59 protein-coding genes (1 of these 59 running past the window's edge) are annotated in these 57,671 nt (G+C 46.4%); 16 read left to right on the top strand and 43 right to left on the bottom strand.

Going from position 1 to position 57,671, the window contains the following annotated elements:
* Window positions 1–15: the beginning of an FkbM family methyltransferase gene (locus DYD21_RS01465; RefSeq protein WP_116031180.1), read on the bottom strand. Its footprint begins 5,022 nt before the window's first position; the window shows 15 of its 5,037 coding nt (coding positions 1–15); it begins with the start codon at window positions 13–15; its stop codon lies beyond the left edge, outside the window.
* 569 nt (window positions 16–584) lie between these two features.
* Here DYD21_RS01465 and fliS point away from each other — a divergent pair.
* The 5 genes from fliS (at window position 585) to DYD21_RS01490 (ending at window position 4,895) form a co-directional block, all read left to right on the top strand.
* Window positions 585–908 (top strand): flagellar export chaperone FliS, encoded by a 324-nt coding sequence (fliS, locus tag DYD21_RS01470; protein ID WP_116031182.1) that lies wholly within the window; start codon window positions 585–587, stop codon window positions 906–908.
* Between the two features lie 42 nt (window positions 909–950).
* Window positions 951–2,354 (top strand): flagellar filament capping protein FliD, encoded by a 1,404-nt coding sequence (gene fliD, locus DYD21_RS01475; protein WP_116031185.1) that lies wholly within the window; start codon window positions 951–953, stop codon window positions 2,352–2,354.
* A 44-nt stretch (window positions 2,355–2,398) separates the two neighbouring features.
* Window positions 2,399–2,749, top strand: coding sequence for a hypothetical protein (locus DYD21_RS01480; protein WP_158551374.1), 351 nt, complete (start codon window positions 2,399–2,401; stop codon window positions 2,747–2,749).
* A gap of 21 nt (window positions 2,750–2,770) precedes the next feature.
* The gene (locus DYD21_RS01485; protein ID WP_116031190.1) at window positions 2,771–3,130 is read left to right on the top strand and encodes a hypothetical protein; all 360 of its coding nucleotides are present in this window, start codon (window positions 2,771–2,773) and stop codon (window positions 3,128–3,130) included.
* Window positions 3,131–3,473: 343 nt separating this feature from the next.
* Window positions 3,474–4,895, top strand: a complete 1,422-nt coding sequence (locus tag DYD21_RS01490) for a sigma-54 dependent transcriptional regulator (RefSeq protein ID WP_116031193.1) — start codon at window positions 3,474–3,476, stop codon at window positions 4,893–4,895.
* 350 nt (window positions 4,896–5,245) lie between these two features.
* Here DYD21_RS01490 and DYD21_RS01495 read toward each other — a convergent pair whose 3' ends face one another.
* From DYD21_RS01495 to DYD21_RS01545, 11 genes are all read right to left on the bottom strand, one after another.
* A complete protein-coding gene (locus tag DYD21_RS01495; protein ID WP_116031195.1) occupies window positions 5,246–6,586 on the bottom strand; it encodes a lipopolysaccharide assembly protein LapB in 1,341 nt (446 codons plus the stop codon).
* An 84-nt stretch (window positions 6,587–6,670) separates the two neighbouring features.
* Entirely contained in the window at window positions 6,671–7,564 is an 894-nt protein-coding gene (locus DYD21_RS01500; protein ID WP_116031198.1) for a flagellin, read from the bottom strand.
* Between the two features lie 3 nt (window positions 7,565–7,567).
* Window positions 7,568–8,926 (bottom strand): flagellar hook-associated protein FlgK, encoded by a 1,359-nt coding sequence (gene flgK / locus DYD21_RS01505; RefSeq protein ID WP_116031201.1) that lies wholly within the window; start codon window positions 8,924–8,926, stop codon window positions 7,568–7,570.
* A 2-nt stretch (window positions 8,927–8,928) separates the two neighbouring features.
* A complete protein-coding gene (gene flgN / locus DYD21_RS01510) occupies window positions 8,929–9,435 on the bottom strand; it encodes a flagellar export chaperone FlgN (protein WP_116031203.1) in 507 nt (168 codons plus the stop codon).
* 15 nt (window positions 9,436–9,450) lie between these two features.
* Window positions 9,451–9,768, bottom strand: a complete 318-nt coding sequence (locus DYD21_RS01515; protein ID WP_116031205.1) for a hypothetical protein — start codon at window positions 9,766–9,768, stop codon at window positions 9,451–9,453.
* Between the two features lie 51 nt (window positions 9,769–9,819).
* Window positions 9,820–10,974 carry a flagellar basal body P-ring protein FlgI gene (flgI, locus tag DYD21_RS01520; RefSeq protein ID WP_199535441.1) on the bottom strand — a complete coding sequence of 385 codons (1,155 nt, stop codon included), beginning with the start codon at window positions 10,972–10,974 and terminating at the stop codon, window positions 9,820–9,822.
* 20 nt (window positions 10,975–10,994) lie between these two features.
* Window positions 10,995–11,615: a flagellar basal body L-ring protein FlgH gene (locus tag DYD21_RS01525; RefSeq protein ID WP_116031207.1), complete on the bottom strand. Its 621-nt coding sequence runs from the start codon at window positions 11,613–11,615 to the stop codon at window positions 10,995–10,997.
* A complete protein-coding gene (gene flgA / locus DYD21_RS01530; protein ID WP_116031210.1) occupies window positions 11,597–12,340 on the bottom strand; it encodes a flagellar basal body P-ring formation chaperone FlgA in 744 nt (247 codons plus the stop codon). Before flgA ends, DYD21_RS01525 begins: the two co-directional genes overlap by 19 nt.
* Window positions 12,341–12,359: 19 nt before the next feature.
* A complete protein-coding gene (gene flgG, locus DYD21_RS01535) occupies window positions 12,360–13,154 on the bottom strand; it encodes a flagellar basal-body rod protein FlgG (RefSeq protein ID WP_116031213.1) in 795 nt (264 codons plus the stop codon).
* A 23-nt stretch (window positions 13,155–13,177) separates the two neighbouring features.
* Entirely contained in the window at window positions 13,178–13,918 is a 741-nt protein-coding gene (locus tag DYD21_RS01540) for a flagellar hook-basal body protein (protein ID WP_116031215.1), read from the bottom strand.
* 162 nt (window positions 13,919–14,080) lie between these two features.
* Window positions 14,081–14,365: a hypothetical protein gene (locus tag DYD21_RS01545; RefSeq protein WP_116031218.1), complete on the bottom strand. Its 285-nt coding sequence runs from the start codon at window positions 14,363–14,365 to the stop codon at window positions 14,081–14,083.
* Window positions 14,366–14,375: 10 nt separating this feature from the next.
* Here DYD21_RS01545 and flhB point away from each other — a divergent pair, with 10 nt between their 5' ends.
* The 7 genes from flhB to DYD21_RS01580 all read left to right on the top strand — a co-directional run bounded on the left by flhB (window position 14,376) and on the right by DYD21_RS01580 (window position 21,390).
* On the top strand, window positions 14,376–15,452 hold the full coding sequence (gene flhB / locus DYD21_RS01550; RefSeq protein ID WP_116031219.1) for a flagellar biosynthesis protein FlhB: 1,077 nt from the start codon (window positions 14,376–14,378) through the stop codon (window positions 15,450–15,452).
* Between the two features lie 9 nt (window positions 15,453–15,461).
* Window positions 15,462–17,579, top strand: coding sequence for a flagellar biosynthesis protein FlhA (gene flhA, locus DYD21_RS01555; protein ID WP_116031222.1), 2,118 nt, complete (start codon window positions 15,462–15,464; stop codon window positions 17,577–17,579).
* On the top strand, window positions 17,576–19,141 hold the full coding sequence (locus DYD21_RS01560; protein WP_116031224.1) for a hypothetical protein: 1,566 nt from the start codon (window positions 17,576–17,578) through the stop codon (window positions 19,139–19,141). Before flhA ends, DYD21_RS01560 begins: the two co-directional genes overlap by 4 nt.
* Window positions 19,142–19,154: 13 nt before the next feature.
* Complete coding sequence (locus DYD21_RS01565; protein ID WP_158551375.1) at window positions 19,155–19,946, top strand: P-loop NTPase; 792 nt, start codon at window positions 19,155–19,157, stop codon at window positions 19,944–19,946.
* Between the two features lie 18 nt (window positions 19,947–19,964).
* Window positions 19,965–20,198: a hypothetical protein gene (locus tag DYD21_RS01570; RefSeq protein ID WP_147303463.1), complete on the top strand. Its 234-nt coding sequence runs from the start codon at window positions 19,965–19,967 to the stop codon at window positions 20,196–20,198.
* Between the two features lie 2 nt (window positions 20,199–20,200).
* Complete coding sequence (locus tag DYD21_RS01575) at window positions 20,201–20,965, top strand: sigma-70 family RNA polymerase sigma factor (RefSeq protein WP_116031231.1); 765 nt, start codon at window positions 20,201–20,203, stop codon at window positions 20,963–20,965.
* Window positions 20,966–21,147: 182 nt separating this feature from the next.
* Window positions 21,148–21,390, top strand: coding sequence for a hypothetical protein (locus tag DYD21_RS01580; RefSeq protein WP_116031233.1), 243 nt, complete (start codon window positions 21,148–21,150; stop codon window positions 21,388–21,390).
* Between the two features lie 189 nt (window positions 21,391–21,579).
* Here the strand turns inward: DYD21_RS01580 and DYD21_RS01585 are convergent, their stop codons facing one another.
* The 24 genes from DYD21_RS01585 to DYD21_RS01700 form a co-directional block, all read right to left on the bottom strand.
* A complete protein-coding gene (locus tag DYD21_RS01585) occupies window positions 21,580–22,059 on the bottom strand; it encodes an OsmC family protein (RefSeq protein WP_116031235.1) in 480 nt (159 codons plus the stop codon).
* Window positions 22,056–23,006, bottom strand: a complete 951-nt coding sequence (locus tag DYD21_RS01590; protein WP_116031238.1) for a GNAT family N-acetyltransferase — start codon at window positions 23,004–23,006, stop codon at window positions 22,056–22,058. Before DYD21_RS01590 ends, DYD21_RS01585 begins: the two co-directional genes overlap by 4 nt.
* Window positions 23,007–23,885: 879 nt before the next feature.
* The gene (gene fliR, locus DYD21_RS01595) at window positions 23,886–24,671 is read right to left on the bottom strand and encodes a flagellar biosynthetic protein FliR (protein ID WP_116031240.1); all 786 of its coding nucleotides are present in this window, start codon (window positions 24,669–24,671) and stop codon (window positions 23,886–23,888) included.
* A 48-nt stretch (window positions 24,672–24,719) separates the two neighbouring features.
* Complete coding sequence (gene fliQ / locus DYD21_RS01600; RefSeq protein ID WP_116031242.1) at window positions 24,720–24,989, bottom strand: flagellar biosynthesis protein FliQ; 270 nt, start codon at window positions 24,987–24,989, stop codon at window positions 24,720–24,722.
* 59 nt (window positions 24,990–25,048) lie between these two features.
* Window positions 25,049–25,873, bottom strand: coding sequence for a flagellar type III secretion system pore protein FliP (fliP, locus tag DYD21_RS01605; RefSeq protein WP_199535442.1), 825 nt, complete (start codon window positions 25,871–25,873; stop codon window positions 25,049–25,051).
* Window positions 25,870–26,424, bottom strand: coding sequence for a flagellar biosynthetic protein FliO (locus tag DYD21_RS01610; RefSeq protein ID WP_116031244.1), 555 nt, complete (start codon window positions 26,422–26,424; stop codon window positions 25,870–25,872). Before DYD21_RS01610 ends, fliP begins: the two co-directional genes overlap by 4 nt.
* Complete coding sequence (gene fliN / locus DYD21_RS01615) at window positions 26,424–27,419, bottom strand: flagellar motor switch protein FliN (protein WP_116031246.1); 996 nt, start codon at window positions 27,417–27,419, stop codon at window positions 26,424–26,426. Before fliN ends, DYD21_RS01610 begins: the two co-directional genes overlap by 1 nt.
* A 2-nt stretch (window positions 27,420–27,421) precedes the next feature.
* Entirely contained in the window at window positions 27,422–28,357 is a 936-nt protein-coding gene (locus DYD21_RS01620) for a flagellar motor switch protein FliM (protein WP_116031249.1), read from the bottom strand.
* A gap of 27 nt (window positions 28,358–28,384) precedes the next feature.
* Window positions 28,385–28,876: a flagellar basal body-associated protein FliL gene (gene fliL / locus DYD21_RS01625; protein ID WP_116031251.1), complete on the bottom strand. Its 492-nt coding sequence runs from the start codon at window positions 28,874–28,876 to the stop codon at window positions 28,385–28,387.
* A 7-nt stretch (window positions 28,877–28,883) separates the two neighbouring features.
* Entirely contained in the window at window positions 28,884–29,639 is a 756-nt protein-coding gene (locus DYD21_RS01630) for a flagellar motor protein MotB (protein ID WP_116031254.1), read from the bottom strand.
* The gene (locus DYD21_RS01635) at window positions 29,603–30,481 is read right to left on the bottom strand and encodes a motility protein A (protein WP_116031256.1); all 879 of its coding nucleotides are present in this window, start codon (window positions 30,479–30,481) and stop codon (window positions 29,603–29,605) included. The genes DYD21_RS01630 and DYD21_RS01635 overlap by 37 nt, the downstream gene beginning before the upstream one ends.
* A 193-nt stretch (window positions 30,482–30,674) precedes the next feature.
* The gene (locus tag DYD21_RS01640; protein WP_116031258.1) at window positions 30,675–32,303 is read right to left on the bottom strand and encodes a flagellar hook protein FlgE; all 1,629 of its coding nucleotides are present in this window, start codon (window positions 32,301–32,303) and stop codon (window positions 30,675–30,677) included.
* A gap of 96 nt (window positions 32,304–32,399) precedes the next feature.
* Entirely contained in the window at window positions 32,400–33,083 is a 684-nt protein-coding gene (locus DYD21_RS01645; RefSeq protein ID WP_116031261.1) for a flagellar hook assembly protein FlgD, read from the bottom strand.
* A gap of 19 nt (window positions 33,084–33,102) precedes the next feature.
* Window positions 33,103–35,061 carry a hypothetical protein gene (locus DYD21_RS01650; protein ID WP_116031263.1) on the bottom strand — a complete coding sequence of 653 codons (1,959 nt, stop codon included), beginning with the start codon at window positions 35,059–35,061 and terminating at the stop codon, window positions 33,103–33,105.
* Complete coding sequence (locus DYD21_RS01655) at window positions 35,058–35,696, bottom strand: hypothetical protein (RefSeq protein WP_116031266.1); 639 nt, start codon at window positions 35,694–35,696, stop codon at window positions 35,058–35,060. Before DYD21_RS01655 ends, DYD21_RS01650 begins: the two co-directional genes overlap by 4 nt.
* Window positions 35,697–35,704: 8 nt before the next feature.
* Window positions 35,705–36,133, bottom strand: a complete 429-nt coding sequence (gene fliJ, locus DYD21_RS01660) for a flagellar export protein FliJ (protein WP_116031268.1) — start codon at window positions 36,131–36,133, stop codon at window positions 35,705–35,707.
* A 13-nt stretch (window positions 36,134–36,146) separates the two neighbouring features.
* Complete coding sequence (locus DYD21_RS01665) at window positions 36,147–37,481, bottom strand: FliI/YscN family ATPase (protein WP_116031271.1); 1,335 nt, start codon at window positions 37,479–37,481, stop codon at window positions 36,147–36,149.
* Window positions 37,469–38,149, bottom strand: a complete 681-nt coding sequence (locus tag DYD21_RS01670; protein WP_116031273.1) for a hypothetical protein — start codon at window positions 38,147–38,149, stop codon at window positions 37,469–37,471. Before DYD21_RS01670 ends, DYD21_RS01665 begins: the two co-directional genes overlap by 13 nt.
* 6 nt (window positions 38,150–38,155) lie before the next feature.
* A complete protein-coding gene (gene fliG, locus DYD21_RS01675) occupies window positions 38,156–39,199 on the bottom strand; it encodes a flagellar motor switch protein FliG (protein ID WP_116031276.1) in 1,044 nt (347 codons plus the stop codon).
* Window positions 39,200–39,201: 2 nt separating this feature from the next.
* On the bottom strand, window positions 39,202–40,863 hold the full coding sequence (gene fliF / locus DYD21_RS01680) for a flagellar basal-body MS-ring/collar protein FliF (RefSeq protein WP_116031279.1): 1,662 nt from the start codon (window positions 40,861–40,863) through the stop codon (window positions 39,202–39,204).
* A gap of 11 nt (window positions 40,864–40,874) precedes the next feature.
* Entirely contained in the window at window positions 40,875–41,186 is a 312-nt protein-coding gene (fliE, locus tag DYD21_RS01685) for a flagellar hook-basal body complex protein FliE (protein WP_116031281.1), read from the bottom strand.
* A 32-nt stretch (window positions 41,187–41,218) separates the two neighbouring features.
* Window positions 41,219–41,446, bottom strand: a complete 228-nt coding sequence (locus DYD21_RS01690) for a hypothetical protein (protein WP_116031284.1) — start codon at window positions 41,444–41,446, stop codon at window positions 41,219–41,221.
* Window positions 41,447–41,450: 4 nt separating this feature from the next.
* Window positions 41,451–41,948: a flagellar basal body rod protein FlgC gene (locus DYD21_RS01695; protein ID WP_116031286.1), complete on the bottom strand. Its 498-nt coding sequence runs from the start codon at window positions 41,946–41,948 to the stop codon at window positions 41,451–41,453.
* A gap of 14 nt (window positions 41,949–41,962) precedes the next feature.
* Entirely contained in the window at window positions 41,963–42,307 is a 345-nt protein-coding gene (locus DYD21_RS01700; RefSeq protein ID WP_116031289.1) for a flagellar basal body protein, read from the bottom strand.
* A 406-nt stretch (window positions 42,308–42,713) separates the two neighbouring features.
* Between DYD21_RS01700 and DYD21_RS01710 the strand changes: the two genes are divergently transcribed.
* Both DYD21_RS01710 and DYD21_RS01715 read left to right on the top strand, forming a co-directional pair.
* The gene (locus tag DYD21_RS01710; protein WP_158551376.1) at window positions 42,714–43,673 is read left to right on the top strand and encodes a HAMP domain-containing sensor histidine kinase; all 960 of its coding nucleotides are present in this window, start codon (window positions 42,714–42,716) and stop codon (window positions 43,671–43,673) included.
* A gap of 421 nt (window positions 43,674–44,094) precedes the next feature.
* Window positions 44,095–45,549 (top strand): PAS domain-containing protein, encoded by a 1,455-nt coding sequence (locus tag DYD21_RS01715; RefSeq protein ID WP_116031296.1) that lies wholly within the window; start codon window positions 44,095–44,097, stop codon window positions 45,547–45,549.
* A gap of 16 nt (window positions 45,550–45,565) precedes the next feature.
* Here the strand turns inward: DYD21_RS01715 and DYD21_RS01720 are convergent, their stop codons facing one another.
* Entirely contained in the window at window positions 45,566–47,092 is a 1,527-nt protein-coding gene (locus DYD21_RS01720; RefSeq protein WP_147303465.1) for a DUF3987 domain-containing protein, read from the bottom strand.
* 198 nt (window positions 47,093–47,290) lie between these two features.
* Here DYD21_RS01720 and DYD21_RS01725 point away from each other — a divergent pair, with 198 nt between their 5' ends.
* Window positions 47,291–48,478: a DUF4105 domain-containing protein gene (locus DYD21_RS01725; RefSeq protein ID WP_158551377.1), complete on the top strand. Its 1,188-nt coding sequence runs from the start codon at window positions 47,291–47,293 to the stop codon at window positions 48,476–48,478.
* Between the two features lie 145 nt (window positions 48,479–48,623).
* A complete protein-coding gene (locus DYD21_RS01730) occupies window positions 48,624–49,514 on the top strand; it encodes a hypothetical protein (protein WP_116031307.1) in 891 nt (296 codons plus the stop codon).
* 230 nt (window positions 49,515–49,744) lie between these two features.
* Here the strand turns inward: DYD21_RS01730 and DYD21_RS01735 are convergent, their stop codons facing one another.
* The 6 genes from DYD21_RS01735 to DYD21_RS01765 form a co-directional block, all read right to left on the bottom strand.
* Window positions 49,745–50,149 (bottom strand): energy transducer TonB, encoded by a 405-nt coding sequence (locus tag DYD21_RS01735; protein WP_158551378.1) that lies wholly within the window; start codon window positions 50,147–50,149, stop codon window positions 49,745–49,747.
* A 409-nt stretch (window positions 50,150–50,558) separates the two neighbouring features.
* Window positions 50,559–52,613 (bottom strand): methyl-accepting chemotaxis protein, encoded by a 2,055-nt coding sequence (locus DYD21_RS01745; RefSeq protein ID WP_116031321.1) that lies wholly within the window; start codon window positions 52,611–52,613, stop codon window positions 50,559–50,561.
* Window positions 52,614–52,942: 329 nt separating this feature from the next.
* Window positions 52,943–53,473: a chemotaxis protein CheW gene (locus tag DYD21_RS01750; protein ID WP_116031325.1), complete on the bottom strand. Its 531-nt coding sequence runs from the start codon at window positions 53,471–53,473 to the stop codon at window positions 52,943–52,945.
* Window positions 53,474–53,690: 217 nt separating this feature from the next.
* Window positions 53,691–55,391 carry a methyl-accepting chemotaxis protein gene (locus DYD21_RS01755; protein WP_199535443.1) on the bottom strand — a complete coding sequence of 567 codons (1,701 nt, stop codon included), beginning with the start codon at window positions 55,389–55,391 and terminating at the stop codon, window positions 53,691–53,693.
* A 766-nt stretch (window positions 55,392–56,157) separates the two neighbouring features.
* Window positions 56,158–56,556 (bottom strand): response regulator, encoded by a 399-nt coding sequence (locus DYD21_RS01760; RefSeq protein ID WP_116031329.1) that lies wholly within the window; start codon window positions 56,554–56,556, stop codon window positions 56,158–56,160.
* A gap of 44 nt (window positions 56,557–56,600) precedes the next feature.
* Window positions 56,601–57,671: a chemotaxis response regulator protein-glutamate methylesterase gene (locus tag DYD21_RS01765; RefSeq protein WP_116031332.1), complete on the bottom strand. Its 1,071-nt coding sequence runs from the start codon at window positions 57,669–57,671 to the stop codon at window positions 56,601–56,603.

Consider the following 57,671-nt stretch of genomic DNA (forward strand, 5'->3'; position numbering starts at 1 on the left):
AAGTTGTAGTTTCAAAACAGTTCGGTTTGATCGGTTAAATGTTCCGCAATTCTTTCAATCCATCTATTACAATGATTGTGCCGCATGATGCTTTATCCTTTAAGGGCTCTCCTAATCGGCTCTTGCACTCTTTCGCATCTATATTGAAATGGTTCGATCAGGTATTGATCATTGATTGAACGACATATTTTTCCACCTCTGACAAAAATTTTCCGCTATTGAGCCTGCCCTGTCACGTTGCGCTCACTTTATCCGGTTTGACGATTCACCATATCAAGCCGGTTCATCACTATTCTGATTTTTATCTGGTTTGATGATTGTTCCCTCCCTTTTTACATACCTGATCTACCTGATCTATAGGTACTCTCTCCCATCCTTTATTTATTGACACCACGGTTGCTGCCGATAACCAGACTATGGCAATTGGTTGTTCAATCCTTATATCAAGCAGCTAAACAGCATTAAAAGAGAAATATTATAAGTTTCTCATAAACCCTTAACCTGCTTAATCTTTTTTTCACTAAGACGATAAATGGATCAAACAGTGGGTTTTCCACTATTTATATGAACTTTTGAAAAATAACATGCGTAATCCACAACTTGTATATCAGCAGCAGTCCGTAAAAAATGCATCACCTCTCCAATTGGTGGTTAAGATGTATGATCTGGTGATTCAAGCCACCTATCGCGAAGATGAAAAGAAGATACGAGACATACTGTCAACGTTGATCACTGGCCTGAATTTCGATTATGAACCAGCAGACCAGTTATTCTCCCTCTATAGATATTGCCAGGGACTGGCCAGAAAAGGAGAGTTTAGTGAGATTAGAGATGTACTTGAACCATTGCGCGATACCTGGCAGGAAGCTGCAAGTCAGGGTAATGCGGCTGTTACAAAACAAGGGTAAATGTTTACCCGTATTAATCACCGGGATCTTAATTAGTCAACCATGAATTCAGTTCAAAATCTTTTTCGAAGTAATAATCCTTACGAAAAGTTTGTACAGCAGCTCGTACAGCTCGAGAGCCGCCAGAAACTACAGCTTGAAGCTCAGCATAAGGATCAGAATGAACGAAAAACTGCCCTCGGAGATGTCAGTGCATCGATCTCAAAATTCATCAACCAGATAACGGAATATGAAAACCCCGATAGCGGTGCGTTTAAGCCCTTAAAAACTTCATCTTCTAATGAAAATGTTGTACGCGTAAATTCTGCGGCCGGAGTTGACAGGCCATCAAATTTCAACATTACAGTTGACAGGCTTGCAAGTAATGATATTGCACTTAGCCAATTAATGAATGGTGATGATTATGATCTCGCAACACAGGGTGCTGGATCTGTTACAATTACTATTGGCGACAAAACGGAAACGATTACCGTAGAAACACAGCGTGAAAATGTAGATGGGGTAATGGTAGACAAGACCAATAGCGAAATTCTTGATTCGTTCGCTGCTGCCATAAGTGAAACATTTGGGGAGGAAGCCCGGGCAAACGTGTTCCAGGTGAACAACAACCAGGTTCAGTTTTCGATGCAAAGCCTGCAAACCGGATTCGACAACAGAATTCAGATTGATGGCGCTTCTGGTGTACTCGCTGAAGTTACAAACACGATGACCAAGTTGGTACCTGAAGAAGAACTAAATGCACTGTTCACGATTGATGGCGTTACATTTGAAAGGAGTGAAAATATGGTTGATGACGCCATTGATGGTCTTTCATTTTCACTATTGAGCAGCAGTACTGAAACCGTGCAGATGTCCGTACAGCGTGATCTTGATGAAGCGCGTTCAAACATTAATGAGTTCATATCCTCTTTTAACGATATGAACAAAAAGATCCGTGATCGAACGTTTATTGACGGTGATAATAATTCCAGGGGACCACTGAGAAACATGCGGTCGATACGCAGTTTAACGCTGAACTTGCGACAAACTGCCCTTCTGCCGATGGAAGGCGCAGAACCTGGCCAACTGTCACGATTATCTGAAATGGGTATTAGTTTTCAGAATAATGGAACGATGATTATTGATGATGAGGATTTGCTGAACGAAGCTTTGGAACAGAGACCTGACGAGATTGCCGAACTATTTAGCAGCGAATCATCACCCATCGCCCAGATGAAAAATCAGGCAGAGGCATTTACAAAATCGAACGGAATTATTTCTTCGCTCGAAGACGGAGTGGATCAGACGATCCGAAGACTGGATACACGGATCGCACAGCAGGAACGATACCTGGAACAGTTTGAAGATCGTCAACGCGAAATTTTCAACAATCTCCAGCAGGTGATTGAACGGGGCGATGCCCAGTTTCAGCAAGTGATGAGTTTCCGCCAGTCAATGGGATTCTAACGAAACTTTATCGAGCCATTTTCTTTAAATAAATTATGAATAACGTGCAGAAACAACTCGACGAGCTTATACAGAAAAGCAGTTCTATTTTAAACGAGCTCAAAAATGAATCTCCCTCTATTGAGAGGATCCGGGAAACGCTGGATCTGCGGGAGTTAAATATTGAAAAACTGGGCATGATTGCATCCGGTTTTCGAATGGATGAACTCAATGAGAACCAACAACAGATCATCCGGGAACAGTTCGACCGCTTTGCAGATCTTCATGAACAGATTGAAACGGCCTTAAAAGATGAGCTGATAAGGAGCCGGGAGACCCTTACGTCCGCAACAAGACAACGCAAAGCCGAACAGAAATACCATGTGTTGGAAAAGCCCGACATAACACATTTTTAAAATTTAAAGACAGTCACAGTCATGGATATCAAAAATATTTCAAACCACTTGAATAATAACGTGAATGGTAAAGGGCCTGCGGAAAATGGCAGCGTCTCAGCAGACAAAAAAACTTCTGCAAATGAATCAGCAAACAATGTTTCCGATAAAGTTACTTTCGGAAGCTATCACACAAGTAAAAGTGAGGAACTGTTTGCGCGAATAGAACTTGAAAAACTAAATCAATCCTCTTTCGATAAATTGAAAACAATGAAGTCAAAAATTTCAGAATACCAGGCAGCAAAGGAAGTTTCTGATAATGCCGCAAATGAAACCGAAATCGGCAAACTCTTGAACAACCCGGAAGTTTGGGGTGAAATCGCCGATAAAATCATCGGGTAACGATCTCAAAACATTCTTTTATAAACTGACTGACTGTAAACCCGCCCGGCAGCTATTCCTGGCGGGTTTTTTTGTGCACTTCATTCCATTCCTGACTCTTCCGCCGCCATTCCTCTCTCCTTTTTGTTTATTTTCAGTTTAAATTTGATTAGTTTTTTAATTAGCCTTTATTAACATTACCCTTAGCTGTACCAGACACCCCATTTCAGCATCAGAAGGCTGGGAGATTTACTATTTTGAAGTAGACACACCTGAATACTTCACCTATCTGTCAAATTTATGATTATCACTGAAACTGAACCCTTGCTGTTCAGCACCTCAAAATTGATATAAGTTTAATTTTATGAAAGGAAAAATTCTACTGCTCGATGATGACAAGCTTTTGCTCGGTTTTATGGATGAGCACCTTTCATTGAACGATTTCGAGACGGTGGCTTTTGATAACCCGGTAAAAGCTACAGACTATCTGAAAGAGAATGAGGTAGATTTGGTCATCACCGATGTGAAAATGAATGAGATGACCGGAGATGAAATCCTCGCTTTCGTAAATAAACATCATCCCGATACAGGGGTTATCATGATCACCGGCTTTGGAAATATTCAGCACTCGGTGAATGCACTTCGCAAAGGAGCTTACGATTACATCACCAAACCGTTTAAGGCGAAAGAGATCATTTTCCGTGTGGAACGATATTTCACCACCGATCCGGATGACGCAGGACCGGGGAAGCCATCAAAAACCAAACAGGTTCCACGGAAAAAAGAGCTTGAAAAAACGGAGCATGTCAAATATCTCAAAAAAGAGGAGCTGGATGATGAGATGAAATTTGTGGGGAATGATCCGAACATCAAAAAACTGACCCGCATCCTGCCAAAAATCGCCCAAAATGATGCTCCCATCATGATCCAGGGAGAGAGCGGAACGGGTAAAGAGGTTTTTGCTCACCAGATTCATGCCAACAGCAACCGCGCAAAAGCACCCTACATTAAAATCAACTGCGCCAATCTTCCTTCCGAATTGGTGGAAAGTACACTTTTCGGTCATAAGAAAGGGGCGTTTACCGGTGCGATCGAAGACCGTAAAGGAGCGTTTGATGAAGCCAGCGGAGGCACTCTTCTGCTTGATGAAATCACAGAAATTGAAATTAAAGTGCAGGCCAAACTGCTCAGGGTTCTCCAGGAGAAAGAGTTTTACCGGGTGGGCAGCCAAAAACCAATCTCAGCCGATGTCCGGATCATTGCCACATCAAACCGAAATATCGGGCAGGCAATTTCCGACGGTTCGTTCCGCGAAGATCTTTACTACCGATTGAACGTATTTCCGATCTCCATCCCCCCACTGCGCTATCGTAAAGGGGATATTCCGCTGCTGGCCAATCACTTTGTAGACCGCTACAGTAAAAAATACAACGTGGGCGAAAAGGTCATCAGCGATGAACTGATGGACTACCTGATGAACCAGGAGTGGCGGGGCAATGTGCGTGAGCTCGACAATAAAATTCATCGCGGCGTGATTCTGTCGCACGATAGCAAAGAGATCACCACCGAACATATCGACAATCAGCTTTTCTCTAACGTTGATGATGAAATCGGCCGGGAAGTACTTTCTGATCTCCCCCTCATGTCGATCGAAGATATGGAGCTGCATATGATCAAAAAAACGCTTGAACATACACAGGGAAACCAGAAAGAGGCTTCAAAACTGCTCGGTATCTCTGATCGTACTATCCGGAACAAGCTCAAAAATCTGGATGAGGATTCCTGACCTTAGGTACCCATAGGTTTATCAGTAAGAAGGGATCTGTTAACTTTTTACTTGAGATCTATTGATAATGTCTTTTCTAAATGTAAAAAAGCGTCTGTGTAGGTGTATAAAAGCGGAGTTTATACCATACATAAAATCAATCCCCATCATTTCTTCGCAGAGGATCGCGGATTGAATCGCTGAGTTCCGCTGATAGGCTACTGTCCATATATCGCAACTCGGCGGAGTACTTTGCGCAAATCTGCGAGAATAAAAAATCTAAATCATGTATATCGAAGTATTGACAGATTAGATTTCAGCGTTTTGGACAGTTGTGAAATCTAACTAAAATTTTTAGGCCAGATAAGCCCTCAACTCGCAATCAGCTTGCGCGCCCGTTCAATGCGGTTGGTTTTTGTAAACGTTACAATCAGCCGCCTCCTGTATTCCGGGTTATCGGAATAGGCATCATACAGCTCTTCATAAATCTCGGATGCGTACTGATACCAGCCGTTGTTCATAAACAGGCTCATGTAGTCGTTGAGCTCTGCAGTCTGACGCCCGCTCAACTCGCCGGGAAAATCTCCATCAAACATTGCTTCAAAGTAGAAAATTGCCCGTTCCCGTTTTTCAAGCTCGATGGAAAGCATCAAAAGCTGGCGAAGAACATCGGTCTCCACTTCACCCCGTGCATCGGAATAGATCTCTTCGTAATAGGCGAACGCTTCCTCTTTGAATCCGGCTTTCATCGCCAAATCACCCAGCCGGGTGAGCGTTTCCGTTTCGCCGATGGCAATATCGAACGAGGATCGTGTGGTGGTGTCGAAGTGTTGATGGTACTCTTTCAACACATTATAGGCATCGCCCCATTTTTTATTCAGCTGGTGGATCCGGAACTGGATCAGGTAGGGAACCCGCTGGGCCGGCTCCGCTTCGATCGATTTTTCTGTCAATTGCAAGGCTTTTGGCCATTTGTACTGCTCGGTATAACAGCGGGCAAGTCCGTTTACGGCCCCCAGGCGATCGAAAGGCAGCAGTTTTTCGGTTTTTAACACTTTCCGGTACTGTGCCGATGCCTGCACATAATTCCGTTCATCCATCAGGCGCTCGCCCTGCAGCAGAAAGACTTTTGGAGAGACATTTTTCACCGACATCTCTTCAAGCGGATCGATCGAGATAAGGCCATCCCCTGTTCGATCCAGAATCAGCGGCCGGTCGTACAGGTGAATTCCGTTTTCCATGATGTATGCCGTGCTGTCGGGCAGGTGCCGGCCAGCGAACGGTGATTCAGCATCTGAATGCACCAGGCGTACCTGGTATACATTCTTTTCCGACTTTTCATCTTTCCGGCTGATACTTGCCGGAACCCACGTTTTCGGGTCGAGATCGTTCTGTTCAGGAATCAGATAAAAACGTATATCCTCGCCCTGCTCCAAAAAAAGGACCCACTCCCGGTTTGATTTTACCAGAAGCTTGTTCCAGGCATCTGCTTTTCCCATCACTTCGGGATCGTATGAATGCCATGCTATAGATTGCTTTAAATATTCGGGCTTTTTACCCGCAGATAGTATTGTTAGTCCGGCAAACCGTTCGGCAAGCCGCTGTAATTTTTCGTGATTTACGTCCGCTGTATTCGAAATGTGCAGAACACAATCGATCCAGGAGTAATCGCGAATATACTCCCCGTTTTGTTGAAAATTTTCTGAAGCCATAGTTTTTCCCCGGTAGTGTTAATTCTCTCAGGTGAGAGTAAATCAGACTGCAGGCAGCTGATCAATTATTTTTCTTCTCTTAAATTAAATGTAGTGCAGCAGTGAGTTATTGAACATGGTGCTGTGAACCGCCATGGCTGATTCAAACGCAACCTGAATTCGCTGGAGTTCAGAAAATGATTGAGCGTAATCGGCGTCAACAAGCTCACTCACATCCGATTTTTGATAAATTCTTGCAGATTCATACTGTTCGAAGATATACTCCATCCGGTTGATGTTACTGCCCAAGCGAGAGTTGAGCGTCACCACATGCTCTATTCCGCTGTCGATATCATCAATCATCCCGCTCAGTACTTCCCTGTCATCATTTCGAAGTGCCTGCTCGATGTTTCCAAGAATTTCAAAAAGATCTCCCGCTTCCGTATCACGGAGTTCAGTGCCGCTCACGCTCAAATCCAATTTCACACCATCCGCTACTGATACCGTTGGTGCAGTGTTATTGCTGTTATTTTCCACTCCACCCGGAGCTGCCGCCTCCTTTTCAAATGGTTTTTCTGCACTGTTGGTGCCTGCAAAAAGAAATCGGTCACCGGAGCTGCGGTTCAGCGTAAACACCATGCTGTCGCGGATACCGGCGATTTCATCTGCCATGTTACCGCGTACTTTTGCATCTGCGGAGTCGTTTGCTCCCTGAGTTAAAATCTGTTTGACGTCGATCAGACGATCGATTGTTTCATCGAGCGCTTCCTGCGCCTGGCGTCCCTGCCGAAGGCCGCTGCTGATATTTTTCTGATACTGCTCTTCTTTGCGAATATTCTCCTCAATAATTCGGCTTCGCTGGAAAGACGTAGGATCGTGCGATGGAACGCGAACGTCCTTCCCGCTGGAAAGAGCCGATTGCACACTCCCCAGTTCAACGCGGTTTTTATTGATATCCCGCATAAAGTTGCCGAAAAGTATTTTCTGTGTAACTCGCATAGTTTACCTCATAACGCTTAAGAGTGTATCGTACATATCCTGTGCGGCGGCCATCACTCGCGCGGCCCCCTGGTAGGCATTTTGATATTGAATCATCAGGCTGAGCTCTTCATCCACATTCACACCTGCTTCCTGCTCCTGCTGTATCTCCAGCATATTAATTTCAGAATCGCGAACTTCAATGCTCGATCGCAGCTCACTCAGGTTACTCCCCGGTGTGCTGATCAGGTTTACGGCATAGTCCACAATCCGTCGCCCCCCGATGATCGGCTCACTTCTCAGATCGGCAATCTGTGCGGCAATTTCCCCGTTCCCGGCTTCGCCAGCTATTGCGGATGCAGCGATGTGATTCGCATTCCCACGTATCGCTTCGTTCACCTGAATGTTGGATGCATCTGTGAATTCAGAATTGAAAAAGTTTCGTGCGGTATCGTCTTCCAGACCAAAACCCTGGCTGTGAATCGCATTAAATTCGTTCACAACGGTTGATGCAATATTGTTGAGCTGATCTTTCAGATTTGGGATTTCATCCTCGTACATCTGGATTTCAGCGCCCAGTTTTCCGCCTTGCGGATCGATAATCTTACCGCTGTCGAGGCGAATGCCAACTGATTTATTGACGTCATTTATTTCGGGTCTCAAAACCGAAGCTTTGTTTTCATCCAAAACCATAACTCCGCCGATACGAATCTGAAGTGCGCCTTTCTCCGTTACCTGGCTTTCAAAATCCACGAGTCCGGCAAGCTCTTCCAGTTTCTGTACCTGGATATCGAGACTGGCGTGATCCGGTTTACCGGATGATTCACCCTGCGTGATCGATTTGTTCAGACCTTCCAGGTCACTCAGCAGATGGTTGATATTTGATGTTGTTGTAACAACTGAATCTTTTACCAGGTCGCTGGTGCGGTCTACGTTCCGGCTGATATCGGCGAGTTTGCTGGTAAGCTGCTCCGCCTCGGTGATGAGCGCATTACGGACCGTCAAATCCTGCGGATCGGCTGAAAGCTCGGAAAAAGTGTCAAACACTCTGCCGATTCTCATATCCAGATCACCTCCCGAATCGGAGGCCATAGACGCCTCAAGCTGATCAAAAATTTTCGCCTTCTCCTTCAGAAAGCCCATATCCTGACGTTTTTCATTCATCAGAACATCGGTCATTTCATTCCGCATACGGGTAATGGTGGTGATGTTGACTCCCAGCCCCGAGTGAAACCCGGTTTTCTGCATCCCTACGGGAGATTTATCCACCCGCTGGCGGGTATAGCCCGGTGTATCGGCATTAATAATATTGTTGGATGTAACCGCGAGCGAACGTTCCGCTGAACGAAGGCCGCTTTTAGAAATCTCTAAGAGTGTTCTCATTCCTACACTTCCTGGTTTATGGCTACGCCTGAACGGACTTCTGATTTCTGGCCGCTGGGGCTGTAATGACTATTTTTATTATTGAACAGGCTGTAAAATGAATGCATAAGGTTAGCATTCCGGTTCAGCGCAAACTCAAGCAGATCCACAAGCTGCTCATTTTTCCGCTGCAGCAATTTTGTGTTCTGGGAAAGTTCAATCTTCCATCGCTCAATCTGTTCTGCCTTATCCGGAAACATGCTTTTAAGATTGGTAAGCGTAATTTCCGAATCTTCTCCGGTCAAATTTTTTCGGAGTTCGTCCAGAAAAGCACGTTCATGTTTTTTATACACGCCCTGAATTTCTGACTGCTTTTCCGTCAGTTCTTCAATTTTTTGGGGAGATGATGAAATAATCGCCTGGATCTGCTCTTCCATCACATAAATGAGCTGTTCTGATGTGGTTTTCAGACTTAATACGAGTGAATCGAGCTGCTGAATGGGTTCTGTATAGGTCGTGTGAGTTTGCATGATTATATATAAAAATTAGATGTTGCTCTTCTTTTGGTCCGATGAGGATGACTGGTCCCAGTATTGCGTTACCAGGTCGGCCATTCCAAGTTTTCGTTGTGCTGCAAGTTCACCTGCAAGAGCATCCGTGATAAACTCACGATACAGACTGTTCGACTGACCCATTCCACTGCCATTATCGGACATCTTGAAGGAATCTTTAGTCATCTCATTCACAAGGTGGCGTGCAAAAATCTCCTCAAAATCGGTGGCAGCCTGTTCCTTCCGGATCTCATCCGAACGGTTTTGGCTCACCTGGTTTTGAGCGATGTTTAAAAAGTTTTCAATATTCATCTATTTAATCTTTGATTTATCGATTTGAGAGTCCTTCAAATGCCTCAAAATTTACATCACTATTAATTTTCCGCGCATAGCGCCGGCCTGTTCAACTGCCTGAAAAATGGAGATGATATCCCTTGGGCTGAGGCCGAGTGAGTTCAGCGCGCCGGATAGTTCCTGAACGGTTGTATTCGGTTCAAGCAGAAGTGTCTGCGCCGACTCCTCACTAATTCCAACTTCCGGTACGGGAACCGCGATGGTTTCACCGCCGGCAAACGGCTGGGGCTGGCTCACGAAGGGCGTTACCTGCGTGCGCACCTGGATGTTTCCGTGAGCGATCATCACATCATCAATTACAATTTTTCCGCCGGCAACAATGGTTCCCGTTCGTTCATTTATCACCACACGGGCAGGCGTATCCACCTGGATCTCTTGTTCCAGCACGATGCTTGTAAAAATGTTCATATTGCCTCTGTCCCGAAAAGCTTCCGGCCACTCCACCCGAACCAGGCCGGCGTGGTGCACGTAGGCCAGGTCTTCATCGAATGTTTCGTTAATGGTCTCCACAATACGGCGTGCATTGGTGTAATTCGGGTCACGCAGCACAAGCCCCAGAGGCTGGTCCGTATCGTGAATATGTTCGTTATTTCCCTCTACAAGTCCTCCGCCCGGAATGGTTGCCGTGAGCGTCTGATTTCTGGACACCCTGGCGCCGGGAATTTCTGCTGTAATTCCGCCAACAATAAGAGCCCCCTGCGCTTTGGCAAAAACCTCATCGTTACTGGGATCAAAAAGCGGAGTCTGCAAAAGCACACCGCCCTGAAGACTGCTGGCATCACCCAATGATGAAACGGTTACATTAATTTCACTTCCCGGTGCGTGGTAAGGCCCCACTGATGCGGTAACCATTACCGCCGCCACATTTCGGGTTCGAAGCCGGTCGGAATCTACATTGATTCCAAAATTCTCAAGCATGTTTGCGATCGACTGCACGGTAAACACGGCACCCCGGCTGCTAATGGTTCTATCACCGGTCCGGTCGAGGCCTGTAACCAGTCCATAACCAATCAGCTCTTTACGCTGTGCGTGCTGAATTTCTACAAGATCTGTAAGTGGTGTTGTCTGCGCAATCAACTCTTCTGCGGTCAATAGAAAAGAAAGCATCACAAGAAGGAATGCGGCGCCACGGCCAGAGATGAATGTTCGATTATTACGTTTCATGCGTATCTATTTCCGATTGATTAGTTCAATATGATGGCTGCGCCGAGTGCTACACCTACTCCGCCGAGCACAACCCGGCGAATCAGTCCGCGGCGTTTGGTGAGTGACTTCACTGCCCCTTCCTGCTGATAGCTGATATTGGCATTGGCCACCCGGTATGAAAGCACACGGTTCTGGCTGTCCACATCCCGGGAACGCACGGTACCGGTCAGATTCATTTCGTGGGTCTCGCCGTTAATTTTGGTGATTCTTGTTCCCTCCACGATCAAATCGCCGCTGGGTGTGATTTCAACAATCTGAACACTCATCAAACCTTCGAGCAGCTGACGCTGACTGGACAGATTTCTCTCATCCGATCCGTAGTTCACGCGGGCGTCTGATCCAAAGGTGGGTTCAAACGGAATAAAATTACCGGAAACTGACCCTGAGGCACTGCCATTTGCGTTGGAAGAAGTCCTGGCATCAGCGGTGGAGCTTCCCGAAATATTTTCTGTTAAAATGATGGTGATGATATCGCCCACCTGTCCCGCTTTCACATCGCTGAAAAGAGAATGTTGCGCCATTGCTGCGGGCGCTGAAAGAAGTAAAGCGGTGAAGATCACCGCGGTGAACATCGTTACTTTTACTGAGTTCTTATCCATAATGCTATCCCCGGGCCGCTAACTCTGCCCACGTATCGTTTTCGTGTATCTTTATTGTAAATGATAATCTCTTCATCCTGAGCCCCGCTTTGACGGGCTTCTGCTTCCATCTCAATTCTCACTCCGTTCTGCTCAAAAATCAGCCGGATGACGTCGCCCGCCTCAACAAGGTATTCACTGGTGATATCGGCGTAGCGCACGGGCTGGCCGTTTGCGAGTGTCCTGCGAACGGTTTTGCCGTCCAGATCGTGAACTGAATCCACAAGCTGCCCGCGGTCGTTCGGGACATTCACCCATCGCATATCGAGGTCGTTTTCTGCGATCCTTTCACCGCCCGGAATTCGGCGGTTTGCCACCGGGAGTTTTCGTTCGGTGTCGACAAGAAGCTGGATCTGTGCTGATCGCAACTGGTTACGGTCCATATATGAAACCGTGAAATTTGTGTATCGCTCAATGCCGCCTTCGGGAGTAACCGACCGGATCTGGCCGCCATCAACCCGCTGCAGGCTTCCCGGAATCCATCTCGGCGAGAGACTGAAACGGTACCGCTCCATGTCGTATATCTCTTCGATCGACCGGAGCGCTTTTTCAACAATCACATCCTGAGAATCAGATATTCCAGCCTTATCCGGGCTCAATATAGCAAGGGCGGAATGTTGTGAATAGTTCACCTCCGTTCCGTCTTGAACTGTTTGATAAACCGGCATCAGGCTAAATAGAATCATCAGGAGAATCACGGTGCGATTATCGTTTGATCTGGTTTGTCATTGACATCATATCTTCGGCGGTTTGAACCATTTTTGAGTTGGTTTCATATGCCCGCTGAGCTTCAATCAGCCGAACCATTTCGTTCACAATGTCTACGTTCGACTGCTCCAGGAATCCCTGGCGAATCACGCCAAAACTCTCCATTCCGGGGTTTCCGTAAAACGGCATTCCCGATGCTTCGGTCTCGGCAAAAAGGTTATCACCGCGAGCTTCGAGGCCGCCCGGGTTCACAAATTTTGCCAGTTCAATCTGCCCCAACTCAATCACAGCGCCATCTCCGGCCATCTGTGCCGTTACAATACCGTCCTGTGAAATTTCTACAGCGATGGCATCCTGTGGAATTTCAATCTGATCTGCCAGCGGGAGTCCGGAATTGTTCACCATCATGCCGGTAGAATCGCGGTTGAAATTTCCATCACGCGTGTAGGCCATTGAACCGTCGGGCATCTCCACCTGGAAAAATCCGGATCCGCTAAGTGCAAGATCAAGCGCGTTACCGGTTTCCGTAACGGAACCCTGCATAAAGTTTCTGATCGTTGCTACTGCGCGTGAACCGTGGCCGATCTGCAGCTGAGGGCCATCATTCGAGACCCGGTTTGCTGAAGATCCGTGCTTTGATGAAGCTACGTTTTCGTAAAACAGATCCTGAAACGCAACGGTTGTTCGCTTATACCCCGTGGTGCCAACGTTGGCCAGGTTATTCGCGATGTTGTCTACCGATTTTTGCTGGGCACTCATTCCAAGTGCACCTGTTGTTAGTGCTCTAAACATATGTTACCTGTCTGTTTTAGTGATTAAAATCTTCCGAGTGTGGTTGTCGCCTGTGCAAGTGTTTCGTCTGTGGTTCGCATGGCGCGCTGCTGGGCTTCGAACATTTGTGAATTTTTCATCATGTCAACCATTTCGCTCAGCGGCTCCACATTCCCTTTCTCGTAAAAACCCTGCATGACGTTGCTGTTTCCCGATACTTCTACAAGAGAATTTGGCGGAGCTGAAAAGTAGTTGCCACCCTTACGCTCCAGATTAGACGGATCGTTTACATCCACAATTCTGAGTTTGTCATACACTTCGTCGTTCAGACGAATGGTGCCGTCTTTCGCTACTTCCAGCTTTGCGCCGCCATCATCACGGCCGATCGCCTGGAAATATTCCGGAATATGGACTGCTCCTCCCGAACCGATTACATTTGCTCCCTGGCTGTTTCTCAGGTAGCCGTCTGAATCAATATGGAATCGCCCGTCACGGGTCAGAAAGGTTTGTCCGTCTTCCTGGACGGCAAAAAAGCCGCTGCCATCAATTCCAAAATCGAACGCATTTCCTGTTGGCTCGAGAACGCCCTGCTGCAGGTTAATCTGCTGCATAGGCACGGGTTTTGTAACCTGACGGCCATCTACCTGTTCGGTGATGAGCCGGTGAAACATCTTACTCCCTTTATATCCGGGTGTATTGATGTTGGCAAGGTTATCCGCAGTGTTATCCTGTGCTCTTGTGAGCATCTGCATAGCCTGCATCTGAGCCTGAAATCTGTCGATCATTATGCTATCTTTTTATATGGGTCTTATTTATTTGCCGTCTGATGCACTCCGCTTTTGAGCAGGCGCATCAGGATGATACACGGGGTTACTCATCAAATTCTGTGCCACGAGCTGTATCCCGGCTCATCTCCCAAATCCCAGTTGCACAGAAAACAGGCTTCATCAGTATTGAATCACGATTATCACGCCTATAAACTTTTTATGATTCATGGTTTGTGCGCAGATTACTGTCGCATACTGAATCTGCTTCAACTTTCCGCGGATGCAGAAACTTTTTCCTGATTTGCGGAAAGAGCGGACCTGACGGCTCGTAATACCTGATGGAAATCTTTTCCTCCCGATGGATGATTTATCCCGCTCCGGCACCCATCGCACCTCTCCTGGAGCCTGCTGCGCGGCGTTCATCTGTGGTACTGTATTTGAAAGGAGTACGTGCAGATGATCCATTTGAATAGTTATGTCTGACCAGAAAAGCGACCAGGAAAAAACCGAGGAACCCACGCAGCGCAAGCTTGAAAAAGCTCGCGAAGAGGGGAATGTTAGCGTAAGCAAGGAGGTATCCTCCGTGATGCTGATGGTAGTTTCTATTATGGTTTTTGTGGGATCCGGCGGGTTTATGTACGGAAAGCTGGAGCAGCTCTTCGAAACTTTTTTAATCAACTCCGGCACTGCGCTTGAAAATGAAGAGCACGCCATGGAGTACCTCGAACAGGCGATGTGGCTCGGTTTTGAGATGATGGCCCCGGTCCTGGTTGTACTTATGGCAACCGCCCTTATTGTAAACGTGGCCCAGACCGGTGCTGCATTCAGCACAAAGGCAATCCAGCCGAAAGCGAGCAAGATCAACCCGGTAAACGGAATCAAAAAAATCTTCTCGATGAAGGGCGCCGTAGAGCTGGTCAAGGGATTTTTAAAGCTCTTCATCGTTTGCATCGTGGTTTATTATACGGTACGAAATGACATCAATCATTTCCTCTCATTTGTGACCAAACCGATGAGTTACAGCATTGCCGAATCGGGAACGTATGTGCTGATGTTTGTGGGGCGGATCCTGGCGGCGCTCTTTATCCTGTCTATCGCAGATGCCGTCTACCAGCGGTTTCAGCACAGAAAAGATCTGCGGATGACCAAGCAGGAAGTGAAAGATGAGTACAAGCAGACGGAGGGAGATCCGCACGTAAAAAGTCAGCGGAAAAAAATGGGGATGTCGTTCAGGCAGCGAAAACGGCTCGACCACGCCGTACTCAACTCCGATGTTGTGGTCACAAACCCTACTCACTTTGCCGTAGCCCTGAGATACGACCCGGATAATAGCGACGCTCCCGTGGTGATGGTGAAAGGGCAGCGGCTGAAAGCTCTGCGAATTAAAGAGCTCGCAAAACATTATGGCATACCAATTGTAGAGAACAAGCCGGTGGCACAGGCGCTTTTTGCCACCGCCGAGGAAGATGAGTACATCCCGGCAGATCTTTATAAAGCTGTAGCTGAAATTCTCGGCTACGTCTACAAACTGAAGAATAAATCAAAAGTATAACATCAGCTGATGGCAGGTACAGGTAAAGGATTTAGTTTTGACACAATGAAGGGGATGTTTTTTCAGACGGATGTTCTGATTTCCTCAAGCATCATCATGATTCTGATGATCATGATTGTCCCCTTCCCGGCATCGCTGATGGACTTTTTCCTGGCACTGAGTATATCGCTCTCGCTGATTGTCCTCCTCGTTGCCTTCTACACGCTGAAACCGCTCCAGTTTGCCGTATTCCCCGGTATGCTGCTGATCCTCACTCTGTTCAGGCTCTCCCTGAACGTGGGTACCACCCGCCTGATATTAAGTGAAGGCTATGCCGGGTCCGTTATTGAATCGTTTGGTGGTTTTATCGTAAGGGGAAATTTTATTATCGGGATCATTATGTTCTCGGTGCTGGTGATTATCAACTTTGTGGTGATTACCAAAGGTGCCACACGTATTGCAGAGGTGGCCGCACGATTTACACTCGATGCCATGCCGGGTAAACAGATGTCGATTGATGCCGATCTGAGCGCAGGACTGATTACCGACCAGGAGGCGAAACAGCGCCGCGAAGAAATTTCACGTGAAGCGGACTTTTACGGGGCGATGGACGGTGCGAGTAAATTTGTTCGGGGGGATGTCATTGCCGGCCTTCTCATCACATTTATCAATATTATAGGCGGCCTGATTATCGGGACCGCACAGCAGGGAATGGGCCTTGCCGAAGCGGCCGAACTTTACACGCTGCTGACCATCGGCGACGGCCTGGTATCGCAAATCCCCGCCCTTCTGATCTCCACTGCTGCCGGTATCATTGTATCGCGGGCAGCATCTGAAGGAAACCTTAGTGAAGAGATGACCGGACAGGTTCTTGGCAATCCAAAAACCGTAATGATCGGTGCCGTTTTTATCTTTTTGATTGGTGCTCTCCCCGGCCTCCCGCTGATTCCATTCTGGACGATCGGCTTCATCTTTGTTTTAATCGCATACACCAAGCACAAAACTGAGACAATTGAACAGATTGAATCGGATGAACAGCAGATAAAACAGCTTAAAGGTGATGCCGAGGCGGAAGATAAAGTAGAAGATTACCTCCTGCTCGACACGCTGGAACTGGAAATCGGCTACAGCCTGATCCCGATGGTAGAGAAGGAACAGGGCGGCGATTTGCTGGAGCGGATGACATCACTCAGAAAGCAGCTTGCGGCCGAACTCGGCATTATCATCCCGTCTATTCGAATTCGCGACAACGTTCAGCTTGATGCCAACCACTACGTGATCAAAATGCGCGGAATCGTACAAGGCGAAGGTGAACTGCTGCCGGGCTACCATCTCACGCTGCTGCCGGCCGACTTTAAGCCCGATATCCAGGGAATTGAAACCAAAGACCCGACCTTCGGCATGGATGCCATCTGGATCAGCGGAAAAAATAAGTCACAAGCGGAAAAATATGGTCTTTCTGTGATTGAAGCAGGTGCGGTTATCACCACACATTTGATGGAAGTTCTGAAGAAAAATGCCCACAAACTGGTTGATCGCCAGATGGTGCAGCGCCTGATTGACAATATTAAAGAGAATCATCCTGCACTTGTGGAAGAGCTGATTCCCGACGGATTAAAAATTGGCGACATCCAGAAGGTGCTCAAGCGGCTGCTGCGTGAGCGTGTTCCTGTAAAAGACCTGGTTACGATTCTTGAAACACTTGCTGATCACTGCCAGAAGACCAACAACACCGATGTACTGAACGAGTATTGCCGTGCAGCCCTCGCAGAAACGATTACGCGTCAGTTTGCTACCGATAGTAATGAAGTGGTGGTTGTGATGGTAGATTCAAACCTTGAATCCCACCTGATCGGCCAGGCACAGCAGGGAAGCCTCAATTCCAATACGCTGGGTCTTACACCCGATATGGTTGAGCTTCTTTATCAAAATGCGTCGAAGGTGTTCGACTCCATGATTCGCCAGGGATACGATCCCGTACTGCTCACATCACCGGTCCTCCGGTTCACCCTGTTCGAGTTTCTGGCACCAATTTTGCCAGAATTGAATGTGTTGTCATACAATGACATCAGTTCTGATGTACAGTTTAAAACGTTTGACAGAATTAAGATTCAGCAAGCCGAAATTGAACAGCCTACACCCGCATGATACTTAAGAAATTCTTAGGGAAAACAATCGACGCCGCCAAGAAAAGCGCGCAGCTAATGTATGGAGATGACTTTGTGATTCTCGACAGCAATAGCGACGACAGTAAAGGCAATGCCGGAATTACGGTTGCTGTAGGCAAGAAAGAGAATGCGAATGAGGAGCAGAACCCGAACGACAGGCATCAATCTGCATCACGTGAACAAAAACAGAACGGGAATGGTGTGAGCTTTGAACGAACCCTGGACCAGGCTGCCGAGTCTTCGGTCAGTAAAAACCTGGAAAATCTGCGGCGATATGCGGAAAAAAATGCACCTCTGAATGGAAAAAATATCGGTTCGGATGAGGAAGATTCCGAATCCGAAAACCGATCAGAAAAAAAATCTGAAAAAACTGCGTTTACTCCGGGCGGATCAAAACCGGGCAAACTTCAGCAGAATGGGCAGGGCGTTTACAGCCGTGCGAATGTGAGATCATCTTTCTCACAAAACACACAGAATAACAGAAGCGACGACAGCAGAAAAGAGATCCCGGAAACAGAAGAATCTTCTGCCCCCCGACAGACTTTTACCCCGACACCAGCGGCTGAATCACGGAAACCTGAAGAAAACAGCCTGCTTTCGAAATTTGATAAGTCGGGCCCGAAAATCAACCGCACGACAAATACCTCTACCGTGCCGTCATCTAAACCGCGGCGTGAGGAGCGCGAGATTACCGCACTCCACAAACGGTTTGATAAACTGGAGGCCCTGCTCGATTCATCACTAATCAGTTCCAACCTGGATTACGCTTCGCATCCTGCGTTTCAGCAGCTGGTACAGACCGGGATCAGCACAAGCGTGGTTGCCGGCTGGTTCAGCGAGATCATCAAAGAGGGAATTGACCCCTATGATCAAACCACCATTTTTATGTCAAAATTGTCTGGCATCATTCGCGAGGCAATCCGCTGTGAAACCGATCGCAAAACACAAAAGTACCTGCTCTTTGCCGGGCCATCCGGATCGGGGAAAACCCATTTAATCATGAAGCTGACCCAGCACCCCGATTTTATGAAGCAGAAGAAAATTGCGGTTGTATCGATGGCTCAGTCATCCCCCGACATGCCGTATTACACTATCCTCGAGCCGTTTTGCCGGGATCATGACATTCCTTTTTACAGCGTAACCACCGGTGTTGACGTAACCGAAATGCAGGAAGAGTGGGAAGAATATGATCACATTTTGATCGACACTCCATCCATCAGCACGCAGCAGGAGAACTCCTTCAGGCGATACTGGAAAATGCGTCAGGTTTTCGCATCGGTAAAACCGCTGGAAGTTCACTATGTGGTGAATGCATCACTCAACAAATTTTATTTCAAAGAGTCATCGGCCGTCAACCACCCGCTGCAGCCCGATTATATCGCCATCACGCACCTGGACGAAGTTTCCCAGTGGGGACCCATCATTCCATTTATGAAAGAGATGGGGTGTCCGTCGCGGTATGTAAGCAATGGCGAAACGCTGCCTGACAGCCTGCACAGGTTCGACCCTACCTGGTTTGCTCAAAATGTGCTTAAAAACTGATATCCATATGAGAATGAATAACCAAACAGAAGGACCATTTGTACTGTCTGTGATCAGCGGCAAAGGCGGCGTTGGCAAAAGCATGACCAGTGTAAACCTTTCGGAGATGTTAACCCTAATCGGTTTTAGTGTGGCGCTGATTGATGCCGATATCGGCCTTTCCAACTGCGCCACTCTGCTGAATGAGCAGGTGCACGGAAGTGTGGCCGGCTGGATCCGCGGAGAGAACGGACTGGAAGATCTGCCGCAGGATGCCGGCGGAATTACACTGATCACCGGTTCTGATGATCCCGCGCACCATACATTTGATCCCGACCTGATGGTAGATGCACTCGACCAGATTGTGAGCCATCTCTCGGCAGATTACGACTTTATTATTATCGACACACCGGCGGGAGCGGGAGAAATGACTCTCTGGGCGCTCGACCGTGCCCATGTTGGCACCATAATTCTTGTGGATGAGCCTACCGCCATTTCCGATATCTATCGCCTCTGCAAATATGTGTACTCCATCGACCCGGGGTTCAACTTTGCCGCGGTGGTCAATTTTGCTGATGACGAGGAATCAGCCGAAAGCACCTGCAAGCGATTCAACCATATTCTCGATTACTTTTTGAAAAAGCAGGTGAATTACCTGGGCTTTATCCCTGCAAGCATTGCGGTAAAAAATTCAGTGAAAGATCAGCAGACGCTGCTGCAGTCGAACCCAGGCGACCCGATACTCGATGAACTGCGCTTTATCGCAGAAAATGTAGCCGGCATGGCAGGTAAAGTGCCGCAGCGCGCAGAGAAACCAGTTTTATAATTACAAAGACAGAAAATCATGTTAATCCGACTTATTACAGTGATCTCTCTTTTCAAATTTATGTTGCTTCTGATAGCCGGAAGCAACCCGGATGTTGCTCTCTACAGAAGTCTCATAGTTTTTATGATCCTTTTTACAGTGGTGTACCTGGGAATTTTTTTCCTGAACATCATTCAGAACAACTCCAATATAGAAGAATCCACTGTGCCCGGCATGAAGGAAAATAAGTCAAAAACCAAAGAAGAGGGGTAGATATGAGTAACTTATCGCTACAGGAAATCGTTGATTCATTTTGCAAGCATCCGGCACCGGGGCTTCGAAATTCAATCATCAGTAAATCGATGCCGCTGATTCGCAGCATCATCGGAAAAATTAACCGTCCCGATCAGCCGCTGACACAGCGCGAAGATCTGGAAAGTGCGGGGATCAGCGGATTGATCCAGGCACTCGACACGTACGACTGCTCGAAAAATATCCAGTTTAACACGTTCGCCTACTACAGAATCCGTGGCAGTGTGATCGATTACCTGCGAAAAATTGACCAGCTTCCGCGTAAACAGCGTAAGAATTATGGTCAGGTTCAGGAGGTAATCCAGAGAAAATCGCAGGAGCTTGGCCGTATGCCAAGTGAGGATGAAGTGGCCAGTGCACTCGATATGTCTCTGGATGAGTATCATCAGCTTCTGACGTATGTTCAGCAGCGAAATGCACTTTCACTGGACAACACTTTTGATGAAGATTCCGGCACCTATTATGAAATCCATGCTGATCCGGATAGTGTAACGCCCGATCACAATATGGAGCGTAAAGAAGTTGCCGAAAGCCTGAAGAAAAAAATCGGGCAGCTTGATGAGCGCGACCGTCTGATCTTAACACTCTATTATTATGAAGATATGACCATGAGTGAAATTGCGCTATTGCTTGAACTTTCAGAAGCGCGGATCTCACAAATCGTCGGTAAGCTCCTTATTCAGCTTAAGCAGGATCTTATGCACGAGGAGGTGTTCCAAAGCATCTAACCCGTGTTACAGAGTCACAGAGCCAAATCTTAATAAAGTCTAACGCCCCGGCGATTCAGTTTGCCTTGATTGGACCGATAATATGATTATACTTATCGCAGTAAGTTAATCATAAAGATTTTGCTGCGATCGTAAGTCAGCGTTTGATTAGGCGATCACCAGCAATAGCATGAAATAATGTTATGGCTCTTATATCAAAAATATCGAGATTAAACCGTATCCCGGAGCTTCTGAATAAAAAAAGAGATGCAGAAAGGGATGCCAAACAACGCAGGGAGAATGATGCCCGTCGACCCGTGTTTTCGCTGAACGAACGCCCATCACGCAAACGCTCCCAGGAGATTTCCGGGGCAGAAGTGTTTCGCATTCAGACCGCTAAATCCCTTCGCGAAGGAATCGGCCGAAATGTAGATCTTTTCGCTTGAAAAGAAGTTTCGTCTTTGATAGATGTATCAAACCCACATCAATTATAAGATTGAACTGAAGTACAATTCAATCATCTTATCAGTTTAACCAACGTCATTGCGGGCATCGACCCGCGATCTCCCATCATCGGTAAACCGACATTTTTCCATTCACGCTCAAAACTCTCCTTTTCCCTTCATTAAAATCTTCTACAAATTCCCCGTCTCGACTTCAACAACCGGCTGATATTCTACCGGGAAAGCACAGGAGTTGGCAATAAAACATTTTTTACCGGCCTCTTTATGCAGCTCAATAGCTTTCTGCTGCTTTTCGGCCGACTGTATTTTCACTTCTGGATGAAGCGTTACATTCACAAACTTTCCGCTGCCATCCGGCTGCTCCTCCATTTTTCCCATGGCCTCATCCCGATACTCCGTCACGATAATGTCATGTACCGAACAAAGATGCAGATACCATAACATATGGCACGCTGAAAGTGAAGCCAGGAAGAGATCTTCCGGGTTATGCTTTTCCGGATCACCCCGAAACTGCGGATCAGCACTTCCATTCAAATCCGGTTTTCCCTCCACTTCTACCAGGTGATCGCGGCTGTAGGCCCTGTAACCCGAAGTTCCATTTCCAAGATTTCCGGTCCAGACAATGTTTGCCCGGTATGCATGCTGTTTCATCTGTTTTTCCTGTTTTGAAATTGAGATCGGTTTCGCTGTATGGAATGATAGTGTGTATGATTTTTATAATAGAGCAGCCATTCGGTCAGTGTTAATTCTCCATTTATTTCGTGGATGATTGTATTGCTAAACTGATCCGGCTCAAGTGCTGTCAGCAGCCGGTAGTTTGCGATTCTCAAATGTGAAAAAAGTTCGATTGCTTCTTCCCATGGACGGTAATCACCCAGGATTTTATCGGTCCATACATCCTGATCCCAATCAAACACATGCTTTCCGGGCTCAGCAACAAATCGCCTCAGCCGCACATAATTATTCGCTTCGCTGTCGGCGAGGTGAGCAATTTGCTGATGAACAGACCAGCTTTTTTCATCCGGGCGATAATGGAGTTCCTCCGTTTTAATGGTGCTCAGCAGATTTTTAAGAAGTTCAGGAGCGGCACCATACTCTTCAATCCAGACGTTCCGTTCCTTTGTTATAAAATCTGTTTTCAAATATTTTTCCATTGCGGTGGAACACCTGCAGTCCCGGCTTTTGTAAAATGGCGTTTCGGTGAATCCAAACCTGCGGTACAACAGAAATGCAGGGCGAAGTTTCAGCGGATCGGTAAAAAGCACCATCCGGCCGGCATTCATTTCCAGGGCTTTTTGGATAGCGGCGTTCATCAGTTTTGTCCCGATTCCGTTTCCCCTGGCAGATTCCTGCACCGCCATTTTAGTCAGCTCAAGATCATCGTTCAGCGGTTTCAGGGCTACAACTCCAACCGGAGTGCCGTCCAGTTCTGCCGCCAGAATCGCCCCGCCCTTCTCAATGATCTGTTCAACAGGGTATTTCAGAACGTTGATATCTTCATCACTGCAGCCAAAATCTTCCAGCCAAGACATATTTAAATCGCAGAAAGCATTTCCGTGCCGGCCGGCATCAAACGGTACAATGTTGGGTGTTTCCATGATCTGTTTTTGATTTAACTGTAATTGGTGATCTAAATTCTGTGATCAGCTAAACTGCTGATGTATTATTTGAAATAGGTCATAAAATAGATCGATCAAACAACGAGCCTTATTTTTTTACCTCGAGGACACGATGGCGCGAAGGATCACGAAGAAGAATTTATGATTTTAAAACATTTCGTGAAACCATCGTGTTTTCGTGAATTCTCCGGGAAGTGATCACGCAGAAAAATCCCCTCCCCGAAGGAATCGGGACCATGTGTGGCTTGAGAGGGGAAATGGATTTGAAAACTGCGGAACGCAGATTTTCAAACCGAGGGGTGTGTTGATAGGGTAAGAAGCCATAATACTGCTACAGTTTTATCAAGGCTCCGGGGAACACACCCCTGAATACCCTCTCGAGAGGCTGTGAGAATTTACCCTCTCATTTGAAGGCATTTATTATTTTTTAAGGTATGAAAGCTTGTATTGAAGCTCCCCTCCCTATCAAGTCCCGTTAGGGCGCGATAGGGAGGGGACGGGGGTGGGTAAGAAAGTCTGGGAGCTGAGAAAATTCACAATCAAATATATGAGCCATTTATTTTTACCACGAAGGCACAAAGTCACGAAGATACACGAAGTTTAATAGAATCAAACAAATCCAATTCGTGAATCTTCGAGCCCTCGTGGCTTTCCCCTGGGGATCCCTTGCGGGGCGTGGTGAATTTTATAATTCTCAATACGTATTGATACGTTATTTTCTCACATCCTCTCGAGCCACACTTGATCCCGATTCCTTCGGGGAGGGGACTTTATGACTGTCGCTTCAAATACAGTGTGCCAGCTGGTGACACTATGCTGATTGCGATTGTTGCTTAAGGTAGATTTGAATAGCTGAATTTAAGGCATCGGCATCATCAAACCGACAAACTCTTCCAGGAAATCGAACATTCGGGTGAACATCATTTCGAACGCTACCGGCAGATAAGGTGCTACGAGATAGAGCAGGATAAACCCGGTCCCGATTTTAATCGGCAGCGCGATAAACATAATATTGGCCTGCGGCATGATGCGGGCAAAAATTGCGAGTGAGAGGTCAATCAGAAAAAGAACAATCAGAAAGGGCGCCGTGATCTGAACGCCAATCACAAACAAGTACGTGGCAAGTTCAAGCATGAACGGACCGGCAAGCTGAATCTCCGCCTGCTGAAGCGGCACGAGTTCAAAACTGTGCACAAGCGCATTCAGATAAATTTTTTCTCCGTCAATTGAGAGGAAAACCAGTACGGCCAGCATGTTGAAGAGATTACTGACAATCGTGCTCTGCTGCTGGGTCATGGTGTCGACCATACTGGCAAAACCGAGCGCGATTTTAAGACTTATCAGGCGCCCGGCAAGTTCAAGACCGGCAAAAATAATCTGCCCCACGAGTCCCAGTGCCGCACCAACAAGAATTTCGATAATAATGGCCGTGAGCAGGAAAAGCGCGCCGGAATCGGTATCGATCAGAACGTTCTGGGCCGGAACTACCGGGTAGAGCAGAACACTGGTGATCAGGGCAAAGAAGATTTTAACCTGGGCGGGAAATGCAGCTGAGCTGAAGTACGGAGCGGTAAGCATCAGGCTGCTGACCCTCACAAAAATAAGGAAGGAAGCCAGTATGTAATCTACAGATAAGATTTCCATGTTAATTCACCTGATACTGCAAACCGATGTTTCGGCTTCCGTGCATTTTTAATTTGCGATCTGGGGTACGAAGTCGAAAATGCGCTGCATAAAATCGATCGCAAACTGAAGCATAAAACCGAACAAAAAGAACAGGATAATTACTACCACGATCATTTTTGGTACGTAACTAAGCGTCATCTCCTGGATTGATGTTGCTGCCTGGAAGATGGCGATTGTCAACCCTACCACAAGCGCACCCGTTAAAACCGGGGCAGAGAGCACAACAACGGCCATCAGCATCTCCTGAAGCCAGTAAATTCCGGTATCAATATTCATACTATCTCGGGTTTTATTTGGCCGGGCAATTCTCTTTTGATTTGCATCCGGCCGTTTCGCTAATTAAAACTTCTTACCATCGACTGTACCAGCAGGTACCAGCCGTCGGTCAACACAAAGACAAGGATTTTAAACGGCAGCGACACCAGAACCGGTGGCAGGAAGATAATTCCCATCGCCAGAAGAATTGAAGCCACCACGAGATCTATCACCATAAACGGCAGGTAGATCATAAACCCGATCTGGAATGCGATCCTAAGCTCACTCATCACAAAAGAGGGCACGACCACAAAAAGGGGCAGATCCTCGATGCTATCCACAGTTTCTATTTCAACCATATCCATAAAAAAGAGCAGATCCTGGTTGCGGGTCTGTGCAACCATAAACTCCTTCAGTGGCACAGCGGCCTGGACCAGTGCTTCCGCCTGGGTCATCTCTTCGTTGATGTACGGCTGGATGGCCAGTTCGTTCACCTGGTTAAATGTCGGCATCATAATAAAAATCGTAAGAAACAGCGCAAGGCCGATCAGTACCTGGTTTGGCGGCGATTGCTGCGTTCCAAGCCCCATCCGCAGGAAAAAGAATACCACGATGATACGTGTAAAGCAGGTCATCATGGTGATGAACGCGGGGCCGAAGGATAGTACGGTAATGAGAATCAGAGCCTGGATGGCCAGGGAGAAATCTTCTGCTTCTCCGCCGATAGAAAGATCGATCTGCGGCAGCGCCTGCAATATCACCGGAAAATTCACCGAAAACGTTGGTGAAACCGCGCCCGCCATCGACATTGCATACGCACCGGCCGGAAAAGCGGCGAATAGCAATCCCATCAGCATAAACGCTTTTGAAAATCTGGATTTTAATATCAGCGTGATAAACTTCACTTTTTCTCTCCTTTAAATAACTTGTAAAAAGTGGATTCTTCGCGGGGCTCTTCCTGTTCTACTTTTTCGGTCCACTCATCCCTGCTGTATCGATGAAGCAGGTTAACGGAGCTTCCGGTAATTCCCATCACCCAGATTTCGTTATTAATCTCTACAATTTTAAGCTGGGCCCCCTGCCCAAGCGGATGTCCGCCGATTTCATTAAAACCGGATTGTTTTGTCGATTTCCCTGATCCGTTTGTTCTCGACCAGAACCAGACCAGCGCAAGCATCCCGATGAGAATTACGAATGTTGTGAAGGCGTTAAAAAAGATGCTCGGGCGCTCGGATTCGGTTCGCTGAGGCCGGCCTTCATTTTGTGTAATTGCGGGCCGAAGTGAGTCGGACTGGGTATGCACCGCTTGTCCGGGACCTTCCATATCCCCGCGGAAATCCATCCGGGAGACCATGATCAGCCACAGTACGAGTAATACGGCGGCAAAAATGAGTACAATTTTGAGAATCTGTTTGGGATCTGTCGATGAGGACGACAGATAGTTTTTTATATCCATTATTGTAATTTGGCTATTCGCTGTCGTGTGGTCACCAGGTTTGCAATTCGAACTCCAAAATGTTCATCGATCACCACCACTTCGCCCTGGGCTATGCAGTGACCGTTCACGAGAATATCCACCGGTTCACCGGCCAGTTTTTCAAGCTCAATTACCGATCCTTTTGCAAGCTGCAGAACTTTACCGAGCGGCAGTTCGATACGGCCCAATTCCACAGACACATCCATCTCCACATCTTTCAGGAGATCCATACTTCGGCTGTCGCCATTATGGTGGCCATTTCCGTTGGATGATTCATCAAAATCTTCGAACTCAATATGGCTTCCGGAAATCACATCTTCCATGGAGCCTATCTCCTCCATCTCTTTGGCTTCTACGGGAGAAAAATCTTTTTCTAAAGGATCCGGTTTTTCTGCAGGAGCTTTTTTATCGGCTTTGGCGGATTCTTCCTGTTTTGGAGCCTCTTCTTCCGCCTCCGGCTCTTCTTCTGCCTCGATAGCTTCCGGATTTCCAACCAGGAAAGCGGCCCGCACATTTTCATCGGCAACACCTTCAATCTCCATTTTAGCGAAGAAATACTCGGTGTGGGCCAGCAGTTTTTCAACTTGTGGATGTGTGAGTACCTGCATCTCCCCGGGCTCAGCTTTCTGCCCGTTCTGTTCAATTCTCTTGATAAGAGTTGCCGACAATTCCGATGAGAATTTTTTCAGCAGGTCCCGGGTAATCTCGTTGTTTTTTTTCTCCTCAACACCAAGCATAATACTGGAAAGCAGTCCGTACCACTCCTCTTCGAGTACAATCAGGCAGTCTGCATTATTTTCCTGGTCTCGGGTAAACAGGAAAATATCGGTTTTTTGTGCGGTATCGAGTACCGATTGTTTCTCCAGCACTTCGGAGGATACGATCTCAATGTGTGTCTCTTCAAGAAGCACAGACGTCAAAAATTTCTCAACGTCCGGCAAATATTTCTGAAATTCTTCTTTCCAGTTTTCCATATCTATACTAATTCCTGTTCGTTAATTTCTTCTATGATTTCAAATATTTTAATAGCTTTTCTTCCCTGAATTAACCCGGGATATGCGACCATTTTCTGAACGTTATTGATTCGAACTTCCAGGGGCTTATCGGTTCGCTGGTTCAGTGGAATGGTATCCCCTTCTTTCAGATCGATGATCTCATTGATCGTTAGCCGTGTGGTTCCGAGCAGTGGCTGAACCCGGACTTTTGCGCTCATTAATGTTCGCTGGTACGATTCGAATTCTTTGGGATTGAGTTTTTCCGTGCTTCCCTGGCTTCCTTTCCGTAAAACAGATTCCTGCATTGCATCTTTCAGAAGGCTGTAGGGATAGGAGATCTGGAATTCCGTTTGTGCCGTACCATTATCGATGATGAATTTTGCGACTATGGTCGGATCAACCGACATCAAATGGATATTTTCCGGCTTGCTCTCGTAGGTGGCTGAATTGATGTGAAAGTCCATGTAGGGTTCCCATGCCGTAACAATCTCGCGATTCACATTTTTCATGATCCGGGAAATGATTTTCTCCTCGATAGTGGTAAGTGTTCGCCTCTCAGACATGTCATCTCCCCGGCCGCCGCTCTGGCGTTCAATAAGATGGATACAGAATCCGGGCGGAATTACCTTAATTACATCACCACCAAGCTCTTTTACCGAAAGGAGATAAATTACACTTGGGCTTTCAATTTTATGAATAAACTCACTAGTTGAAATCTGATCGATTTTCTGCAGGTATACATCTACTTTTTGCCGGAGCGCACTGCTGTAGACCCTGCTCAGATTTCGGGCAAGAACATCATGAAGAGTACGCAGAGTGCGCATTATCTCTTTACTAAAAAGCTTGGGCTGCCTGAAATCGTATGGAGCTACATACTTACGCTTCCCGGGCTTCTGCTTTTGGGGCACTGAGTTCATAGAGGTTATGTCGTTCGGTTGTTTGCATCATTGCATTACATATCTGATGTAATACAAATTGCGTACCGAATGCACACCTATCGCATTATTTGTTACCTCTGCCAGTTCACTGCGCAGAATTTCTCTCTCTTCGAAGGTATTTAACTGATATACTGTCCGGGATGAAAGCACTTCGATCATTCCATGCTTCACTTTCTGAATATTCTTTTCAATCAGCTCTGCATGCTTCTCATCACGTAATTCAAGGTTTACCTGTACAACAAGGAACCTCTGGCCGTTTGATCCGGCGGGATTCACAACTAACTCTTCCATGGTATATGAGCCCGGTGTGGGTGCAAAAAGCCCATCCACAAGCTGATAAACATTTCCGTAATTGTGATCAACAATCTGGTAAGCAAGCACCACCTGTGATGCCAGTACCAGCAGAATCAGGAAATATTTTCCTAAAGGAAGAAATTTTGATCTGCTTTTCTTTTTACTTTTTGCTTCGCCTGTCGGCTTCTTTTTCTTTACAGCCATAGTAGTATTAATCCATTTGATTCAGGCCTTCATGAATTTCCCGGAGTTCACTCTCGGAAAACATGATCGCCGGGTCCTGTGCATCTTGCATCAGACCTTTGTATCGTACATAAATTTCAACGCGGCGATTCAGGCGCCTGCCGCTTGCAGTTTCATTATTTGCAACCGGCCGGTATTCCCCAAAACTGCTCGATTTATACCGTTCCGGCTCCATATCAGACCGCTCCTGGATAAATTTGAGCACAGATACGCTTCGTGCTGCACCCAGGTGCCAATTCGACCGGTAGTAAGAGCTTGCTGCTACCGGTACGGTATCAGTATGCCCCTGCACTTCAGACTCTTCAACCTCGTCATCAAATACAGAAGCCACCTCCGCAAGCACACGCCTTGCTGCCGGCAATAATTCCGAAGATCCGCTATTAAATGTGAGTGAATCACTCAGGGTGATTTTCACACCCTCAGAAATCTCCTCAATATGAACCTGGTCTTCCAGACCTTCACGTTCTAATAAATCCTCCACAACCTGCCACTTCTCCACCACCATCATCCGGTACGAATCTCTGCTTTGTGTATTCTGTTCGAGAACCGAAGTGTTTTCAATCACACCGATAGACCGCTGGAAGTATGACAGAAAATTATCAAACACAGAAACATCCACTCCCGGGGTGAGCATATAAAGCACCACGAAGAATACCAATAACAGAGTGACAAGGTCACTATACGTCATTAACCAGTTTCCAGAACTCTTTTTAGATCGTCCCATTCCTTATTCTGCTGTTCTATCCAGAGTTTATAGAATCTCTCATCTCGTTCCTTGCTGATGCGTATGCCTTCGTGATATTTGATATACTCTGCGCGGCTTTTCGGATCAACATGGATGAGCATTTTTTTCTCCATAATCCGGGGATTCTCACCCTCCAGGATGGAGTTAATACCGGTTCGAAACATCTCCTTTCTGTTCAGGTCGAGCTCGCTGAGGTATTCGAGCTTCCCTGCAAGCGGACCAAAGAACATGTTTGCCAATATGGTACCATAAAGTGTAGTGATAAGCGCAACGGACAAACCGGCTCCGAGCGATTCAGGATCTGAAATATTCTGCAGCATCAGTACCATTCCAATAACAGTACCGATCATTCCAAAAGCAGGAGCATAATCGGCCATCGAATACATCACGTTGATGGAGGTATCAATCTGCCGTTCCCGGCTTTTAATTTCATCACGTAAAATACTATCGAGACTCTCCTTTTTGAATCCATCAACCAGAAGCTGCAATCCGTTTTTCAGGTAGGGATCTTCGATGTGCTGAATATCACTGTCGAGAACCAGCACTCCATCCGACCGTACCCGCCGGGCAAACATACTTAGGAGCTCCATATCGGTACGGAGGTCAACATCTTTCGCACCAATCATACTTAATATTGCGGCGAAGCTCGTTTTGATATTCTCAAAACTGTAGTTAATCATTGTAGCCGCAATTATCCCTCCGCCGACAATAAGAATGGCGGCAAAGCTGGCGAATACAAGGACACTTCCCTGCGTTATAATGGCAAGAAATATCAGTGAAAACCCAAGCGTAAATCCTATGACTGTCGATTTATCTAACATATGAATCTTATCGACTCGCCATTTCGAAACTTAATTTAAAATCAGCCCGATAATATCAGATTTAATGTTAGAGTTTTAAACCGGGTTTAATCCATAAAAAAAGCGTTCCGCCTTGATATTTCCCTTTCAGGATTCATCAATGCGAAACGCTTCAATAGATTTAACGATGTTTTAATGAGTCAGACTGAAGAGATTACCGCTTCAGGTTAACAGCCTCCATCAGCATCTCATCGGATGTACTGATTACGCGTGCATTGGACTGATACGCCCGCTGCGATGTGATCATTTCGGTAAACTCTTTGGCGAGATCAACATTCGATCCCTCGAGAGCACCCGAATTGATGTTTGCATCTGCAAAGTTATCGGCAGTATTTATGAATGTTTCACCGGCTGCGGATGTAGGGCGGAACATGCCGTTCCCTATCATCTCCATACCGTTCTGGTTCTGAACCTGTGCAATGGCCAGCTGTGCAAGCACCATGTTGTTTCCGTTGTCGTAAATACCCTGTACACGGCCATCTCCGTCAATCGCAATATCTACAAGTTCACCCTGGGTGTATCCATCCTGGTCAACAACCTTAGCGGTGTTGGAACCGGCATATTGTGTGAATCGGGTTCCCTGTGAGGAGTTGCCCAGTTCAACTTCAAAACGGGTTGCACTCGCACCGTTGCCCGGCTCAAACGCAATGTCAATTGTGTTTCCGGAAGCGAGCTGACCCAGTTCATCAAATTCCACCGTACCGGTGGCACCATCCGTAATCTCCTGACCATCAATGAATTTCGCTTCATACTCCCATTCATTGTTTGATGTTTGCGTGAATTCCAGAATCATGGAGTGAGCCCGGCCAAGATCATCATATACTGTGGTACTCATGGTACGTGTATTCGACTCACCCGCCTGCACAACCTGGAATCCAGGGAAGTTCACATTACCTGTACCGGTAACCGCAACGTCATTAATCTGCAAGCTGCTGTCACCGAGTTGAGATGAACGAAGAACCATCAGGCCGTCAATCAATGTCAGCTGTCCTTCATCACCACCTGCATTCAGCTGTGTGTTAAATGCCTGGATCATATCCTCCATGGTGTCACCGTCATTGTACGTATAATCGAATGTAGAGGCCGTGCCGTCATTCAGTGTAACGTTGAATGAAATTACATCTCCATTTACAAGATCCTCGTTCGTTTGTGCCAGATTATTGAGTTCGGTATTGAGGTTTGCCATTCCGCCGCCATCAACTGTGAACCCGTTCTGCCCTTGCACAACCTGCGATTTACTTGTGTTTGCATTGAGGTTACCTGCCAGCTTCACCTGTTCGGTAGCTTTTGGAGGGAGTGCATTTTCGAAATCAATCCGAATGCCGTTTGTAGTACCGCCGCCAAGAACATTCCCGTTTCTGTCGGCATTGTATCCCTGAACTTGCCGGCCGCCCTGGTCAACAAGAACTCCGTCTTTATTGAAAACAAAGTTTCCTGCACGGGTCATCAGGTTCTGGCTGCCGTCGTTCACCATAAAATATCCGTTCCCTTCGAGTGCAAGATCGGTTTCCCGGCCGGTTGTCTGCATGACACCCTGGCTAAAATCCCGGTCGATGGATGCTACACGCACACCCAGGCCCACTTCGTTACTCAGCTGCGGGGCAGAATCTCCGCCGGCGCCTGAACGTCCGAGCCGCTGGTTCATCATCTCCGAAAATGAAACTCTTGAAGATTTGAAACCGGCTGTTTCCACGTTCGCGATGTTATTCCCAATAACATCCATTTTGGTTTGAAACGCTTTCAAACCGCTTACGCCTGAATTTAGTGATCTGATTAAAGACATAGATTACTCCTTGTTTTAATGACGGCTACAGTTGTTTACTGTATGTGTACCACGTTGGCAAGCCGCTGTATGTTTTTTGTTTATGTTCTTATTGATTTATTTAGAAATTCCTGAACCCACTTCTTCCACATCCCCAATCGGAACCTGGATGTTGTTGAGTGACAGAAATACGCCGCTTCCCGAATAGCGGACTTTATCTACAATTCCTTCGGTATAGACCATAGAATCGACTCTTGAACCTTCATTTGAAGCTCTCACCTCAACGGTGTAATTGCCATCGCCCATTCGGTCGCCGGCATTGTTTCGACCGTCCCATTCCCAGCTGCTATCACCTGAAGGGATGCCCTGGAGCACTTCACGACGAACTTCGCTGCCGTTTGCACCCCGGATAATCACCTCAACTTCAGATGCTGAGTTGTTCAGTTTATAATTGATATTGGCGCTCTCGCCAGATGCAAGATGCACCTCATTGCTCAGCGCCTTCACATTTTTGCCTGTAAGAGATGCAGCCATTGAGTTCGTCAAGCTGGAACTCATCAGCTCCTGGCTCTCCTGAAGATGTGCCAGTCCATTATTCACATTAATCAGCTGCTCCACAGAGTTAAACTGGGCGAGCTGCGAGGCAAACTCTGCACCGTCCAGCGGGTTGATGGGATCCTGATTTCTCATTTGAGCCACCAACAACTGAAGGAACTCCTGCTGACCAAGATCATTCTTGTTCTTGGAGGTCCGCTCGTTATTTGCCATTGATGTGAAGCTGTTGATATTGTTGATATCCATAATTCTACCTGTTATCTGTTTAAGCTGACCATTCCATCTGGTTATAGCCGAATTTCCGAACGGCTTTCGGCACCACTTCGTCTACCTGCTGTTCTTCTGTTTTTCCATTTTCGTAATCAAAAATCTGACTTCCTTGCTGCTCATTTCCATCGCTGCCGCCAAAAAGTCCGGTCATCTGTCCATCACTCTGCGTATCCAGCTGCAGGTCGATGGTGATATTCACCTCATCTTCGAGATGTTTACGGATTTCGTCCTGGTGATCCATCAGCAGTTTCTGAAGCTCTGAACTTGAGGAGCTTAGTTTTATCTGAAGCACACCATCAACTTCCCGTGCTGAAAGCTGGATATTTTTGCCATTCTCGAGTGTAAATGTGTGTTTTTGCCACGCTTCAGCAGCTTTCTTTCCATCTCCGGTTGCCTTCAGAATGGACTGACCCAGGCTCGTTGCAAAATTTCGGCGAACGGATATATTGGTAACCGTTTCCAGGTTCAGCCGAGAAAATGCCGCTGCCTGATCTGCTGAACTTTTCTCTTTCGATTCAAAATATTCTGCGATATGCTCTTTCCACATGGCAACAGCATCTTCATCCGGCAACTCTGCCGATACCTGACTACTCTCCGGCACCATTCCGGTAACGGAAACCATGTTCAATTTACCCGGATCAGAACCTGCCATCACACCGCTTCCCGCTGCTGTTTGAGCGCCGGAATTCAATGCAGCTTCAGGTCTGCCCGCAAAAGCGGCCCTGTAATTTTGATTTCTTATTTCGCGCAGCTGATTCGCTTTAATACTTCTTACTTCAGCCGCCTGCTGATCGATATTTCCATTTGCCAGGTCGGCAAACATTTTCTGAATCAGCTCATTTTCGTCTGTATCAAGATCTATTTTTTTGCTGTCGTTATTTGGCTGGGTTTCAGAAAAAGCTCCGCCTAAAATTCCTCCGCGAAGCTGATTCACAAGCCCGCTGTCGCGTTCAGCCCGGACTGTTTGTTCAGCTCTCCTGTTTTCCGCTGGAGCTTCTGCTTCCCGTTTTACATTCCCTGCAACGACACGCTCAGCATCACCCTGTGATGCTGCCACATTACCGTTCTCATTACCAGACGTTTCACCGGATGCTACATGATTAGTTTCATAAGTCTCTTTTTTCTCCACTCCGGCATCGGATGCCATTTCCGGGCTTATCTTTACCTGTGGGTCGTCACCCGCTGCAGCCTGTGGCTCATCATCTGTCGCCGCTTGCGAATCATCACCTGTTTCTTCGGTTTCATCTGATTCGGAAACAAATTCAATGCCGCCCTCTTCAAATTCTCCATCAGTGATTTCATCAGATTGATTTTCACTGTTATCGGTATCTAAACTGAGGGAATTTTCTTCAGCAGAACCTTTTGTATCAGATTCTTCACCATTTGCATCAGATTCCTTCAAAACCTCATTTGCATCAGGTTCTTTCAAATTCTCTACTTTCTCGGAATCCCCGCGGTAAAATGGAGTATCCTCTGCCAGGGGAATCTTCTTGTTTTGATCACTTTCTGCTTTTACATCAGATTTCTCATCCCCGGTCTTTACATCCGTGGAATGATCGGCATTTTCTTCACTTTTTAACTTTGAACCGTTTTCATTCAATTCTTCTTCTGAAACGGAGCTTTTCATCGCATTTTCCAGTAATTCGGAAATGGTTGAAAGCTCATCATTAGAATTTTTTTCCAGTCCGGTCAGGATATCCTTAAGAGATGCATCATCGGATTCATTTTTGCCGGTGATCAAATTCCCCCCAAGTATCCGGCCTGAGGCAAAATTTTTACCGGTATTTTCATCCTGCCCGCCATCCTTATCTGCGAGCTGAATGCTTCCCATCAGAAATTTGAACAGTCCGCCTTCTGCTTTCTCTTCGCTTTTCTGTTTTTCACCACCTGCCTGTCCTGTCAGAAGATCGGAGGTTTTACTGTTTCCTGCGGATAGTAGCTGATTATTTATCATAGCATAATCTCCCGCATCAGTTTCGCTGCACGTTCGGGGTTTAGTGACCGAAGTAATTTTTCGCGCTGAATATTTCCAGAGTGCCTGTATATCCGCACCAATTCGTCTTGAGTCATCTGGTTGGCGATCGGCTTCAATTCTTCTTCATCGAGGTTGAGCAAACTTTTTACCCGCTCTGAAAACTCTTCTGTCGGTTCATCAGCAGCTGCCACCATTTCGACATCATTGCCTGAATCTGCATCCTGCCGGTTACCGGCAATCAATCCGCCGCCCTGCTCTATTTGCTCTTTTAAATTTTCCAGTTCTGTAAAAAGAGAATCCCGTTCCTGCTCAACCGAATTTTGTACCGCTAATACCGAATCAACCCTGTTTTCCCAGTTCCGGTTCTCCTGTTTTTGTCGCAGCAATTCCTGTTGAAGATAGGCAAACCGACCCGTGCCACTGATGTTGCTTTCCGGCATCAGATCAACATCGGTAAATACCTGCTCATCCACTGAACTCTGCAGGCGCTCGGTCTGAATCTGTTCATACTTCTGCTCGTTCAGGTACGGAAATAGAAAAAACGTAACGAGAGTTATCACCAGGAATGAGGCGATCAGAATACCGATAATTTTTAGTAGTACTGACTTATCCATTTCGTTAACTATCTGCTAAATGATTGTGTAGCGATTTCGTCCATCGTTTTCTGCTCACTGCGCTGAATTTTCTTTGAAAACATCTGCTGTTCCACCTCTTTAAGCTTCTCCAGTATATGGCACTCTTTATGAGCATCTGCCAGTGAATTCCGAACTTCAGAAACTGACTTATCTGCCTCCTGTGATTCAGATCCCAGTTTGCGGATCAGTTCATGGGTTTGGAGAACATGCCTTCCGTGGCGTTTAATTGTTTGAATATTTGCGGCTGTCTGTACGGAATCGGTTTCCAGGTAGTGGTTCAGCTTGTTTTGCACCTCAACCTTCACATCATCAATTTTTTTCTTCTTCATCAGTTCTTCAGCCAGTTTCTGCTTCTGAACTTTTTCCTGATGCTTGCGAACCTTCAATACCGATTCCAGCGAAAATTTAAAAGCCATGTAATCTGCCGATTTAACTAACGATTTTTTTCAGCGCACCCCAGAGATCATCCCTGAAGTCAGCTTCGTTCATATCCTGTATCAAAAATGATTCCAAATTGGGATGTTTTTTGATCGCTTCGTCAATTTTTTGATTAGAACCTTTCACATATGCCCCGATGTTCACCAAATCTTCCGCTTCGCGATAGGTAGCCAGAAGTTCACGGGCTTTCATAGCCACCGCGCGCTGCTCATCCGATACAATATTCGGCATCACCCGGGAAATACTTTCCAGTATATCGATGGCGGGATAGTGATTTTTATGGGCCAAACGCCTGGAAAGCACGATATGCCCATCCAAAATAGAACGCACGGCATCGGCTATCGGCTCATTCATATCGTCGTTATCCACAAGAACTGTATAGATTCCGGTGATGCTTCCTTCCCCTGTTTTCCCTGCCCGTTCCAGCAGTTTCGGGAGGATCGCAAACACGCTGGGGGTATATCCTTTTGTGGTTGGCGGTTCGCCGGATGCCAGGCCAATTTCCCGCTGGGCCATCGCAACACGGGTAACAGAATCCATCATCAAAAGGACATTTTTTCCCTGGTCGCGGAAATATTCTGCAATTGCGGTAGCCGTAAACGCTCCTTTGATCCGGCTCATCGCAGCCATGTCTGATGTAACAGCAACTACAACCGATCGTTTCAGCCCTTCTTCGCCAAGAGTGTCTTCAATAAATTCCTGCACCTCCCGGCCCCGCTCCCCGATAAGAGCGATCACGTTCACATCCGCTTCCGAATGTTTGGCAATCATTCCCAGGAGAACACTTTTTCCCACACCCGAACCGGCGAAAAGCCCCACACGCTGACCAGATCCAATTGTATTCAGTGCATCAAGAGCCCGAACGCCGGTAAACATAATATCTTCAATACGGTTTCGATCGAGCGGTGCCGGGGGATCACCGTGCACGTCCTGGTGGCCACTTCGCATTACTGGGCCATTTTTGTCAATCGGCATGGCGTTGGCATCGAGCACGCGGCCCAGCATATCATCACCTACCGGAATGGTAAGTGCCTGACCAAAACTCTCTACCAGGCAGCCCGATTTCATTCCCTCTACCCGGTCGTACGGCATCAAAAGTGTTCGTTCATCTTTCAGGCCTACCACTTCGGCTTCAACAATTTTTCCGGTAATCGTGTGTATTCCGTAGATCTCTCCCACACAGGCTTCCAGCCCGGTACATTCGATAATGGTTCCAATCACGGAAGATACCTTACCAAAGCGTTTTGAGCGTACACGATTCGACCGCAGGTGTTTCCTGATGTGATTGAAATGTTTCGTAATATCTTTGGCAGCTATGGCTTCCATGTGGGGAGTGTGAGTGATTTTTTCAGGTCAGCCAGCATAGTTTTAAAGGTGTGAACCACCGTTTCGCGATTACTTTCCAGCTTGTATTCCCCTGGATTGAACGATTTATCCGTTCGGATATAAATAGTTGTTCCGGGTGCATACTCCTCCTTTAGCCGGTTGATATACTCGCGGTCTGATTCTGAAATCCACAGTACCGGTTTAGTCGTTTCCTCTATTCTTTGCAAAATCGGCCCGAGTTCAGCTTCCATGCTGTTTCTGATCTCCGGATTTTCGACCGGAATTTCGAGAATCGACTCCGCAAGTTCGAAGGCGAGGTCGATGACACCCGGATCGAGAAGTTTCTGCCTCTCCTGCCATTCACCGTGTGCTTCTTTCAGGGTCGAGTCTAACCGCTGAACCTTAAAATCAATCTCTTCGGCAGCCTGTTTGTAGCCTTGTTCCAATCCTTCCTGCAGGGCTGCTTCGTAAACATCCTTTCGCGCGCGCCGGAGCCTCTCTTCCCACTGGCGGTTATTTTCAGCTAATAACTCTTCAATATCAGGCTGCTCCTCACTCCCGGAAATCTCTTCCGGCGTGCGCTCATCAAAAAGCATTTTGTAGCTGAGTGTAGCCTGATCTTTTTGGTCCCAGCTGATATTGTTGTTGTTAATAATTCTGCGGCTCATAATGGATTACTCAACAATCTCTTCTTCTTCCATCTTACGTGTACTGATCTGTCCGCTCTCTTCAAGGGCCTTGATCTTCTTAATAATGCTAGACTGGGCCTCCTTCACATCTTTAAGCGGCACAGGACCAAGGGCTTCCATATCTTCTTTGAGCATATCTGCTGCCCGGTTCGACATGTTTCTGAGAAACTTTTCGGCAAGTTGCTCTTCCACACCTTTCAGACCCATAACAAGATCCGCTTTTTCCATTTCGTTGATGATGAGCTGAACAGTTCTGTCGTCGAAGTGAATGATATCTTCGAAAAGGAACATTTGCTCTTTAATCTCATCTGCCATCTTATTATCTCGTGCGGTAATACTGTCGAGAACGGCGCGTTCAACCGAAATTTCAGCTTCATTAAGAATATGAGCAACGGTAGCCGTACCACTTTTTACGCGATCGCCCATCGAATCCATTCCTCCCATATGCTCTTTGATTACCTCTTCGATCTCTTCGATCACCTCTGAGGAAATTTTGTCCATCGATGCCAGGCGAAACATAATCTCTCCCTGCATCTCCGGTTCGAGGTGGGTAAGAATTTCGGCTGCTTTATCCATTTGAAGCTGCGAAAAAATCAGTGCCGCAACCTGTGGATGCTCATTCTGGATAAAGTTCGCAATCTGCGTAATTTTTGTATCCTGAAATTCATCAAATACAGTGGTTCCGGATTGTGCTTTCAGTTTCCGCAGCATTTTTTCGGAATTCGCATTTCCGCCGAGCTCACCAAGAAGTTCTGTTGCATAATCATAGCCACCCTCGAGAATGTACTGCTTGGCCTCCATCATCTGGTAAAACTGCCGAAGAATATCGTCTACAACATCCGTTTTTACGTTCTGTATTTTTGCCACTTCCAGCATAATCTCTTCTACCTCATTGGATTTAAGAGATTTCATCATCTCGGAGGCCGTTTTTGAACCTACCGTTATGATAAACACAGCAGCTTTTTGTGCTCCCGTTAGCTTACTAACATCGTCAACCAGGTCCGATTTCTTTTTCGTTTTTATAGCCATAATTACGCTTCATCCTCCAAAGTCATCATTGCGCGGATTACATGTGCTGCTTCAGCAGGTTTCAGTTCAACAAAATCTTTGATTTCTTCCATCACATAGGCTTTCTGTTCAAGCTGTTTCCGTGATTTTGCTGTGAGTTTCTTATCCACAAAGTCTTCGATCTCAACGTCACTCATTCCTTCGAGGCTCAGCTTCTCCTCATCTGTAAGATCCAGTTGTTCAATATCCGTCTTCTCTTTTGGAGCAGGAAGACTTACAGCAACTCCCGTATCTTCATCCTCGCCCATCCGTTTCCTGATATTCATAATCAGCGCAACAATTGTCAGGAAGGTTGCAAGGATCAGTACCCATCGGAAAATATCACCCCATGGCGTGGGCTGATCGGTAAAGTATCCGTAGTTGTCTGTTGCCGTAGGATCGTGAAATTGTATTTGTGTGATAGTAAGTTCATCACCCCGGGCGGGTGACATTCCCAGTGCCAGACGAACAACTTCGCGAAACTCTTCAATTTCTTCCTGTGCATAAGGCTGCGCTACCAGCACCTCCTCTCCGGCATCGTTTACCTCTGTACCCATTTTGTAATTCAGTAAAACGGATGCAGAAAGCCGCTTGATTTCACCCTGTGTTTTCTCAAAAATTTCGCGGGTTTTGTTTACTTCATAATTTCGTGTCTGCGACGTGGTTTCCTGATTCCTTTGGGATGTGACTACCGATTCACCTCTCTGTGCGACCGGGGTAAACTCGTCGATCGGCACAAGCTGTAGGTTCTCTTCGTTATTGGCCTCGGTTCGGCGGTCTTCAGAAATAATCAACCGGCTGTCCGGGTCGATCAGGTCCGATTCGCGTACCAGCCGGTCAAAATCGTGCTCGGCCGATACCCGCAGAATACTGTTTCCGTTTCCAAGCACACGATCCAGCATGCTTTGACCGCGCTCGGTCAGGTACGTTTCGGTAGTTTTCCGAAGCTGCATCTGCAAATTACCGGATGCAAAGTCCCCCTGGTTATCGGCATTTTCCGTGAGCCGGTTTCCAGCCTGGTCTAATATGGTTACTGATTCGCTGTCGAGCATCTCCACACTTCCTGCTATCAGTGAAGTAATACCAGTCACCTGGTCACCTGAAAGTTTTTGCCCTTGTTTGAGTGTAATGATTACCGACGCGCTTGCGCTCACGGATGACTGCTGAAAGGGTGTTCGCTCCGGCAGCACAAGATGGACGCGGGAAAACTCAACCTGGTCGAGGCTGTTAATTGATCGAGCCAGTTCGCCTTCAAGAGCACGTTTTTTATTCACCTGCTGCATGAAGTCGGTCATCCCCAGGGAGTTGGCATCAAAAAGTTCATATCCCTGAACATCTGACCGGGAGGAGCTGACCGTTGCCAGTTTCATCCTCATTTCGTGAACCTGGGCATTCGGCACATAAATGGATCTTCCGTCGTTTTCCACCCGGTAATTAACGCCTTGTTCTTCCAGCTGAGCCACAACTTCCTGGGCGGCTTCGGGCTGAAGAGAACCAAAAAGAAGAGCGTAATCGGGTTTTAACGCCCAGTAAAAAAGAGCACCGAGAAACACAAAAATAGCCACAACCATCCCTACAAAAAGGGTGCGCTGTGCCGGATTCAGGGGGCCAAAAAATTGCTGGAAACTATCTGTAAACTTGTTCATTTAGAAGAACCTTAAATTTGCATCCGGCTGATTTCATGATAAGCTTCGATCGCCTTATTGCGAACTTCAACCATCATCTGAAAACTGAGTTGGGCACGCTGCATGGAAATCATCACATCGTGCACGTTATCGGTTTTACCGGCTACAAAATCCTGAACGTTCTGATCGGATTCTTTCATGGTTTCATCCACGCTGCCAACGGCGCGGATCAGCATATCCGAAAAAGATTCACCGCCTTGCTGAGGCCGCACACTGCTGCCTCTCTCCGGGGAGATCTCGATCTCTCGGAACGGTCGTATTCCCTGTATATCAAATGAGTCCATAGTCTGAGGTATCCGTAGTAGTTTATTATTCTTTACGCTCTTGTATCAACATTCATGCCACGATCTGCAAAGCTGTGCTCGCTTACGCTCCCCTGCAGATCATAAAGCCTGACCGGTGTGGAAGAGGCAAAATTTTTCTTAATCATGGAGGATTCTTCCACTGTCAGAGATGGCGGCGTTGAAGCAGCAGCAACTTTTCGAATTCCGTTGTTTCGGATCGACAGATCCTGCTGCTGATTAAAAATAGGTTCCGTTATCATTATTTTATATTTCGAGTGAACGTTTAATGATCTCTTTCTCAGCTTCTACTGCACTCAGGTTAGCTTCATACAGCCTGTTTGCACTCACAAGCTGAGTCATCTCGCGAACCAAGTCCACATCAGGGTAGCGTACCATACCGTTCTCATCTGCATCAGGATGATTTGGATCAAACTCATACCGGAATGAATCCTGCTCGGTAACCTCAAATTCGGGACCAAGCCCGGCGGTTTTCTGAGCGGACTGAATCGGTCCTGCCTGGCTGAAATGTTTAGAATCGGTTCGCTTAAGCGTGGAAATGCTGTCGAGAAGCAGGTTTTTGAAATTATCCTGGGGAACCGGGCGGGACTGGACCGTTTGCGGACGGTATATTTGATCTGATCCTTTCGGAGCAGATACCCCGGCGTTGGCAATATTTCTGGAAGCCGTGGCAATTTTTTCCCGCTGCACGGCAAGACCTTTTCCTGCCGTTTGAAATGTTGAAAAAATTCTGTCAGGTAGCATAGTCTGTTTCTGAATTATCGGTTAATGCCTGTGATGCCGTTCTTAAGCATCTCAAAATGGTGGCGGAGTGACCGGGTGACAAGATTTACCCGAACCTGTGTGTCTGCCATTTCAAGAAGCTCATCTTCCAGTTCAATCGGCTGATCGGTCTCGACGATACTGGGCGTAACCTCTTTCATGCCGCGTGCGCCGGAGCTGTTTTGAACACGCTGCAGTTCTTCCTCAAAATCAACGCGGTGCTTATTAAAGCCCGGTGTATCGGCATTTGCGATATTTCCCGCCGTCACGCGCTGCCGAAGCGTGTAGGTATCCATGGCACGTGCGAGCAGCTGAGTGTGGTTGCTGTCAATTAATTTCATTGCAATACGATAGTCTGTAGATGATGATCCGGCATGATTTACATCACCAACCGGATTTAATGGAACATTTCAATGTTTCTGGAATAGAAGCATTGGTTCGCCAGTTTGTTTGCAAACCGCGTGCCAACCGACAATCTCCCAATTTGGCGCTGAAACCTGTACAATCGGGCTGGCTGATAATATTCAGACAGCAGAAATGACCGCGTATATGGCAAATATTTCCAGATCTGAAATATCTCTTAACCCAACCTTCCCGCTGCTGATAACTCGTAAAAGCCACCCAGGGACATCAAATGATTTATTCCGCGGGAGTTTTATCAACCATTGTGAACCTTTAGATTAGATTGGCATGTTAATGGAGATGAATACAAGCACAACAGGTAAACTCAAATTGGAAACCCGTTCGATGAACTCCCTGAGAACCCTAATATCCGGATCAGCAGATCCTGTTTTCCTGCTCAATCCGGATGATCAAACTATCGTTGCGGCAAATGATACTGCAATATCAGCCTGCGGTGATGTTGATCTCGTTGGGAAAAAGCTGGATCAGGTGGTTCATTTTGAAACTTTATCAGACCAGCCCAATGACGAAATTGCCTATTTTAATAATCAGTGGCTGGTTCCACACTCTCGCAGAATAAAATTGAATCACAAAACGTATAATAAATTGGATTTAGCCCCATCATCATCCATTCCGGATGATAACACGCTCTTTACAATCCGTAAAATGATCGCTGTTCTGCTCCACAGACTGCGTTCGCCCATGACAGGCATGCAGGGATATCTCGAGATGATCCAGGATGTAAAACACGACAATGATAAACGAAAGCTCGCAAAAGTTGGCGAAGGCCTCGATTATCTCTTTGAAATTATGGATGAACTTGAACTCCTTCATCACGCTGAAGCTTACCTGGAGGATGAGCCCAATGCAACGGCTTCCGACGCTGAAACCGTAATCCGCCAAATGCTGATCGAGTACCCGGTGGAGCTGCGGAACCGTGTAAAAATTGAAACACACACGAACCAGCAATTTGAATTTAACAGTGCCGAGCTCAAACAGATTGTTACATTACTGCTGAATAACAGTGCCGAACACCAAAGCGGAATAAATAAGCCGGTGAAAATAGACATTCACTCCGGGCGAAAAATCACAGTCACAAATTTTGGCACTCCCATACCAGATGAAGTGGTGGATAATCTCTATTTCCCGTTTGTAACCACAAAAGCAAACAACCTGGGCATCGGCCTGAGCCTGGCCCAGTTAATTGCTGGCAGACGGGGAGCCACTATCGTTCTTACCGAAAACAGCCCTGTTCTCGGTATTTCCTTCTCACTGATTTGTAAGCCACAGGAAATATCATCCTGATGTTAAATCTGAGTTCGAAGATGAACTCAGATTTTCTTGAATAGTCACGCTGTGCTGCTTATAACTTTTTTTTTAATGCTCCCTTCCAATACCCCGGTTTTCACAGTTCTATTCTAATTATAAAGTACCTCCAAATTTGACCCCGTTTTTCAGTACTGTATTCCCCGAATTTTGATTGTAAGAATATGAAACAATCAGGGTGAAAAACTTATCATTATCGTAAATCAACCGATAATAACGCCTTACAGGCTTTCGAGAAAACATTTTTCAATATGCAATCACAGGGAGTATTTGTCTGCTCCAGAGTTGCGCTGATTGATGTGAATGTGTGATGCAGTTGATGTGAATATGTGATGCAGAATCACTACGTAGCGATGTTTTCAGAACTCTGTCTAAAATTATCACAAATAGATTGAAAAGAATGCAGGATGTAATGGATACAGAAGATCTGAAAATCAAAGATCTGCCCCGGGCCAAAGCCATATCAAAAGAAAGTAATTTTGAGTTCGATGAACTCTTTTTTTCAATCACGGATGCCAAATCAAAGATTACGTACACCAATGACATTTTTGTGCGGATCAGTAAATACAATCAAGAAGAGATTGTAGGGCAGTTACACAAGCTGATCCGCCATCCGGATATGCCCCGTTCTGTTTTTTACGAATTCTGGAACCATCTGAAAGAAAATCGCCCGGTTGCCGCCTATGTTAAGAACATGGCGAAGGACGGATCGTATTACTGGGTGATGGCGCTCGCATTTCCGTGTGATGGCGGATATCTCTCCATCCGGCTGAAACCCGGCAGTAAGCTCTTCGCAGAGATAAAAAAGCTCTATAAAACCATACTCGAGCATGAAAAACAGCAGGAGACATTAACCGATAAAAAGTCGGCCATGCTCTCATCACACGAGCAGATGCTCCGCTCACTTCAGGAGCTCGGTTTTGCTGATTACGACGAATTCATGTGGAACGCGCTGCAAAGTGAAATGACGCATCGTGAAGGTATAATTGGCAATAATCCCGGTTTAAACCAGGCTCAGAAAGAATATTTACCGGATGAACTACTTGAACTCGAATCGATTCTTCGGGAACTGGTCATGACCCTGGGAGATCTTAAACAGCTGCATGAAAATATCGACAGTCACTCGCAGTATATTCTGAATCTATCAAGATCCGTGCTTCTTCTTTCAAAAAATGCACAGATCAGTTCCGCAAAACTCGACTCCCAGGATCGCTCGCTCTCCGTCGTTGCGGAAAAAATGGGTGAACAATCAACCAGCGGCGAAAAACAGCTGATTGAAATGCAACAAACTATTTTTCAGCTCAGTGAATTAATTGGCGAACTCAATTTTGACATCATCTCATCGAAACTTCAGACCGAGATGACAAAATTTTTCTTAACTGAAATCGAAGAATCTGCAAACTCATCTGCAAATCAGTTGATTTCAAACGAAAAAGCTCTTGATCTTCTTTATCACGCCTTTATACCAAAAATTAAAACTGTGGCTTCAGGAATTGGAAAACTGCCCGATTTCATGAAAAAACTGAAAACCGGTGTCCGGAGTATTGAACGCTTTCTGCTGGTTCTGCGATTTGTACATATCAAGGGAAAAGTGGAAATCGCACGTATGAATGACCAGGCTAAGTCGTTTTCGAACACATTTGAAGAACTCATCAAAGAGGTGGATGCCGCTGAAATTCGTCTTGAAAAACTGGGAGATGTTATTCGTAAACACGAAAGCACCAGCGATCAGTTTGCCGGATACAGAGGCAAGCTGAATGATTTGTCCCATAAAATTAACCGGTGCCACAATACCAATGAAGATTTAGCCGATTTGCGGAATGAGAAAAATGCTCAAAAGGTTGTAGCGGCGTAAAACAAAATTCCCGGCCTCAGGAAATTTTTTCATAGAGTCCGCGCCTGACTCTCGCTACTTTCTTCTCTTCGAGCAGACCGTTCAGATACCGTTTGGCGGTCCGCTCCGGAATTCCCATTTTTTCGGCCAGTTCGAGTGCCTCGGCAGTTTCAAAGGTTGCTGGCAGCACGTTGTGATATTTCAGGTAGCGATCGCCGCGCGCATCAACATCTTCCTTTCCGGGGATAATTTCGTACAGACGAATCGCGTGCTTCAGACAGGTATCGGCAATCCAGAGTGCAGCAATCACATCATCATCAGAAGGCGTCAGGTACTCCCCATCCACCGATACCGGGTCATATTCATAAACCCGGAGAACCGCAAAGATGGCGGCCAGTTTCAGCGTATAAATCGCTGCTTTTTGATTGATAACCTGCAACTCTCCTGAAAGACCCAGCTCCTCAATAATCTCCATTTTTTCAGCAAATGTATCATCAATCATCTGCCACTGGTTATCCGAGAGTTCTACTGTAAGAGGTTCGTCCCTCTCTTTTAGCCGGCTTTTGATCTCAAAAAGCTCCCCGGAAAGCCGTGCGATATCTTTGCTCAACGCGCGGGTGGATGAGTCGGGCCGGTTGCTTTGCCAACCCTCAGACTGATGATTTCCGTAAAGCAAAAACGAAGAAAACAGCCCGGGTCCGGATTTCAACGCCAGGCCGGTGTACTCTTTCGGCTCTGCAATGATTAAAGAAGATAAATTTCCCTGACCCGGCTGAACCACCGGCACTGCTTGAAATATTTGCTCAAACAGATCATTCAGCGGTCCAGCCTCCCTGAAAACGGAATCATTCTGCAGAAGAGTGTTCATATCTGTCTGCAGAAGTGTTCGGGTTTCATTCTGCGACCGCCTTCCGTCTTCCGACCGATTCAGTTCATCTTCAATCGTAAACAGAGCCCTTTCACTGTTTTTATCAGCCAGATTCAAAACACCATACGACAAGGCCTTCACCTTTACCGATGCCCGTTTTGCAAACCCCGAACCGTCCATCAAAAAACAGTTCACGGAGAGCGTGTAATATCCGTCTGCATGTTCCGCGAGTGTTTTGGGCAAATGTGCAGCTATAAACGGCAGCATCGCCAGCAAGAACATATCTTTTCTCTCCGCCTCGCCAAGCCGGTCGCAACAGGATCTCACCAGTGATGGCAGAGATTCGTACGCTTCATCCGGCAGCGAAGGGGTATCTTCCGGGAGTTTAGTCTCTTTCGCTTCCATGCCAAGCTGCAATCGAATGGAATCCATCTCCTGTTTTACCGCTTTCAGGTTTTTCAGATGGATGGAACGCCCGGATTTTGCTATGCCCGCAGCCTGATCCCCACGTAACTTTTCCATGATGCCAAGCCGCTGGTCCTCCCAATAGCAGAGATCCTCAAGTTTTTGCAGACTTGCTTCGGTAAGTGAGTCGTCTCTGAGCAGTTTGATTCCCACCTCCAGCCAGATTCGGCGGGCGTCATCACTCAGATGCCGCGGAGGATCGGGCAGGGTACCAAGTGTTTTTTGGCTCATGAAAGAATAATTCAGCGGATTTTTCGTTTTTGCTGCGCTTAAAAGTAACAATAAAACTGCTTCAATTAGAATTCATTTCATCAGGTTCCGCCGGGTAAGCTGTCTGAACCATTGACACGGCAATTTCAATGATGCAAAGTGTAGAATTGATGAATGATTTGGCCTATCTTAAAACCGATCTATTCACCTAACTCAGATATGAAACTGCGACTGTTCATCACCCTTATTCTTCTCTCACTGCCGCTGGTTGCAAACGGACAGGCTGCGCAGCTTTCCGATCAGGCAGAAATTTCGCTCATTACGATCCTTCCAGGCGAAACACCCGAGGAACTGTTCGGCCACAGTGCTGTTCGTGTGAACGATCCGGCCAACAATATCGATATATCCTACAACTACGGCACATTCCATTTTGATGACTATTTTCTGCTGAAATTTATTTATGGGGACCTCGAATATTTTTTATCAGAAGCACCCTTCCCGCTCACCGTTCGTCATTATCGCGAAAGGCAGCGCCCGATGTATGAACAGGTTTTAAATCTTACCCAGCAGCAGAAACAGGATCTGCACGAATTTTTAATTGTCAATATCCAGGAAGAAAACAGATACTACCAGTACGATTTCCTGTATGATAACTGCTCCACCCGCATACAGGATGCCCTCGAAGATGTGCTCGGTGATGATCTGAGGTTTCACTACACAGAAGGAGAAGAGCGAACATTCCGTGAACTGATCCATCTCTATGCTGATCCGGATTCTTTTAACGGCCTCGGAATCGACCTGCTGCTCGGAAGCACCATTGACATCCGTGCCACATCGCGTCAGCATATGTTTTTACCCGATTTTTTGATGATGGAATTTGATAACGCAACCGTTTTGGTTGATGGAGAGATGCAGCCGCTTGTCGCCACTACCACTCAGCCGCTGCAGCTCGATGATTATGAACAAAATCCGGGCCGCCCCATTGCGCTGATATTCACCTGGATTCTGTTTATTGCCGGTGCAATCGTTACATTTTTTCAAATCCGGAAAAACAGATATGTAAACCTCTGGCTGGATCTGCCGCTTTTTGGAACTATCGGTCTGATCGGATTACTTATCGTATTTCTTTGGTTTTTTTCACTCCATACTGAAACGGTTCGCAATCTGAACCTCTTCTGGGCCTGGCCGTTTCATCTGCTAATCCTGCCTTTTTTGATCAAACGCACTACGAAAAATGGTGTTATGTCGATCTATTTTACGCTCTATGCCGCAGTCTGTCTTTTGATATTAGCAGGATGGTGGTTCTGGACCCAGCAATTAAACAGTGCCATTATTCCAATTCTTCTTCTCTTGTCGCTCCGGGCGGGCTGCAATGCCTATAGCCTGTTGCCAAAAAATTGGCGGTAAAACTGCGGCTGGAAAATACCGGTGTTTTGCCTGTTTAAGATTTTTTGCCAACTCATTCCGTTCCATAACCTTCTCTTAATACAGGCGCAGTATCTTCGGCATCTTAACTAAGATCATAACTCTAAATGTAAGATCAGCCTGCATTATGGATCCGTTCAATAATTATGTACACCATCATTCGAAGACTGTAGCAATCAGACCTCTGCTTCTGCTGTTGATATTTCTTGCAGCGGCTGGATGTGCTACGGACCGGAACTTGTTTACGTTTGATGAATTTACCTACAGCGGCAACTCACTCGATATCTCAACTGAAACTGAAAATGCCAGGGCAACTACCTGGAGGTCTGACGGATCACAGATCTATGTGACCGGCAGATATACCGAAAATGTAGCAAGTTATACGCTTACGGAACCGTGGGAACTCAGCACGGCCACATTCAGCAGTGAATTTGATTTATCAAATGAATTCGGCTCGACTTCACAAAACTCGGTTGCGCACGGCTTGTTTATCCACGAAGATGGAGAATTAATGTGGGTATTTAATCGCACGGAAATGTGGGGATATACGCTTTCCGAACCTTGGGAACTCACATCAACAGAACAGTCCTATTTTGTTGATTTGTCCGAATTTGTGCAGCGTGGCCACGATTTCGATTTCAATCCGGATGGAACCCGCCTGTTTATAGATGACAGAGACGCACAGTCGGTTCACGAGGTTCACCTATCCACACCCTGGGATATCACAACAATGGAGTGGAGCTATACGCTCGACATCAGCGACCAGGAAAAAGAGGTTCGCGGGCTGGAAATGGTTTCCGGCGGCCGGATCATGCTGCTGCTCGATACCGTGCGTAAAGAAGTACTTCGGTACCGCCTCGAGGAACCGTACGAACTCCGAACCGCCCGTTTTCTGGATACATTTTACGTTGGCGGACAGACGGACGATCCGCGCGGACTGAGCGTTCACCCTGCTCTGGAGAGTTTCTATATCACGGGGCGCGATCGCCAGGCGATTTATCAATATTCCCGCCCGTAAATTTTGCAATGTCATCGCGGGCTTGATCCGCGATCTCCCATGTGTGCCATGAGGAAAGGTAAGCCATTGACGAGATCTTTAAATCGAGCAAGAATGGGAGATGCCGTGTCGGAGCACGGCATGACTTTAATGACCCAAAATCCCTGTCGACGTCATCGTTAAAACAAAAAAAAAGACGCTGACCGATTAAAGTACAGCGTCTTGAGGGGTATATTATCTTTAGATTAAAATCAGTTGTTTTCGAGCCTGAAAGTTACAGGCATTGAAAACTGAACATTTACGACTTCACCGTTCAATCGACCTGGTTTAAACTTCACATCTTTCACGGCTTCAACAGCGGCGTCACCGCATCCCGCACCAATATCTCTGAGCACTTTCGGCTCCTGCACATTTCCTTCTTTATCCACAATAAACTGGATAAAAACACGCCCTTCCACACCACTTCGAACTGCTGCTCGCGGATATGTAATTTTACTGTAAAGTGCCTGGTTTCCGCCGATAATTTCAGGCATTTCATCCACAACGGTATACACTTCATCATTCACATCATTTTCTACTGCACCGGCATTTACTGTATTCAGTCCGAAAGCAATGATCAGAACTGCCGTAAAGGCAATTTTAATGAATCGTTTCATGTCGTTTGAGATTGTATTTTTACCATCCATAATTACTCATCCTTATTTTTTTGTTTGAACTACTCTGATGTCAAGCGCATCGACTATTCCCCGAAAGCGCAACTCACATGTTGCTTATCGGTGTCTTATCCTGCTACTTAATTTCCAACGTTTTTTTCTAATTTTTGTAAACGTTTCAGCCGTAACGTTTTAACCTGAGTTCGATTCTTAAATTTATCGCATATCAACAAAAACAGTCCAAAAAGGGCGTCATCTCGCGTCCCGAAAGCGTTCGGGACGTGATCTCCCGTCCTTAACAAGGCAGGAGATGCCGGATCGGAGTCCGGCATGACATAATTGTTGACGAATTAACTTAACGAACGCCCTTTTTAGACTGTTTTTGACATTTTTTTTAATAGAACTCAGGTTTTTAAAAACCGCTGAAGTCATCATCATCAAGTGGAATCAGCTGATGTGCTTCTGTTGGTTTTTTACCTGGTTTCCCATTTCCGTTTTCGGGTCCGCTTCGATGAGGTCCGTTACCATTTCGGTCATTTATTTTTCCAGAGCCATTCCCGTTGCCAAATCTTCTTTTTGCGGAGTTATTTCCGCCATTTTGAGGTGACATTTTAAATGGAATGTTCTTTACCGAAGGTTTTTTCAGGATGGATCTGTTATTTCTATTTCCATTACTTCCGCCAACCAGGGCTTTCAGACTCGCCACAACATTGGTTAGCTCCATCGCCTGTGAGGACAACTCTTCCGCAGAACTTGCGGTCTCTTCGGAGTTTGATGCGTTGCCCTGCACGGTTTTATCCATCTCGTGCATAACCGTGCTCATCTCCGTAATTCCGGTACGCTGTTCATTTGCAGCCGCAGCAATTTCATCCACAAGTGTGCCCACACTGGTTACACTCTCTTCAATTTTCTTCAGGTTTTCAGATACTTCAGCCGCCACATTCGTGCCGCGGTCTGATGTAGCCTGTGAACTTTCGATTAGATCAGATGTGTTTTGGGCAGCCTCAGCACTTCGCTGAGCCAGGTTCCGTACCTCTTCGGCCACCACAGCAAACCCTTTTCCGGCTTCACCTGCACGAGCCGCTTCAACCGCTGCGTTAAGAGCAAGAAGATTGGTTTGAAAGGCGATATCATCAATGGTTTTGATGATTTTTGATGTTTCAAGTGAAGACTCTTTAATCTCCTGCATCGCCCGGTTCATACGCTCCATCGCTTCTACACCACTTGCTACTCGCGGACTGGTCTCCTTCATCGCACGATCGGCTTCACTGGCATTTTCAGCCGTCTGTTTGGTTTGAGAAGCGATCTCCTCAAGTGATGAGGTTGTCTGCTGCAGACTTGCCGCCTGCTCGCTGGCACTTTCGGCAAGCTCCTGGCTTGAACCGGAAAGTTGATTCGATGATGCGTTTACCTGCTCCGCTCCAGCTGATAACCTGTCGATGATATCATTCATTACACTGTTGATGGAGCGGCTCATGGTAAGGCCGAAAATGATTGCACCTGCTACGGCAATCAACACACCAATACTTAATATGAAAATAAAGCTGGTAACGGCTGTCTGTGTTTGTTCACCTTGCGCAATCGATTCATCACGGGCAATCTGTGCAAGTGTGGACGTATGCCCTAAAATTTCCTCGTACGCACGTGCGCGAATGGCTTCCTGTTCATTCACCCGATTCCTGGCAGCAATCATTTGACGGACATTGTTCACATTGTCATTCAGTGATGCAAGGGCAATTCCGAGATACATCTGTAATTCCGGGTTTGTGGTCCCATCATACAAATCACCGAGATCATCTCTGTATTGATTATAAATGGCCTGAATACCCTGAAGAGCCTGAACATCATTTAATGCCTCAGCACGCCATAGTGCAGACATCGCACCGGCTACTCCGTTTGCCAGGTCCATAACCTGACCAGAATTCACATTCGTTGAAGCCAGGTATTCCTGCATACTCTCCTGAAAATCCACGCTCGACTCATCCGACTGATTGCGATAATTCACAAGCTCACGGCTGGCATCATAAAATTCTGTTGCGGAAGTTCTGTACTCGTTGCTCGACGTTTCAATATCATTAATCCGTCGTTCGAGTTCAGGCAAATGGTGATTCTCTAATAGCTGTTGCGCACGTGCGATTTCCGTGTCAACATTTGAAAACCGTTCAGATGCAACATCCCAGTGCTGCGTATCAAAAGTTTGAGAATAATTGAGGATATGAATTCCGATTTCACGAATTTCGGTATCTAAACTTGTAGCTATATTAAGTTCCGGAAGATGTACTTCAACCAGCGCATCCGCATTTCGATCGATCATAAACAGAGATACAACAGCAATTAAACCAATTACTAAGGTGATTGCAGCCCCGCCAAGCCCCAAAAGCATGATCCGTTTTCCAATGGTCCATTTAGAATTCGCGGCACCTGATGATTGTGCTTCCGAATTAAAGAATTCCTTTAAAAAGTCCATATCGTAGAATTATTATTTTCAATTATGTGCATCTCTTCAAAAAGAATATGCTGCCCGATACAATTTTATGGGTATTTACGCAGATACTCCGGGCCATTTGTTATTTCGTTATCGACAAAAAAAACCGGTACTGAAATTCCATTATAAAAAATCCGTAAAAACACCTACACGCCCGCCTCTGCTTACAGATAAAGCCTTCTTTTTTATTAATTTCAAAAAAAAAGCTCCGGATGACCATCCGAAGCTTTTAACTGTTTCACCCGTACAGGTGAGACTTAATACTTGTTGTTCCCCGACTAAACGATGCATTCATCGATGTTTTAAAAATGTTATGCAACTGGGCCGGCCGGAGCCGCAGATCCGTTATTCTCCAGTACCTCATCCGGTACATCAAAGAGAACTTTTTCTACGTCCACAATCATTTTCACCGACTCTTTCACTTTTCCGATACCCGACAGATATTCGCTTTGGCGGCCCGAACCGAGAGTTGGCACTTCTTCAATCTGTTCGCCGTCAATGTCCGCCACTTCCGATACTTTATCGACAATCACACCCATCAGGTACTGGTTTTCCTGTACCACGATGATGCACGTCTCTTCGGTATGCTCAATTTCATTCAACCCGAAACGAGTTCTCAAATCCATAACCGGAACAATTTTTCCGCGCAGATTTAGCACTCCCTTTATGTATGCCGGCATTCGGGGTACCGGGGTGATCGCCATCAGCCCGATAATTTCCTGTACTTTTAATATTTCAATAGCATATTCTTCTTTTCCGAGAAAAAAACTGAGAAACTTTCCGCCTTCAACACGAATGACTTTCTCTTCCGCTACTGATTCCTTTTCGATTGTCTGTTCCATGACCTTTATTCCAATTTCGTTTTTCAATCTTAATACAAACTATTCACCTCAATCACAGCAGTTTTCAGCCGCCGCAGAATGTACCGGATTTATCGACTGTCCGATTTAAACCTTAAACCATTCACCGCAATGTTAATATTTCTGCAGTATGGCGCAGGCTGACAGGAATCGGAATTTATCCGACTCCCATCCTGCACACTTGTATTCATCAATCTTATCAAAATCCACTAAAATCGTCATCCTCATCAAACGGAATGAGACTTGCCGCCTGCTTTGGTTTTCCAGATGAGTGCCCGTTTCCATTCCGCGGACCGACTGTCCGGGTTGAAAGTTCAATCTTTCGGGCATCAAACCGTGTTGGAACTGATGTTTTTGGCTTGATCAGCTTTGGGCCTTGCCCATCTGAACCACCCTGACGGCCAACAAGATCAACAAGGCGGCCTACCATATACTGCAGTTCCGACGCCTGGGAAGAGAGCTCTTCCGCTGCACTGGCCGACTCCTCTGAATTTGATGCGTTATTCTGCACCACTTTATCCATTTCCGTCATTGCCGTGTTGATCTGCTGAATTCCGGTCGCCTGCTCACCAGCAGCAGCTGAAATCTCTACGACCAGCGTATTTACATCACCAACGCTGCTTGCAATTTTTTCGAGGTTTTCTGAAACCTCTTGTGCTACCGAAATCCCGCGGTTGCTGCTATCCTGCGATCGCTCGATCAGTTCGGATGTATTTTTTGCCGCCTGCGCACTTTTGTAAGCCAGGTTTCTCACCTCTTCGGCTACCACAGCAAACCCTTTCCCGGCTTCACCTGCACGTGCTGCCTCCACCGCAGCATTCAGCGCCAGAAGGTTGGTCTGAAAGGCAATATCATCAATAGTTTTGATAATTTTTGATGTTTCCATCGATGCCTCTTTGATCTCTTTCATGGTTTCATCCATTCTCCGCATCGCCTTAACACCCTCTTCCACCATTGGCTGCGTCTCTTTCATAGAGCGTTCAGCGGTTGCGGCATTCTGTGCACTCTGCTTCGTCTGGGCTGACATCTCCTCCAGGGATGATGTGGTCTGTTGCAGTCCGGCTGCCTGTTCGCTTGCGCCTTCGGCCATCTCCTGGCTCGCTTCAGAAAGCTGACGAGAAGCGGAATCCACCTGCGACGATCCGCTTGCAAGTCCGGAAATAATTTCGCCAAGCGAACGATTGATCGACCGGGTAATTCTATACCCCATCAGGAAAGCCAGGCCGGCACCCAGAACCAATCCACCCAAACTCAGATTTCTGAAAATCGCCCCCATTGTTGCCGCCTTTTCTACCTCGGCAGTTCCAATAATTTCATTCAGCTCCACGAGATCTTCAAGCTCATTTGAAAGGATGTAATTAGCCGGAATACTCACCTGGAACTGGTGCTGTGTCATATTCGCGAGTACTACATCTCTCTGCTCTTCTGTTGGAAGACGGTCAAACTCGCGGGACATCCCGATATAGCGTTCATGCTCCTGTCGCCAGTCACGAAATGATTCCAGGAATTCTCTGTACTCAATTGCTGCCTGATCTGTCTGTGGAAGCTCCTCGAATATAGCACGAGCCTCATCAAATTCACTCCAGTACGATTCGATGGTTCGATACACATTATTCCTGTCATCACCACTTACCTCGCGGCTCAGAAGCATTTTCTCCTGTCCATCAATTGCGCGAAGCGCATAATTCATTTCACTGAGGCTTTGTACACTCGGCAAACGCACTAATCCAACCTCTTCCATTGCCTGATTGCTGCTGTATGTTACGTAGACCGCAATGCCGCCCAGTATGATCGTAATGGCTGTCATTACTGAAAAAGCACCTGTTAACCTTGCCCCGATGGTTTTCTCTTTTTTAGAGTTCCCGATTCCTTCGCGATTGAGAAAATTTAAGTTTGTCATAGTATCTTATTATTCTTGTTTTGTGCAGTTTTTGAGCGGCTGTAGTTGATATACCACTCCCTGTTTTTTTTCGAATCTTCACCATTCTACACAAGAGAACACCACGGCAAAAATTCACTACTAATTCTACATTCCTGCAGTTTCTTCGTATGTTTTTGTTTTTATTTCAAGTGATAAGTGAAACATTCCAAATGTTGCACTTATTAATTGAACAGATAAAACCTAAAGCTCTTCTTTTTTATCATATGTCGATATGATGCGTGTTTTTTTACGCACCCTGTTACATTATTCTCTCTTTGACCGATGTCTTTTTTTTAATGCACTTCAATCAACTTAGAAAACTCTGTTAAACTGAATTATCGGCGAATATAAGCCTGAGATAAGTATTCAGAGCCCATACCGGGTGTTTATTTTATTTCAAAACGAATTGGCAAACTGCAACTCAAGAAAAATCAGAACCTTAAATTGCAGGTATTTTTTAAAAATTCTGAGGCATTCTCAGCAGACTGTATTTTTAATCTTTTCTTAGGCGCATAAAATCAAAGGAATGTCGAATATCGAACATCAAACGACGAATCTTGAAGTGACACCTGTTCGAAATTCGGCGTTCAATATTCAGGATTCGATATTTACCACGGCCACTGCCGGTAGCCTCGTTGATTTTTACCCGCAGGTCAGAAGGAAGGAAGACACCGCTTGAATGTCGAATATCGAACATCAAACGTCGAATATTGAACGGATCCATTCGAAATTCAGCGTTCAGTATTCAGGGTTCGATATTTTCACCCACGACCATTCCGGTAGTCTCGATGATTTTTGCCCGCAGGGTTTCTGGTGTGAAAGGCTTGTGTACAAAACCTGCCTGGCGTTCATTGATAATTTTGATACGCTTTTCGTTGCTCTCCGTTGAAACAATAAGCACGGGCAGATCCCTTGTATCGGGTTTTGAACGGACAGCTTCAAGCATCTGAAGTCCATCCATTACCGGCATATTTACATCTATAAACAGCAGATCAATCCAGTTCTGATCAAGCTGCTCCAGTCCATCCTTTCCGTTTTCTGCTTCAAAAATATCGGCAATTTCCAACCCGCACATTTTAATTGTACGGATAATCATTTTGCGCATTACTGAACTGTCATCAACTACCAGAATATTGAGTGCCATCTTTGATCTTTACGAAATAATAATTCTGCCATGGATTTCTAGGTTTAACCTGCAATCCCTGCTGTCTGCCTGAAGGGTTTGGATTTAATACTCCTGATGATTGCGTCTGAAATACTTTGCAGCGGAATAATTTCTGAAGCAGCCCCTAATTTAGCCGCCTCTTTCGGCATGCCGTACACGACACTTGATGCTTCATCCTGTGCTATGGTATGTGCTCCTTTCTCTTTCATGGCAAGCAAACCTTTTGCTCCGTCTGCCCCCATTCCGGTCAGCAGAACTCCGCTGGCATTCACGCCTGCAGCTTCGGCTACCGAGTTAAACAATACATCCACACTTGGTCTGTGGTGGTGAACGGGCGGTCCCTGTTTTATTTTCACGTAATATTTTGCGCCGCTTTTTACCACGAGCATATGATAATTCCCGGGGGCCAGCAGAACCGTACCCGGCTCAACCAGGTCGTTGTCTTCTGCTTCTTTCACTTTCATTGCACAGATAGTGTCCAGCCGATCTGCAAAACTTTTGGTAAAAACCGGCGGCATATGCTGTACAATCACAATCCCGGGTGTATTTGCCGGCATTTGAGGAAGCACCACTTCCAGTGCTTTGGTTCCGCCGGTGGACGATCCTATAGCAATCATTTTATCGGTCGTATGAACCAGTTTAGGGTTCACCTTACGTACCGTTTCCACAGTGTTGGATTCATTCACTACTGAATGGCGATCAAACTTAGCTACAGATGCCGCACGTACGGCCTTCACAATACTGCGCGATATATTTTGCGTACTATATGCTGATCCCGGTTTACAAATTACATCTACAGCTCCCAGACGCAGAGCATTCAACGCATTTTCGCTGTTTTTAGGCGTTAGGGAACTCACCACAACGACCGGCATCGGGTAGTGCTTCATTAATTTTGCTAAAAAGGAAAGTCCGTCCATGCGGGGCATTTCCAGGTCGAGGGTGAGCACATCGGGTTTAAGCTGCACGATTTTATCGCGGGCCACATAGGGATCGATTGCCGTTCCCACAACCTCAATGTCGGGTTGTTTACCCAGCTCTTCCGTCAAAACCTTTCGCACCAGTGCCGAATCGTCAACGATAAGTACCTTAATCAT

The organism is Rhodohalobacter sp. SW132 (genome assembly GCF_003390325.1).
Taxonomy (GTDB): Bacteria; Bacteroidota; Rhodothermia; order Balneolales; family Balneolaceae; genus SW132.

What these genes read in the sequence shown, in the direction of transcription:
- fliS (WP_116031182.1), top strand. Translation starts at nt 585, where the DNA reads ATGCGTAATCCACAACTTGTATATCAGCAGCAGTCCGTAAAAAATGCA.
- fliD (WP_116031185.1), top strand. Translation starts at nt 951, where the DNA reads ATGAATTCAGTTCAAAATCTTTTTCGAAGTAATAATCCTTACGAAAAG.
- DYD21_RS01485 (WP_116031190.1), top strand. Translation starts at nt 2,771, where the DNA reads ATGGATATCAAAAATATTTCAAACCACTTGAATAATAACGTGAATGGT.
- DYD21_RS01490 (WP_116031193.1), top strand. Translation starts at nt 3,474, where the DNA reads ATGAAAGGAAAAATTCTACTGCTCGATGATGACAAGCTTTTGCTCGGT.
- DYD21_RS01495 (WP_116031195.1), bottom strand. Translation starts at nt 6,586, where the DNA reads ATGGCTTCAGAAAATTTTCAACAAAACGGGGAGTATATTCGCGATTAC.
- DYD21_RS01500 (WP_116031198.1), bottom strand. Translation starts at nt 7,564, where the DNA reads ATGCGAGTTACACAGAAAATACTTTTCGGCAACTTTATGCGGGATATC.
- flgK (WP_116031201.1), bottom strand. Translation starts at nt 8,926, where the DNA reads ATGAGAACACTCTTAGAGATTTCTAAAAGCGGCCTTCGTTCAGCGGAA.
- flgN (WP_116031203.1), bottom strand. Translation starts at nt 9,435, where the DNA reads ATGCAAACTCACACGACCTATACAGAACCCATTCAGCAGCTCGATTCA.
- DYD21_RS01515 (WP_116031205.1), bottom strand. Translation starts at nt 9,768, where the DNA reads ATGAATATTGAAAACTTTTTAAACATCGCTCAAAACCAGGTGAGCCAA.
- flgI (WP_199535441.1), bottom strand. Translation starts at nt 10,974, where the DNA reads ATGAAACGTAATAATCGAACATTCATCTCTGGCCGTGGCGCCGCATTC.
- DYD21_RS01525 (WP_116031207.1), bottom strand. Translation starts at nt 11,615, where the DNA reads ATGGATAAGAACTCAGTAAAAGTAACGATGTTCACCGCGGTGATCTTC.
- flgA (WP_116031210.1), bottom strand. Translation starts at nt 12,340, where the DNA reads ATGATTCTATTTAGCCTGATGCCGGTTTATCAAACAGTTCAAGACGGA.
- flgG (WP_116031213.1), bottom strand. Translation starts at nt 13,154, where the DNA reads ATGTTTAGAGCACTAACAACAGGTGCACTTGGAATGAGTGCCCAGCAA.
- DYD21_RS01540 (WP_116031215.1), bottom strand. Translation starts at nt 13,918, where the DNA reads ATGATCGACAGATTTCAGGCTCAGATGCAGGCTATGCAGATGCTCACA.
- DYD21_RS01545 (WP_116031218.1), bottom strand. Translation starts at nt 14,365, where the DNA reads ATGGATCATCTGCACGTACTCCTTTCAAATACAGTACCACAGATGAAC.
- flhB (WP_116031219.1), top strand. Translation starts at nt 14,376, where the DNA reads ATGTCTGACCAGAAAAGCGACCAGGAAAAAACCGAGGAACCCACGCAG.
- flhA (WP_116031222.1), top strand. Translation starts at nt 15,462, where the DNA reads ATGGCAGGTACAGGTAAAGGATTTAGTTTTGACACAATGAAGGGGATG.
- DYD21_RS01560 (WP_116031224.1), top strand. Translation starts at nt 17,576, where the DNA reads ATGATACTTAAGAAATTCTTAGGGAAAACAATCGACGCCGCCAAGAAA.
- DYD21_RS01565 (WP_158551375.1), top strand. Translation starts at nt 19,155, where the DNA reads ATGAATAACCAAACAGAAGGACCATTTGTACTGTCTGTGATCAGCGGC.
- DYD21_RS01570 (WP_147303463.1), top strand. Translation starts at nt 19,965, where the DNA reads ATGTTAATCCGACTTATTACAGTGATCTCTCTTTTCAAATTTATGTTG.
- DYD21_RS01575 (WP_116031231.1), top strand. Translation starts at nt 20,201, where the DNA reads ATGAGTAACTTATCGCTACAGGAAATCGTTGATTCATTTTGCAAGCAT.
- DYD21_RS01580 (WP_116031233.1), top strand. Translation starts at nt 21,148, where the DNA reads ATGGCTCTTATATCAAAAATATCGAGATTAAACCGTATCCCGGAGCTT.
- DYD21_RS01585 (WP_116031235.1), bottom strand. Translation starts at nt 22,059, where the DNA reads ATGAAACAGCATGCATACCGGGCAAACATTGTCTGGACCGGAAATCTT.
- DYD21_RS01590 (WP_116031238.1), bottom strand. Translation starts at nt 23,006, where the DNA reads ATGGAAACACCCAACATTGTACCGTTTGATGCCGGCCGGCACGGAAAT.
- fliR (WP_116031240.1), bottom strand. Translation starts at nt 24,671, where the DNA reads ATGGAAATCTTATCTGTAGATTACATACTGGCTTCCTTCCTTATTTTT.
- fliQ (WP_116031242.1), bottom strand. Translation starts at nt 24,989, where the DNA reads ATGAATATTGATACCGGAATTTACTGGCTTCAGGAGATGCTGATGGCC.
- DYD21_RS01610 (WP_116031244.1), bottom strand. Translation starts at nt 26,424, where the DNA reads ATGGATATAAAAAACTATCTGTCGTCCTCATCGACAGATCCCAAACAG.
- fliN (WP_116031246.1), bottom strand. Translation starts at nt 27,419, where the DNA reads ATGGAAAACTGGAAAGAAGAATTTCAGAAATATTTGCCGGACGTTGAG.
- DYD21_RS01620 (WP_116031249.1), bottom strand. Translation starts at nt 28,357, where the DNA reads ATGAACTCAGTGCCCCAAAAGCAGAAGCCCGGGAAGCGTAAGTATGTA.
- fliL (WP_116031251.1), bottom strand. Translation starts at nt 28,876, where the DNA reads ATGGCTGTAAAGAAAAAGAAGCCGACAGGCGAAGCAAAAAGTAAAAAG.
- DYD21_RS01630 (WP_116031254.1), bottom strand. Translation starts at nt 29,639, where the DNA reads ATGGGACGATCTAAAAAGAGTTCTGGAAACTGGTTAATGACGTATAGT.
- DYD21_RS01635 (WP_116031256.1), bottom strand. Translation starts at nt 30,481, where the DNA reads ATGTTAGATAAATCGACAGTCATAGGATTTACGCTTGGGTTTTCACTG.
- DYD21_RS01640 (WP_116031258.1), bottom strand. Translation starts at nt 32,303, where the DNA reads ATGTCTTTAATCAGATCACTAAATTCAGGCGTAAGCGGTTTGAAAGCG.
- DYD21_RS01645 (WP_116031261.1), bottom strand. Translation starts at nt 33,083, where the DNA reads ATGGATATCAACAATATCAACAGCTTCACATCAATGGCAAATAACGAG.
- DYD21_RS01650 (WP_116031263.1), bottom strand. Translation starts at nt 35,061, where the DNA reads ATGATAAATAATCAGCTACTATCCGCAGGAAACAGTAAAACCTCCGAT.
- DYD21_RS01655 (WP_116031266.1), bottom strand. Translation starts at nt 35,696, where the DNA reads ATGGATAAGTCAGTACTACTAAAAATTATCGGTATTCTGATCGCCTCA.
- fliJ (WP_116031268.1), bottom strand. Translation starts at nt 36,133, where the DNA reads ATGGCTTTTAAATTTTCGCTGGAATCGGTATTGAAGGTTCGCAAGCAT.
- DYD21_RS01665 (WP_116031271.1), bottom strand. Translation starts at nt 37,481, where the DNA reads ATGGAAGCCATAGCTGCCAAAGATATTACGAAACATTTCAATCACATC.
- DYD21_RS01670 (WP_116031273.1), bottom strand. Translation starts at nt 38,149, where the DNA reads ATGAGCCGCAGAATTATTAACAACAACAATATCAGCTGGGACCAAAAA.
- fliG (WP_116031276.1), bottom strand. Translation starts at nt 39,199, where the DNA reads ATGGCTATAAAAACGAAAAAGAAATCGGACCTGGTTGACGATGTTAGT.
- fliF (WP_116031279.1), bottom strand. Translation starts at nt 40,863, where the DNA reads ATGAACAAGTTTACAGATAGTTTCCAGCAATTTTTTGGCCCCCTGAAT.
- fliE (WP_116031281.1), bottom strand. Translation starts at nt 41,186, where the DNA reads ATGGACTCATTTGATATACAGGGAATACGACCGTTCCGAGAGATCGAG.
- DYD21_RS01690 (WP_116031284.1), bottom strand. Translation starts at nt 41,446, where the DNA reads ATGATAACGGAACCTATTTTTAATCAGCAGCAGGATCTGTCGATCCGA.
- DYD21_RS01695 (WP_116031286.1), bottom strand. Translation starts at nt 41,948, where the DNA reads ATGCTACCTGACAGAATTTTTTCAACATTTCAAACGGCAGGAAAAGGT.
- DYD21_RS01700 (WP_116031289.1), bottom strand. Translation starts at nt 42,307, where the DNA reads ATGAAATTAATTGACAGCAACCACACTCAGCTGCTCGCACGTGCCATG.
- DYD21_RS01710 (WP_158551376.1), top strand. Translation starts at nt 42,714, where the DNA reads ATGAACTCCCTGAGAACCCTAATATCCGGATCAGCAGATCCTGTTTTC.
- DYD21_RS01715 (WP_116031296.1), top strand. Translation starts at nt 44,095, where the DNA reads ATGCAGGATGTAATGGATACAGAAGATCTGAAAATCAAAGATCTGCCC.
- DYD21_RS01720 (WP_147303465.1), bottom strand. Translation starts at nt 47,092, where the DNA reads ATGAGCCAAAAAACACTTGGTACCCTGCCCGATCCTCCGCGGCATCTG.
- DYD21_RS01725 (WP_158551377.1), top strand. Translation starts at nt 47,291, where the DNA reads ATGAAACTGCGACTGTTCATCACCCTTATTCTTCTCTCACTGCCGCTG.
- DYD21_RS01730 (WP_116031307.1), top strand. Translation starts at nt 48,624, where the DNA reads ATGGATCCGTTCAATAATTATGTACACCATCATTCGAAGACTGTAGCA.
- DYD21_RS01735 (WP_158551378.1), bottom strand. Translation starts at nt 50,149, where the DNA reads ATGAAACGATTCATTAAAATTGCCTTTACGGCAGTTCTGATCATTGCT.
- DYD21_RS01745 (WP_116031321.1), bottom strand. Translation starts at nt 52,613, where the DNA reads ATGGACTTTTTAAAGGAATTCTTTAATTCGGAAGCACAATCATCAGGT.
- DYD21_RS01750 (WP_116031325.1), bottom strand. Translation starts at nt 53,473, where the DNA reads ATGGAACAGACAATCGAAAAGGAATCAGTAGCGGAAGAGAAAGTCATT.
- DYD21_RS01755 (WP_199535443.1), bottom strand. Translation starts at nt 55,391, where the DNA reads ATGACAAACTTAAATTTTCTCAATCGCGAAGGAATCGGGAACTCTAAA.
- DYD21_RS01760 (WP_116031329.1), bottom strand. Translation starts at nt 56,556, where the DNA reads ATGGCACTCAATATTCTGGTAGTTGATGACAGTTCAGTAATGCGCAAA.
- DYD21_RS01765 (WP_116031332.1), bottom strand. Translation starts at nt 57,671, where the DNA reads ATGATTAAGGTACTTATCGTTGACGATTCGGCACTGGTGCGAAAGGTT.